The 53,201-nt window shown below is 57.1% G+C and carries 70 protein-coding genes and 3 pseudogenes (1 of these 73 running past the window's edge); 49 read left to right on the forward strand and 24 right to left on the reverse strand.

Going from position 1 to position 53,201, the window contains the following annotated elements:
* The 11 genes and pseudogenes from C8029_RS13980 to C8029_RS14030 all read left to right on the forward strand — a co-directional run.
* Positions 1-256 (forward strand): EF-Tu C-terminal domain-related protein (locus C8029_RS13980; protein ID WP_502707598.1); only part of this gene is annotated, 256 nt, incomplete at its 5' end.
* 319 nt (positions 257-575) lie between these two features.
* Entirely contained in the window at positions 576-884 is a 309-nt protein-coding gene (gene rpsJ / locus C8029_RS13985) for a 30S ribosomal protein S10 (protein WP_009574003.1), read from the forward strand.
* A gap of 15 nt (positions 885-899) precedes the next feature.
* A pseudogene (gene rplC / locus C8029_RS13990) lies at positions 900-1,636 on the forward strand (50S ribosomal protein L3).
* Positions 1,633-2,253 (forward strand): 50S ribosomal protein L4, encoded by a 621-nt coding sequence (rplD, locus tag C8029_RS13995; RefSeq protein WP_009574005.1) that lies wholly within the window; start codon positions 1,633-1,635, stop codon positions 2,251-2,253. The pseudogene rplC and the gene rplD overlap by 4 nt, the downstream one beginning before the upstream one ends.
* A complete protein-coding gene (locus C8029_RS14000; protein WP_009574006.1) occupies positions 2,250-2,546 on the forward strand; it encodes a 50S ribosomal protein L23 in 297 nt (98 codons plus the stop codon). Before rplD ends, C8029_RS14000 begins: the two co-directional genes overlap by 4 nt.
* A gap of 533 nt (positions 2,547-3,079) precedes the next feature.
* On the forward strand, positions 3,080-3,922 hold the full coding sequence (gene rplB, locus C8029_RS14005; RefSeq protein WP_009574007.1) for a 50S ribosomal protein L2: 843 nt from the start codon (positions 3,080-3,082) through the stop codon (positions 3,920-3,922).
* A gap of 3 nt (positions 3,923-3,925) precedes the next feature.
* Positions 3,926-4,204: a 30S ribosomal protein S19 gene (rpsS, locus tag C8029_RS14010; protein ID WP_009574008.1), complete on the forward strand. Its 279-nt coding sequence runs from the start codon at positions 3,926-3,928 to the stop codon at positions 4,202-4,204.
* A gap of 3 nt (positions 4,205-4,207) precedes the next feature.
* Positions 4,208-4,588 carry a 50S ribosomal protein L22 gene (gene rplV / locus C8029_RS14015; RefSeq protein ID WP_009574009.1) on the forward strand — a complete coding sequence of 127 codons (381 nt, stop codon included), beginning with the start codon at positions 4,208-4,210 and terminating at the stop codon, positions 4,586-4,588.
* Complete coding sequence (gene rpsC, locus C8029_RS14020) at positions 4,588-5,295, forward strand: 30S ribosomal protein S3 (RefSeq protein ID WP_009574010.1); 708 nt, start codon at positions 4,588-4,590, stop codon at positions 5,293-5,295. Before rplV ends, rpsC begins: the two co-directional genes overlap by 1 nt.
* A gap of 13 nt (positions 5,296-5,308) precedes the next feature.
* Entirely contained in the window at positions 5,309-5,722 is a 414-nt protein-coding gene (gene rplP / locus C8029_RS14025) for a 50S ribosomal protein L16 (RefSeq protein ID WP_009574011.1), read from the forward strand.
* 195 nt (positions 5,723-5,917) lie between these two features.
* A complete protein-coding gene (locus C8029_RS14030; protein ID WP_152003120.1) occupies positions 5,918-6,688 on the forward strand; it encodes an ion transporter in 771 nt (256 codons plus the stop codon).
* Here the strand turns inward: C8029_RS14030 and C8029_RS14035 are convergent.
* Positions 6,669-7,289 carry a 2OG-Fe(II) oxygenase family protein gene (locus C8029_RS14035; RefSeq protein WP_152003121.1) on the reverse strand — a complete coding sequence of 207 codons (621 nt, stop codon included), beginning with the start codon at positions 7,287-7,289 and terminating at the stop codon, positions 6,669-6,671. The two genes, C8029_RS14030 and C8029_RS14035, sit on opposite strands and share 20 nt — an antisense overlap.
* A gap of 231 nt (positions 7,290-7,520) precedes the next feature.
* On the opposite strand from C8029_RS14035, the gene rpmC reads away from it, so the two are divergent.
* From rpmC to C8029_RS14215, 37 genes and pseudogenes are all read left to right on the forward strand, one after another.
* Positions 7,521-7,718 (forward strand): 50S ribosomal protein L29, encoded by a 198-nt coding sequence (gene rpmC / locus C8029_RS14040; RefSeq protein ID WP_009574014.1) that lies wholly within the window; start codon positions 7,521-7,523, stop codon positions 7,716-7,718.
* A 14-nt stretch (positions 7,719-7,732) separates the two neighbouring features.
* Positions 7,733-7,978, forward strand: coding sequence for a 30S ribosomal protein S17 (rpsQ, locus tag C8029_RS14045; protein WP_009574015.1), 246 nt, complete (start codon positions 7,733-7,735; stop codon positions 7,976-7,978).
* A 63-nt stretch (positions 7,979-8,041) separates the two neighbouring features.
* Positions 8,042-8,410: a 50S ribosomal protein L14 gene (gene rplN, locus C8029_RS14050; protein WP_009574016.1), complete on the forward strand. Its 369-nt coding sequence runs from the start codon at positions 8,042-8,044 to the stop codon at positions 8,408-8,410.
* Complete coding sequence (gene rplX, locus C8029_RS14055) at positions 8,410-8,715, forward strand: 50S ribosomal protein L24 (RefSeq protein ID WP_009574017.1); 306 nt, start codon at positions 8,410-8,412, stop codon at positions 8,713-8,715. The genes rplN and rplX overlap by 1 nt, the downstream gene beginning before the upstream one ends.
* Positions 8,715-9,278 carry a 50S ribosomal protein L5 gene (gene rplE, locus C8029_RS14060; protein WP_074646530.1) on the forward strand — a complete coding sequence of 188 codons (564 nt, stop codon included), beginning with the start codon at positions 8,715-8,717 and terminating at the stop codon, positions 9,276-9,278. The genes rplX and rplE overlap by 1 nt, the downstream gene beginning before the upstream one ends.
* Before the next feature lie 21 nt (positions 9,279-9,299).
* Positions 9,300-9,605 carry a 30S ribosomal protein S14 gene (rpsN, locus tag C8029_RS14065; RefSeq protein ID WP_009574019.1) on the forward strand — a complete coding sequence of 102 codons (306 nt, stop codon included), beginning with the start codon at positions 9,300-9,302 and terminating at the stop codon, positions 9,603-9,605.
* Positions 9,606-9,620: 15 nt separating this feature from the next.
* Positions 9,621-10,011 (forward strand): annotated as a pseudogene (gene rpsH, locus C8029_RS14070) (30S ribosomal protein S8).
* A 12-nt stretch (positions 10,012-10,023) separates the two neighbouring features.
* Positions 10,024-10,557: a 50S ribosomal protein L6 gene (gene rplF / locus C8029_RS14075; protein ID WP_009574021.1), complete on the forward strand. Its 534-nt coding sequence runs from the start codon at positions 10,024-10,026 to the stop codon at positions 10,555-10,557.
* Positions 10,558-10,568: 11 nt separating this feature from the next.
* Positions 10,569-10,928 carry a 50S ribosomal protein L18 gene (gene rplR, locus C8029_RS14080; protein WP_009574022.1) on the forward strand — a complete coding sequence of 120 codons (360 nt, stop codon included), beginning with the start codon at positions 10,569-10,571 and terminating at the stop codon, positions 10,926-10,928.
* Positions 10,929-11,102: 174 nt separating this feature from the next.
* Positions 11,103-11,678, forward strand: coding sequence for a 30S ribosomal protein S5 (gene rpsE / locus C8029_RS14085; RefSeq protein ID WP_107720647.1), 576 nt, complete (start codon positions 11,103-11,105; stop codon positions 11,676-11,678).
* Between the two features lie 11 nt (positions 11,679-11,689).
* A complete protein-coding gene (rpmD, locus tag C8029_RS14090) occupies positions 11,690-11,881 on the forward strand; it encodes a 50S ribosomal protein L30 (RefSeq protein ID WP_009574024.1) in 192 nt (63 codons plus the stop codon).
* 157 nt (positions 11,882-12,038) lie between these two features.
* The gene (locus C8029_RS14095) at positions 12,039-12,416 is read left to right on the forward strand and encodes a COG4315 family predicted lipoprotein (RefSeq protein WP_152003122.1); all 378 of its coding nucleotides are present in this window, start codon (positions 12,039-12,041) and stop codon (positions 12,414-12,416) included.
* Positions 12,417-12,497: 81 nt separating this feature from the next.
* Positions 12,498-13,004: an RNA polymerase sigma factor gene (locus C8029_RS14100; protein WP_040403051.1), complete on the forward strand. Its 507-nt coding sequence runs from the start codon at positions 12,498-12,500 to the stop codon at positions 13,002-13,004.
* Positions 13,001-13,765 (forward strand): anti-sigma factor family protein, encoded by a 765-nt coding sequence (locus C8029_RS14105; RefSeq protein WP_152003123.1) that lies wholly within the window; start codon positions 13,001-13,003, stop codon positions 13,763-13,765. The genes C8029_RS14100 and C8029_RS14105 overlap by 4 nt, the downstream gene beginning before the upstream one ends.
* Before the next feature lie 332 nt (positions 13,766-14,097).
* Positions 14,098-14,316: a DUF1127 domain-containing protein gene (locus C8029_RS14110; protein WP_152003124.1), complete on the forward strand. Its 219-nt coding sequence runs from the start codon at positions 14,098-14,100 to the stop codon at positions 14,314-14,316.
* A 39-nt stretch (positions 14,317-14,355) separates the two neighbouring features.
* The gene (locus C8029_RS22775; RefSeq protein ID WP_286189921.1) at positions 14,356-14,478 is read left to right on the forward strand and encodes a hypothetical protein; all 123 of its coding nucleotides are present in this window, start codon (positions 14,356-14,358) and stop codon (positions 14,476-14,478) included.
* Positions 14,479-14,798: 320 nt separating this feature from the next.
* Complete coding sequence (gene rplO / locus C8029_RS14115; RefSeq protein WP_009574029.1) at positions 14,799-15,275, forward strand: 50S ribosomal protein L15; 477 nt, start codon at positions 14,799-14,801, stop codon at positions 15,273-15,275.
* 104 nt (positions 15,276-15,379) lie between these two features.
* On the forward strand, positions 15,380-16,738 hold the full coding sequence (gene secY / locus C8029_RS14120; RefSeq protein ID WP_009574030.1) for a preprotein translocase subunit SecY: 1,359 nt from the start codon (positions 15,380-15,382) through the stop codon (positions 16,736-16,738).
* Positions 16,735-17,376 carry an adenylate kinase gene (locus C8029_RS14125; RefSeq protein WP_009574031.1) on the forward strand — a complete coding sequence of 214 codons (642 nt, stop codon included), beginning with the start codon at positions 16,735-16,737 and terminating at the stop codon, positions 17,374-17,376. Before secY ends, C8029_RS14125 begins: the two co-directional genes overlap by 4 nt.
* Before the next feature lie 225 nt (positions 17,377-17,601).
* The gene (rpsM, locus tag C8029_RS14130; RefSeq protein ID WP_009574032.1) at positions 17,602-17,970 is read left to right on the forward strand and encodes a 30S ribosomal protein S13; all 369 of its coding nucleotides are present in this window, start codon (positions 17,602-17,604) and stop codon (positions 17,968-17,970) included.
* Positions 17,971-17,985: 15 nt separating this feature from the next.
* Positions 17,986-18,378, forward strand: a complete 393-nt coding sequence (gene rpsK, locus C8029_RS14135; RefSeq protein ID WP_009574033.1) for a 30S ribosomal protein S11 — start codon at positions 17,986-17,988, stop codon at positions 18,376-18,378.
* A gap of 121 nt (positions 18,379-18,499) precedes the next feature.
* Positions 18,500-19,516, forward strand: a complete 1,017-nt coding sequence (locus C8029_RS14140; protein WP_009574034.1) for a DNA-directed RNA polymerase subunit alpha — start codon at positions 18,500-18,502, stop codon at positions 19,514-19,516.
* A 137-nt stretch (positions 19,517-19,653) separates the two neighbouring features.
* Positions 19,654-20,082, forward strand: coding sequence for a 50S ribosomal protein L17 (gene rplQ, locus C8029_RS14145; protein WP_009574035.1), 429 nt, complete (start codon positions 19,654-19,656; stop codon positions 20,080-20,082).
* 336 nt (positions 20,083-20,418) lie between these two features.
* Positions 20,419-21,030 (forward strand): autoinducer binding domain-containing protein, encoded by a 612-nt coding sequence (locus C8029_RS14150; RefSeq protein ID WP_009574036.1) that lies wholly within the window; start codon positions 20,419-20,421, stop codon positions 21,028-21,030.
* Positions 21,031-21,084: 54 nt separating this feature from the next.
* Entirely contained in the window at positions 21,085-21,672 is a 588-nt protein-coding gene (locus tag C8029_RS14155; protein ID WP_009574037.1) for an acyl-homoserine-lactone synthase, read from the forward strand.
* A gap of 86 nt (positions 21,673-21,758) precedes the next feature.
* Positions 21,759-23,072 carry a replication-associated recombination protein A gene (locus C8029_RS14160; protein WP_009574038.1) on the forward strand — a complete coding sequence of 438 codons (1,314 nt, stop codon included), beginning with the start codon at positions 21,759-21,761 and terminating at the stop codon, positions 23,070-23,072.
* Positions 23,073-23,137: 65 nt separating this feature from the next.
* On the forward strand, positions 23,138-23,512 hold the full coding sequence (gene crcB, locus C8029_RS14165) for a fluoride efflux transporter CrcB (RefSeq protein ID WP_009574039.1): 375 nt from the start codon (positions 23,138-23,140) through the stop codon (positions 23,510-23,512).
* Complete coding sequence (locus C8029_RS14170; RefSeq protein ID WP_009574040.1) at positions 23,509-24,555, forward strand: RluA family pseudouridine synthase; 1,047 nt, start codon at positions 23,509-23,511, stop codon at positions 24,553-24,555. The genes crcB and C8029_RS14170 overlap by 4 nt, the downstream gene beginning before the upstream one ends.
* Positions 24,552-25,223: an HAD-IA family hydrolase gene (locus tag C8029_RS14175; RefSeq protein WP_009574041.1), complete on the forward strand. Its 672-nt coding sequence runs from the start codon at positions 24,552-24,554 to the stop codon at positions 25,221-25,223. The genes C8029_RS14170 and C8029_RS14175 overlap by 4 nt, the downstream gene beginning before the upstream one ends.
* Before the next feature lie 4 nt (positions 25,224-25,227).
* Positions 25,228-25,935: an ATP12 family chaperone protein gene (locus tag C8029_RS14180; RefSeq protein WP_009574042.1), complete on the forward strand. Its 708-nt coding sequence runs from the start codon at positions 25,228-25,230 to the stop codon at positions 25,933-25,935.
* Positions 25,936-26,162: 227 nt separating this feature from the next.
* Positions 26,163-27,188, forward strand: a complete 1,026-nt coding sequence (locus tag C8029_RS14185) for an amino acid ABC transporter substrate-binding protein (RefSeq protein WP_009574043.1) — start codon at positions 26,163-26,165, stop codon at positions 27,186-27,188.
* Positions 27,189-27,332: 144 nt separating this feature from the next.
* Positions 27,333-28,553: an amino acid ABC transporter permease gene (locus C8029_RS14190; protein ID WP_009574044.1), complete on the forward strand. Its 1,221-nt coding sequence runs from the start codon at positions 27,333-27,335 to the stop codon at positions 28,551-28,553.
* Position 28,554: 1 nt separating this feature from the next.
* A complete protein-coding gene (locus C8029_RS14195; protein WP_152003125.1) occupies positions 28,555-29,871 on the forward strand; it encodes an amino acid ABC transporter permease in 1,317 nt (438 codons plus the stop codon).
* 15 nt (positions 29,872-29,886) lie between these two features.
* Positions 29,887-30,675: an amino acid ABC transporter ATP-binding protein gene (locus C8029_RS14200; protein ID WP_009574046.1), complete on the forward strand. Its 789-nt coding sequence runs from the start codon at positions 29,887-29,889 to the stop codon at positions 30,673-30,675.
* Positions 30,676-30,923: 248 nt separating this feature from the next.
* The gene (locus C8029_RS14205) at positions 30,924-32,135 is read left to right on the forward strand and encodes an alpha-D-ribose 1-methylphosphonate 5-triphosphate diphosphatase (protein WP_009574047.1); all 1,212 of its coding nucleotides are present in this window, start codon (positions 30,924-30,926) and stop codon (positions 32,133-32,135) included.
* A complete protein-coding gene (locus C8029_RS14210; protein ID WP_009574048.1) occupies positions 32,132-33,337 on the forward strand; it encodes an MFS transporter in 1,206 nt (401 codons plus the stop codon). The genes C8029_RS14205 and C8029_RS14210 overlap by 4 nt, the downstream gene beginning before the upstream one ends.
* A complete protein-coding gene (locus C8029_RS14215) occupies positions 33,324-34,139 on the forward strand; it encodes a sugar phosphate isomerase/epimerase family protein (RefSeq protein ID WP_009574049.1) in 816 nt (271 codons plus the stop codon). Before C8029_RS14210 ends, C8029_RS14215 begins: the two co-directional genes overlap by 14 nt.
* Positions 34,140-34,187: 48 nt before the next feature.
* Here the strand turns inward: C8029_RS14215 and C8029_RS14220 are convergent, their stop codons facing one another.
* From C8029_RS14220 to rpmH, 23 genes and pseudogenes are all read right to left on the reverse strand, one after another.
* The gene (locus C8029_RS14220; RefSeq protein ID WP_009574050.1) at positions 34,188-34,814 is read right to left on the reverse strand and encodes a DapH/DapD/GlmU-related protein; all 627 of its coding nucleotides are present in this window, start codon (positions 34,812-34,814) and stop codon (positions 34,188-34,190) included.
* Positions 34,811-35,668 carry a phosphonate ABC transporter, permease protein PhnE gene (phnE, locus tag C8029_RS14225; RefSeq protein ID WP_152003126.1) on the reverse strand — a complete coding sequence of 286 codons (858 nt, stop codon included), beginning with the start codon at positions 35,666-35,668 and terminating at the stop codon, positions 34,811-34,813. The genes C8029_RS14220 and phnE (C8029_RS14225) overlap by 4 nt, the downstream gene beginning before the upstream one ends.
* Positions 35,665-36,615, reverse strand: coding sequence for a phosphonate ABC transporter, permease protein PhnE (gene phnE / locus C8029_RS14230; protein WP_009574052.1), 951 nt, complete (start codon positions 36,613-36,615; stop codon positions 35,665-35,667). The genes phnE (C8029_RS14225) and phnE (C8029_RS14230) overlap by 4 nt, the downstream gene beginning before the upstream one ends.
* Positions 36,616-36,687: 72 nt before the next feature.
* A complete protein-coding gene (gene phnD / locus C8029_RS14235; RefSeq protein WP_009574053.1) occupies positions 36,688-37,602 on the reverse strand; it encodes a phosphate/phosphite/phosphonate ABC transporter substrate-binding protein in 915 nt (304 codons plus the stop codon).
* Between the two features lie 39 nt (positions 37,603-37,641).
* Positions 37,642-38,445 carry a phosphonate ABC transporter ATP-binding protein gene (gene phnC, locus C8029_RS14240; protein WP_009574054.1) on the reverse strand — a complete coding sequence of 268 codons (804 nt, stop codon included), beginning with the start codon at positions 38,443-38,445 and terminating at the stop codon, positions 37,642-37,644.
* A 123-nt stretch (positions 38,446-38,568) separates the two neighbouring features.
* On the reverse strand, positions 38,569-39,750 hold the full coding sequence (locus tag C8029_RS14245) for an alpha-D-ribose 1-methylphosphonate 5-triphosphate diphosphatase (protein WP_152003127.1): 1,182 nt from the start codon (positions 39,748-39,750) through the stop codon (positions 38,569-38,571).
* Positions 39,737-40,456, reverse strand: coding sequence for a phosphonate C-P lyase system protein PhnL (locus C8029_RS14250; protein WP_152003128.1), 720 nt, complete (start codon positions 40,454-40,456; stop codon positions 39,737-39,739). The genes C8029_RS14245 and C8029_RS14250 overlap by 14 nt, the downstream gene beginning before the upstream one ends.
* A complete protein-coding gene (locus tag C8029_RS22780; RefSeq protein WP_286189923.1) occupies positions 40,453-40,821 on the reverse strand; it encodes an ATP-binding cassette domain-containing protein in 369 nt (122 codons plus the stop codon). The genes C8029_RS14250 and C8029_RS22780 overlap by 4 nt, the downstream gene beginning before the upstream one ends.
* Before the next feature lie 146 nt (positions 40,822-40,967).
* A pseudogene (locus tag C8029_RS23135) lies at positions 40,968-41,249 on the reverse strand (ATP-binding cassette domain-containing protein); the annotation flags it as partial.
* Positions 41,246-42,175 (reverse strand): alpha-D-ribose 1-methylphosphonate 5-phosphate C-P-lyase PhnJ, encoded by a 930-nt coding sequence (locus C8029_RS14260; RefSeq protein WP_152003129.1) that lies wholly within the window; start codon positions 42,173-42,175, stop codon positions 41,246-41,248. The pseudogene C8029_RS23135 and the gene C8029_RS14260, both read right to left, overlap by 4 nt.
* Positions 42,172-43,245, reverse strand: coding sequence for a carbon-phosphorus lyase complex subunit PhnI (locus tag C8029_RS14265; RefSeq protein ID WP_152003130.1), 1,074 nt, complete (start codon positions 43,243-43,245; stop codon positions 42,172-42,174). Before C8029_RS14265 ends, C8029_RS14260 begins: the two co-directional genes overlap by 4 nt.
* Entirely contained in the window at positions 43,245-43,781 is a 537-nt protein-coding gene (phnH, locus tag C8029_RS14270) for a phosphonate C-P lyase system protein PhnH (RefSeq protein WP_152003131.1), read from the reverse strand. Before phnH ends, C8029_RS14265 begins: the two co-directional genes overlap by 1 nt.
* Complete coding sequence (locus C8029_RS14275) at positions 43,781-44,200, reverse strand: phosphonate C-P lyase system protein PhnG (RefSeq protein ID WP_009574061.1); 420 nt, start codon at positions 44,198-44,200, stop codon at positions 43,781-43,783. The genes phnH and C8029_RS14275 overlap by 1 nt, the downstream gene beginning before the upstream one ends.
* A gap of 4 nt (positions 44,201-44,204) precedes the next feature.
* A complete protein-coding gene (phnF, locus tag C8029_RS14280) occupies positions 44,205-44,921 on the reverse strand; it encodes a phosphonate metabolism transcriptional regulator PhnF (protein ID WP_009574062.1) in 717 nt (238 codons plus the stop codon).
* A gap of 177 nt (positions 44,922-45,098) precedes the next feature.
* A complete protein-coding gene (locus tag C8029_RS14285) occupies positions 45,099-45,605 on the reverse strand; it encodes a SixA phosphatase family protein (protein ID WP_009574063.1) in 507 nt (168 codons plus the stop codon).
* Positions 45,605-46,495: an acetylglutamate kinase gene (gene argB / locus C8029_RS14290; protein WP_009574064.1), complete on the reverse strand. Its 891-nt coding sequence runs from the start codon at positions 46,493-46,495 to the stop codon at positions 45,605-45,607. The genes C8029_RS14285 and argB overlap by 1 nt, the downstream gene beginning before the upstream one ends.
* Positions 46,496-46,562: 67 nt before the next feature.
* Complete coding sequence (yihA, locus tag C8029_RS14295; protein ID WP_009574065.1) at positions 46,563-47,210, reverse strand: ribosome biogenesis GTP-binding protein YihA/YsxC; 648 nt, start codon at positions 47,208-47,210, stop codon at positions 46,563-46,565.
* Between the two features lie 18 nt (positions 47,211-47,228).
* Positions 47,229-49,067: a membrane protein insertase YidC gene (gene yidC / locus C8029_RS14300; protein ID WP_009574066.1), complete on the reverse strand. Its 1,839-nt coding sequence runs from the start codon at positions 49,065-49,067 to the stop codon at positions 47,229-47,231.
* 105 nt (positions 49,068-49,172) lie between these two features.
* Positions 49,173-50,717: a putative bifunctional diguanylate cyclase/phosphodiesterase gene (locus C8029_RS14305; RefSeq protein WP_152003132.1), complete on the reverse strand. Its 1,545-nt coding sequence runs from the start codon at positions 50,715-50,717 to the stop codon at positions 49,173-49,175.
* 77 nt (positions 50,718-50,794) lie between these two features.
* The gene (gene ttcA / locus C8029_RS14310; RefSeq protein ID WP_009574068.1) at positions 50,795-51,676 is read right to left on the reverse strand and encodes a tRNA 2-thiocytidine(32) synthetase TtcA; all 882 of its coding nucleotides are present in this window, start codon (positions 51,674-51,676) and stop codon (positions 50,795-50,797) included.
* Positions 51,677-51,682: 6 nt separating this feature from the next.
* Complete coding sequence (gene yidD, locus C8029_RS14315; protein ID WP_009574069.1) at positions 51,683-51,997, reverse strand: membrane protein insertion efficiency factor YidD; 315 nt, start codon at positions 51,995-51,997, stop codon at positions 51,683-51,685.
* A complete protein-coding gene (rnpA, locus tag C8029_RS14320; protein ID WP_152003133.1) occupies positions 51,994-52,437 on the reverse strand; it encodes a ribonuclease P protein component in 444 nt (147 codons plus the stop codon). Before rnpA ends, yidD begins: the two co-directional genes overlap by 4 nt.
* Before the next feature lie 51 nt (positions 52,438-52,488).
* Positions 52,489-52,623 carry a 50S ribosomal protein L34 gene (rpmH, locus tag C8029_RS14325; protein WP_009574071.1) on the reverse strand — a complete coding sequence of 45 codons (135 nt, stop codon included), beginning with the start codon at positions 52,621-52,623 and terminating at the stop codon, positions 52,489-52,491.
* Between the two features lie 270 nt (positions 52,624-52,893).
* Here rpmH and C8029_RS14330 point away from each other — a divergent pair, with 270 nt between their 5' ends.
* Positions 52,894-53,201, forward strand: the 5' portion of a protein-coding gene (locus C8029_RS14330) for a TVP38/TMEM64 family protein (protein ID WP_152003134.1). 415 nt of this gene lie beyond the right edge of the window; the window shows 308 of its 723 coding nt (coding positions 1-308); it begins with the start codon at positions 52,894-52,896; the stop codon falls past the right edge of the window.

Consider the following 53,201-nt stretch of genomic DNA (forward strand, 5'->3'; position numbering starts at 1 on the left):
CATCTTGACCAAGGAAGAGGGTGGCCGTCACACGCCGTTCTTCGCAAACTACCGTCCGCAGTTCTACTTCCGCACCACTGACGTGACCGGGACTGTTGTTTTGCCTGAGGGCACCGAAATGGTGATGCCGGGCGACAACTTGAAGTTCAACGTTGAACTGATCGCCCCGATCGCGATGGAAGAAGGCCTGCGCTTCGCCATCCGCGAAGGTGGCCGCACGGTCGGTTCCGGCGTTGTGTCGAAGATCGTCGAGTAAGCGAGACGATCCCGAGACGCACTGACAAAGCTGTGTCGAAGATCGTCGAGTAAGATCGCATAAGTCACGCAAGTGATTGATCGCATAGAAAGGCCTCGCAAAAGCGGGGCCTTTTTCCAAAGACAAAGATACAAGAAGCCTAATAAATCATGCGGTTTTCGGGATTAGATATTGATCTGCCCTGATCCGCCCTGTATTGGGCAGCAATTCACTTTGTGTGAAGGATGAGGGTGAGTCGTGACTCGCCCTTTTCAGTTCGACGTGGCGGCGCAATGGTGCGTTTTCCACCTCTCAACTTTAAGCCGCGAAAGGCTATATTATGCAGTCGCAAAATATTCGCATTCGGCTGAAGGCATTTGATTTCCGTGTGCTCGATTCCAGCACCCAAGAAATCGTAAACACGGCAAAGCGCACCGGCGCGACTGTCCGTGGCCCGATCCCGCTTCCGAACAAAATCGAAAAGTTCACGGTTCTCCGTGGTCCGCACATCGATAAAAAATCCCGCGATCAGTTTGAGATCCGGACGCACAAGCGTCTTCTCGACATCGTTGATCCGACGCCCCAGACCGTTGACGCGCTGATGAAGCTCGACCTCGCCGCTGGTGTTGACGTCGAGATCAAAGTTTAAGGAGGGCACCTAGATATGTTGCGCTCTGGTATCATCGCGAAGAAAGTGGGCATGACCCGCTTGTTCATGGAAGACGGCAAACAGATCCCTGTGACCGTTCTTCAACTCGAAAACCTGCAAGTTGTTGCTCAGCGCACTGTTGATAAGGACGGCTACACAGCTGTTCAACTCGGTGCTGGCAACGCAAAAGCAAAACGCACCTCGCTGCGATGCGCGGTCACTTTGCCGCTGCAAACGTGGCTCCGAAGCGTAAAGTTGCGGAATTCCGCGTGGACGAAGCCAACCTCATCGAAGTCGGCGCAGAAATCTCTGCCGAGCACTACTTTGAAGGTCAGTTCGTTGACGTGTCCGGGACATCCATCGGTAAAGGTTTTGCCGGTGCGATGAAACGCCACAACTTTGGCGGTCTGCGTGCATCGCACGGTGTGTCCGTGTCCCACCGTTCGCACGGCTCCACGGGTCAGTGTCAGGATCCGGGCAAAGTCTTCAAAGGCAAAAAAATGGCCGGTCACATGGGGTCTGCCCGCGTCACCACCCAAAACCTTCAGGTCGTTCGCACCGACGCTGACCGTGGCTTGATCATGGTCAAAGGCGCCGTTCCGGGCTCCAAAGGTGGCTGGGTTACGGTCAAAGACGCCATGAAAAAGCCGTTCCCTGAGAACGCGCCGCTTCCGGCTGCTCTGAAATCCGCACAAGCTCCGGTCGCTGAAGCTCCTGCTGCAGAAGCACCAGTAGAAGGGGGTGAAGCATGAAACTTGATGTGATCAAACTCGACGGCGGCTCCGCCGGCACTTTGGATCTCGATGAGGCCCTGTTTGGTCTCGAGCCGCGTGCCGACATTCTGCACCGTGTGGTCCGTTGGCAGCGTAACAACGCGCAGGCCGGCACTCACAAGGTCAAGACCCGCTCGGAAGTGTCCTACTCGACCAAGAAGATCTATCGCCAAAAAGGCACCGGTGGCGCACGTCACGGCTCCCGCAAGGCTCCGATCTTCCGTAAAGGTGGGATTTACAAAGGCCCGACACCGCGTTCGCACGGTCACGAGCTGACGAAAAAGTTCCGTAAACTCGGGCTCAAGCATGCTCTGTCTGCAAAGGCTGGCTCTGGCAACCTCGTGATCCTTGAAGATGCGAAACTCGCAGAAGCAAAGACCGCGTTCCTCGCCAAAGCGATCAAAGAGCAAGGCTGGAAGCGCGTGTTGATCATCGACGGTGCTGAGATTGACGCCAACTTCAAAGCGGCTGCTGCGAACATCGCTGGTGTTGATATTCTCCCGACGATGGGCGCAAACGTATACGACATTCTGAAACGTGACACGCTCGTGCTCACGCGTTCGGCTGTCGAAGCTCTGGAGGCTCGCCTCAAATGACTACGAAAGCTGCACTTTACGACGTGATCCGTAAGCCGATCATCACTGAGAAAGCCACGATGGCTTCTGAAAACGGTGCTGTTGTTTTTGAAGTCGCCATCGACTCCAACAAACCGCAGATCAAAAAAGCCGTTGAAGAACTGTTCGGTGTGAAGGTGAAAGCCATCAACACCGTCGTCACCAAAGGTAAGACGAAACGCTTCCGCGGGATGCTTGGCAAACGCAAAGACGTCAAAAAAGCCTATGTGACACTCGAAGAAGGCAACTCGATCGACGTGTCCACCGGTCTCTGATTTTTCAGGACTAGGTTGAAATCAAGAAGTCCCTCGGCGAGAGCCGGGGGGCTTTTTGTTTCTCGCGAAGCTTCTAAGGCAATTGTCGAATGCCTACTTTAGTACATAGATGTTTAGAGAATTGGTTTTAGATTGGGGATACTTCATGACCTCTGATCAGCTAAATCGAATTTTCGAAGTCGTTGATCTTACTAGGGGCTAGTCGGAATTGTGGTTCTGTTCCTATTTGCCGCCTGCGTCATGGTGGCCTTGGAGCATGCGCATAAGGGCTAGATTGCACATTTTGAAACTATTCTGTTCGCGCGGATCGTCAGCCTGCGCGGCAAAACTTCACTCCCCTATAGACACCCCCATCCATCCTTGCTAAACGCACCCATCGCGTGGCCTCGGATTCGTTCTGAGGCCTCTTGGTATTGTGAATTCGGGCACCTCTCATTTGGTTGAAGGGGCCTACAACATGGCCACCTTCGGGGGGCTAAACATCAGGCGGACCAGTTACAGGATCCGCCTCAGCTAGACGGAAGACAGAAAGAATGGCACTCAAGTCGTATAAACCGACGACGCCTGGCCAACGTGGGTTGGTTCTGATCGACCGTTCGGAGCTTTGGAAAGGCCGCCCGGTCAAATCCCTCACTGAGGGTTTGACCAAGAATGGCGGTCGGAACAACACCGGACGGATCACGATGCGCCGCAAAGGCGGCGGGGCAAAGCGTCTCTATCGTATCGTCGACTTCAAACGGAACAAGTTTGACGTCGCAGCGACTGTGGAACGGATCGAATATGACCCGAACCGCACCGCGTTTATCGCGCTTATCAAATATGAAGACGGCGAACAGGCTTACATCCTGGCTCCGCAGCGTCTGGCCGTGGGCGACAAAGTCATCGCCTCTGCCAAGGCTGACGTGAAGCCGGGCAACGCTATGCCGTTCTCCGGTCTCCCGATTGGGACAATCGTTCACAACGTTGAGCTCAAAGCTGGCAAAGGCGGTCAAATCGCGCGTGCTGCTGGGACTTATGCTCAGTTCGTTGGTCGTGACGGTGGCTACGCTCAGATCCGCCTGTCTTCTGGCGAATTGCGTTTGGTCCGTCAGGAATGCATGTGCACCGTTGGTGCCGTGTCGAACCCTGACAACTCCAACCAGAACTTCGGTAAAGCCGGTCGCAACCGCCACAAGGGCATCCGCCCGTCTGTGCGTGGTGTGGTTATGAACCCGATCGACCACCCGCACGGTGGTGGTGAAGGCCGGACCTCCGGTGGTCGTCACCCGGTGACGCCATGGGGCAAACCGACCAAAGGCGCGAAAACGCGCAACAAGAACAAGGCGTCCAGCAAGCTCATCATCCGCTCGCGTCACGCTAAGAAGAAGGGTCGCTAAGATATGGCACGTTCTGTCTGGAAAGGCCCGTTTGTGGACGCTTACGTCCTCAAAAAGGCCGAAAAAGCTCGCGAGAGCGGTCGCAACGAGGTCATCAAGATCTGGTCCCGCCGTTCCACCATCCTGCCGCAGTTCGTTGGTCTCACCTTTGGTGTGTACAACGGCCGCAAGCACATCCCCGTCAACGTCACAGAAGACATGATTGGTCAGAAGTTCGGTGAGTATTCGCCGACCCGCACCTATTACGGTCACGCTGCTGACAAAAAAGCGAAACGGAAGTAAGTCATGGGTAAGGTAGCAAATCCCCGTCGCGTGGCTGACAACGAAGCAATGGCCAAAACCAAAATGCTTCGCGTTTCGCCGCAGAAACTGAACCTCGTGGCTCAGATGATCCGTGGTAAGAAAGTGGACAAGGCCCTTACGGACCTCACCTTCTCCAACAAGCGTATTGCAGCTGACGTGAAGAAATGTCTTCAGTCCGCGATCGCCAACGCCGAAAACAACCACAACCTCGACGTCGATGAACTCATCGTTGCCGAAGCTTGGGTTGGCAAAAACCTCACCATGAAACGCGGTCGTCCGCGTGCACGTGGTCGGTTCGGCAAGATCATGAAGCCGTTTGCGGAAATCACCATCAAGGTGCGTCAAGTTGAGGAGCAAAACTAATGGGTCATAAGGTTAACCCGATCGGTATGCGCCTCCAGGTCAATCGCACCTGGGACAGCCGCTGGTACGCCGACACCAAGGATTATGGGAATCTTCTTTTGGAAGACCTCAAAATCCGCGAGTTCGTGAAAGAAGAGTGCAAACAAGCCGGCATCAGCCGTGTGATCATCGAGCGTCCGCACCGCAAGTGCCGCGTCACGATCCACACCGCCCGTCCGGGTGTCATCATCGGCAAAAAAGGCGCGGACATCGAAGGTCTGCGCAAGAAAATCGCCGCGATGACCGCATCCGAGCTGCACCTCAACATCGTTGAAGTGCGCAAGCCGGAACTCGACGCCGCTCTCGTGGCCGAGTCGATTGCACAGCAGCTTGAGCGTCGTGTGTCCTTCCGTCGTGCCATGAAACGTTCGGTTCAGAACGCCATGCGCATGGGTGCTTTGGGCATCAAAGTGAACGTTGCTGGCCGTCTTGGTGGTGCCGAGATCGCACGGACCGAATGGTACCGCGAAGGTCGCGTGCCGCTGCACACTTTGCGTGCTGACATCGATTACGCTCATGCCGAAGCCTCCACGGCCTATGGCATCATCGGCATCAAAACCTGGATCTTCAAAGGCGAGATTATGGAACATGACCCGCAGGCTCATGACCGTCGCGCCGAAGAAGCTCAAGCTGGTCCGGCGCCTCGCGGCGACCGCGGCCGTCGCTAAGGAGATCTGAGATATGCTTCAGCCAAAGCGTACAAAATTCCGCAAGGCCCACAAAGGCCGGATCCATGGTCAAGCCAAAGGCGGCTCTGACCTGACTTTCGGGACATTCGGCCTCAAAGCCGTTCAGCCCGAGCGCGTCACCGCGCGTCAGATTGAGGCAGCTCGTCGTGCGATGACCCGCCACATGAAACGTCAGGGTCGCGTTTGGATCCGTATCTTCCCGGATCTGCCGGTCACCTCGAAACCGACCGAAGTCCGTATGGGTAAAGGTAAAGGTTCTGTTGATTATTGGGCATGCAAGGTCAAACCCGGCCGCGTGATGTTCGAAATCGACGGCGTGACGGAAGAAGTCGCGCGTGAGGCCCTGCGCCTTGCAGCGATGAAACTCCCGATCAAAACCCGCACCGTGGTCCGCGAAGACTGGTAAAAGTGGGTGCCCTACGCACAAGCGGTGGAGCGGGTTTCATAGAAACCTGCGGGCCGCGCCCCAGTTGAAAAATATAAAACCCCCGTCGAGACATCGGCGGGGGTTTTTGTTTGCCGCCTCTTTTGTCTCTGCCATGTGCTTGTCTCTCGTGCTGCGCGTGCACATATGCCTTGGCAAGCACAAGGAGAGCTAAAGATGCGCGCGAGATTGGCCCGGGTTTTGGACCGCCCCCTGACCCGAAACCTGATCCTTGGGGTCATTCTGGCGAATGCCGTCATTTTGGGGCTTGAGACCTCTCAAACCCTTATGGCACGCGCAGGGGGGCTCATCACACTTCTTGACGGCCTCTGTTTGGGCATTTTCGTCGTCGAATTGGTCGCCAAAATCTATGCGCGCGGCTGGAGGTTTTTCCGCTCCGGTTGGAACATCTTTGATTTCATCATTGTTGCGGTGTCCTTTTCGCCTGCGGGTGGCGGATTGTCGGTACTCAGGGCACTGCGCATCCTGCGGCTCTTGCGCGTCATATCGGTCGCACCCACGCTGCGCCGCGTGGTTGAGGGATTTATCTCCGCCCTACCGGGAATGGCCTCGGTGTTCTTGCTGATGGGGGTGATCTTTTACATTGCATCCGTCATGGCAACGAAACTCTTTGCCGCGACATTTCCGCAATGGTTCGGGGATCTCGGCGTGTCGGCCTATACCCTGTTTCAAATCATGACGCTGGAAAGCTGGTCTATGGGGATTGTGCGCCCCGTGATGGAGGTGCATCCACTGGCGTGGCTGTTCTTTGTCCCGTTCATCTTGATCACGACCTTTGCGGTGGTGAACCTCGTTGTCGGTCTGATCGTGAATTCAATGCAAGACGCCCACGCCGAAGAAACAAACGCCGCCACCGGGGATTACCGGGACGACGTAGTTCAGCGGCTTGAGCGGATTGAGAAAGCGCTTATTCCCAGCGATAATTAAAGCTCACGGAAATCCGGTCAAACTCCGAGCCATTCATCGGAACTTCGTGGCGCAGCCAGCTTTCCCAGAGCAACACATCCCCCACCTCGGGCTTCATATAGATAAAGCTCTTCAACTCACGCCGCGCGTCTTTGTTGCGCGGTGGGGCGGCCATCATCATGGCGTGGCGGGGGTCTTCGAGTTTGAGCGCAGAGGCACCTTTGGGCATCGCCACATAGGTGGTGCCGGAGATCACCGAGTGGGGGTGGATATGCGAGCCGTGGGTGCCACCTTCGGGCAGGATATTGATCCAGAGATCTTCGAGCACCAGCTTGCGCTCATCCAGGTTGAATTCCAAATCCTTGGCAAAGGTCGCGACATGTTTGTCGAGGGCTTTCACGAGGCTCTTGAAGATCGGAAAGCGCCAAGCCAAATCGGTGAGAGAGGCATAGGAAGTGTAGCCCGGATACTCATTCGCCTCACACCATTCCTGACCCGCCTCGTCATCTTCGGCGATGACGTAGCAGGATTGCTCCAATTCGTCCGCGTCGATCTTGGGCTTAAATTCGGACAAGGCGGCGTGATAGAGCCGGGTGACGAAGAGGGATTCGATGGTGGGCATGGTGGGCCTCAAGATATAGGGGTTATAGCTGTTGAGGTGGTTCTACGCGCTGCGCCGAGAAACACAAGGATTTGCCATCTTTCCCTTGCCCTATTCCCACGCTTCCCCTATAGGAACCCATCGCACGTGCCCGGTCCTCGGGATTCGTGTGTTTTGACATTCGCCCATCAGGCTCAGGGTCACCCACATAACGAACGTGGCGCTCTCTGATGTAAGACAAAGGATAAGGCTATGAACGCCCAGGAACTCCGCGCTAAGACGCCGGACGAGCTCAAGACCGAGCTTGCCAATCTTAAAAAAGAATCCTTCAACCTGCGCTTTCAGCAGGCCACGGGTCAGCTCGAAAACACCGCTCAGATTCGCAAAGCGCGCCGTTCGGCCGCTCTTGTGAAAACCATTCTGAACGAAAAAGCAGCTTCGGCTGAGTAAGAGGAGACTGACCTATGCCCAAACGTATTCTGACAGGTGTTGTCACCTCGAACCAGAACGAACAGACCGTGACCGTGTCCGTGGAGCGTCGCTTCAAACACCCGGTTCTGAAAAAGACCATTCGTAAGTCCAAAAAATACCGGGCTCACGATGAGAACAACCAATTCAACGTTGGTGAAACAGTCCGCATTCAGGAATGTGCACCGAAGTCGAAGACCAAGCGTTGGGAAGTTATCGTCACTGAGACGGCAGCGTCCTAATTTAATCGAAACCCTGGGGGAACAGGTCGCTGCAGACCTCCCCCATAGGTCGGGAGAAACCATATGATCCAGATGCAGACCAATCTGGATGTAGCTGATAACTCAGGCGCTCGCCGAGTTCAGTGCATCAAGGTCCTCGGCGGTTCGCACCGTCGTTACGCGTCCGTGGGTGACATCATCGTTGTATCGGTGAAAGAAGCCATTCCGCGCGGCCGTGTGAAAAAAGGGGACGTCCGTAAGGCCGTCGTCGTTCGCACCGCCAAAGAAGTCCGTCGCGAAGATGGCACAGCGATCCGTTTTGATCGCAATGCTGCCGTGATCCTCAACAACAACAACGAGCCGGTCGGTACCCGTATCTTTGGCCCAGTTGTTCGCGAGCTTCGTGCGAAAAACTTCATGAAGATCATCTCGCTCGCTCCGGAGGTGCTCTAATGGCTGCTAAGTTGAAAAAAGGCGATAAAGTTATCGTTTTGGCTGGCAAGGACAAAGGCAAAAAGGGTGAAATCACCACTGTGCTGCCGTCCAAAGGCAAAGCCATCGTGGAAGGCGTGAACATCGCCATCCGTCACACCCGCGCCTCTCAGGGCGATCAGGGCGGCCGCAAGCCGATCGCAGTGCCGGTCGACCTGTCCAACCTGGCGCTTTTGGATGCCAACGGCAAAGCCACCCGCGTCGGTTTCAAAATCGAAGGCGACAAAAAAGTGCGCTTCGCCAAGACCACGGGAGACGTGATCTGATGCTTGATACAGCAAATTACACCCCGCGTCTGAAGGCGATTTACAAGGACAGCATTCGTGCCACGCTCAAAGAAGAGTTCGGCTACAAAAACGACATGCAGATCCCGCGCCTCGACAAAATCGTTCTCAACATCGGTTGCGGTGCTGAAGCTGTGCGTGATTCCAAAAAAGCCAAATCGGCTCAGGAAGATCTCACTGCCATCGCCGGTCAAAAGGCCCTCATCACGAAAGCCAAGAAATCCATCGCTGGTTTCCGCGTTCGTGAAGACATGCCGCTTGGTGCGAAGGTTACGCTTCGTGGCGACCGTATGTACGAATTCCTCGACCGTCTGATCACGATCGCAATGCCCCGTATCCGCGACTTCCGCGGCGTGCCGGGTAAATCTTTTGACGGCCGTGGCAACTATGCCATGGGCATGAAAGAGCACATCGTGTTCCCCGAGATCAACTTCGACAAAGTCGATGAAGTCTGGGGTCTGGACATTGTCATCGCCACCACGGCGAAAACCGATGCTGAAGCCAAGAGCCTGTTGAAAGCGTTCAACATGCCCTTCAACAGCTGATCGCGCGAGGAGTTAGAGAACATGGCTAAGAAATCCATGATCGCCCGTGAGCGCAAGCGTGAGAAATTGGTGGCAAAATACGCTTCCAAACGCGCGGCTCTCAAAGAGGTCATTTACGATCAAGACAAGCCGATGGAAGAGCGTTTCCGCGCCTCCCTGAAACTTGCAGATCTGCCGCGCAACAGCTCGGCAACCCGTCTTCATAACCGTTGTCAGTTGACCGGTCGTCCCCACGCTTACTACCGTAAGCTGAAGGTCTCCCGGATCATGCTGCGGGAACTTGGCTCGTTTGGCCAAATCCCCGGTCTCGTGAAATCCAGCTGGTAAGAGAGGGCATAAGATATGAACGATCCTATCGGCGATATGCTCACCCGTATCCGTAACTCTCAACTGCGCGGCAAATCCGTTGTCTCCACCCCGGCTTCCAAGCTGCGGGCATGGGTCTTGGACGTGCTGCTCGACGAGGGCTACATCCGCGGCTATGAGAAAGGCACTGATGCGAATGGTCACCCGACCCTCGAAATCAGCCTGAAATATTACGAAGGCACTCCTGTTATTCGCGAATTGAAACGGGTTTCGAACCGGCCGTCGCGTGTACCTCGGTGTCAAAGACATCCCATCGGTCCGTCAGGGCCTGGGCGTGTCGATTGTCTCCACACCCAAAGGTGTGATGTCTGATGCAAACGCTCGTGCCAACAATGTTGGCGGCGAAGTGCTTTGCACAGTCTTCTAAGGAGGTCTCTCGATGTCTCGTATTGGTAAAAAACCGGTCGAAATGCCCAGCGGCGTCACTGCCTCTGTGTCCGGCCAGACCATCGAAGTGAAGGGCCCGAAAGGCTCTCACTCCTTCACCGCCACGGACGACGTGACCCTCACCATTGAAGGCAACGTCATCACCGTGACCCCCCGGGGCAAATCCAAGCGTGCGCGTCAACAGTGGGGCATGTCCCGCACTGTGATCGGCAACATGGTCACTGGCGTTTCCGTCGGTTTCAAGAAAGAACTTGAAATCAACGGTGTTGGTTACCGTGCTCAGCTTCAGGGCAACATCCTGAAACTGAACTTGGGTTACTCCCACGAAGTGAACTTTGAGGTTCCGGCTGGCGTCACCGTCACATCCGCGAAACCGACAGAGATCACCGTGGAAGGCTCTGATCCGCAGCTCGTCGGCCAAGTCGCAGCCAATATCCGCGAATGGCGTAAACCGGAGCCCTATAAGGGCAAAGGTATCAAGTACAAAGACGAGTATATCTTCCGCAAAGAAGGTAAGAAGAAGTAAGGACGCTCAAAATGGCAAACAGCAAAAGAGACCTGTTCTTGAAGCGCCGCCTGCGCGTCCGGAACAAACTTCGCAAGAACAATGTTGGCAAACTCCGTTTGTCCATCCATCGTTCGAACAAGAACATCAGCGCTCAGCTGATCGACGATGTCAAAGGCGTGACCCTCGCCTCCGCTTCCTCTTTGGAAAAGGATCTGGGGATCATCGGCAAAAACAACGTCGAAGCAGCCACCAAAGTCGGTGCTGCAATCGCAGAGCGCGCCAAGAAAGCCGGTGTGGAAGTGTGTTACTTCGACCGTGGCGGCTTCTTGTTTCACGGCAAAGTCAAGGCTCTGGCCGAGGCTGCGCGTGAAGGTGGTCTGAAGTTCTAAGACTGAGCGCGATCCGAAAAGTGGATACCGGTTTTCGGACCAAATTGCGCGAACACTAAGTCTGTGGGGGACAGTGTGTCCCCCCGATGATCCGGGTCGGCCTCACGCAAGTGGGGCCTTCACCGCGATTGAAATTAACGGCGTTAAACGCGCCACCAGTTCAAAGGAATGCCAATGGCAGAACGTGAAAACCGCCGGGACAACCGTCGCGACCGCGATGAAACCCCGGAATTCGCCGATCGTCTCGTCGCGATCAACCGTGTCTCCAAAACTGTGAAGGGTGGTAAGCGTTTCGGCTTTGCAGCTCTCGTGGTTGTTGGTGACCAAAAAGGCCGCGTCGGCTTCGGCAAAGGCAAAGCGAAAGAGGTCCCTGAGGCCATTCGTAAAGCCACCGAGCAAGCAAAACGCCAAATGATCCGCGTGCCGCTCAAAGAAGGCCGCACCCTGCACCACGACACCAATGGTCGTCATGGCGCTGGTAAAGTCGTGATGCGCACCGCACCGCAAGGTACTGGTATCATCGCTGGTGGTCCGATGCGCGCTGTGTTCGAAATGCTTGGCATTCAGGACGTGGTCGCAAAGTCGATCGGTTCGCAGAACCCGTACAACATGATCCGCGCCACGCTGGACGGACTCAAATCTGAGGCTTCCCCGCGCTCCGTGGCTCAGCGTCGCGGCAAAAAAGTTGCAGAAATCCTGCGTCGCGACGATGCACCGGTTGCTGACACTGAAACCGCTGCAGAAGCGTAAGGAGTAGACACATGGCTAAAACCATCGTTGTAAAACAGGTCGGCTCCCCGATCCGTCGCCCTCAAGTTCAGCGCGCAACGCTGATCGGCTTGGGCCTCAACAAAATGCACAAAACCCGTGAGCTGGAAGATACCCCTTCCGTGCGCGGCATGGTGCGTTCGATCCCGCACCTCGTTGAAATCATCGAAGAGCGCGACAATTAATCGACGCTTTCGAGCTTGATTTTGAAAGCCCCGCGGGAAACTGCGGGGCTTTTTGCATTTTCTTCTCAAAAAGCTATCGGGCCGGGAATAAAACGCTCACTGCCCCTGTATCTCTCACGTCTGCATATGGTCAGACCTCATGTCAGGGAGACAGAAGATGATGAAGATCCTCACGGCCACCGCGCTTAGCCTTTTTGCCCTTACCGCCCCCGCATTTGCGGAAAACCCGGTTTTGGTGGGCGAGTTGAATGGCGAACGTTTGTTGATGGATGCGCAGAAGATGACGCTTTACACCTTCGACAAAGATGAAAAAGGCGTCTCAAACTGCTATGAAGGCTGCATCGAAAACTGGCCCGCCCTCACCGCAGAATCTGAGTCCGATCTGCCGAAGGGCTACAGCCTGATCACCCGCAAAGACGGTGTGAAACAAGTCGCCTACAAAGATCAGCCACTCTATCTTTGGGTCAAAGATATGAAGCCGGGTGATATGACCGGGGATGGCGTCAAAGGCGTTTGGCACACTGCCCGGCCGTAATCACCCTCCGACACGGGTTTGATCGACCCGGATCATGCGTCAGGCGGGGGAGCTGTCCCCCGCCGCTTTCAAGAGGCACTCATGGCGAAGTTCAAAGCGGAACTCGAAGCGGCGCTCCCGGCGATTTGGCGCTATGCCTATGCGCTGACCCGGGACCATGCGCGCGCCGACGATCTGGTTCAGGATTGCGTCGAACGGGCGCTGAACAAACGCCATCTTTGGTCGGCAGATCGGCCCTTACGGCCGTGGCTGGCCAAAATCGCACTCAATTTGTTTCGCAATGGGCTACACCGCGACCGCGCCCATCTTCACCTTGCCTATGACGAGGCCGGGGACACCTCCGATTTGCCGGTGTCAGAGACCCATATGGATGCGCGCCTCGATGCCAGACGCACCCTTGCGCGTGTCGCGCAATTGCCCGAAGAGCAACGCCACGCTTTGCTGCTCGTCACCGTAGGCGGTTTGAGCTATGCGGAGACTGCCGAGGCCCTGGGTGTGCCGATTGGCACCGTGATGTCGCGCATTGCCCGTGCCCGCCATCGCCTTAAACAAGATCCACAGCCCGTTCAACTCAGGAGCGTGACATGACCCATGCGGAGGATTTTGATCCGACCCTTCATCGCTATGCCGATGGGGAGATGACACAAGATGAGATGCGGACATTTGAGGCACGCATGGAGGCCAACCCGGCGCTTGCCGCACGTGTGGCCGAGGTTATGGCACTCAACGAGGCGCTGAATATGGCCGTACCAAGCCCACAGGCGACGTATTTTGCCAAGATGATCTCGAACATTAGCCCGGATATCAGCCCGCGCAGCGCTTGGCCGAGACGGGCCGTGGCCGCCGTGGCTTTGCTCGGGATCGGATTGGCCCTGGGCTATTGGGGCGGGGTGACGCGCTCTGCCGGACAGGGCGGTGTACCAGAGAGCCAACTCTTGGCCTCCGCCTCAGCCGCACATATGCTCTACACAGCGGAAGTGCTGCATCCGGTGGATGTTTCGGGCGATGAGCGTGATCATCTTAAAACATGGCTGACCAAGCGGCTTGGAGCCGAAGTGCGCATTCCGACACTGACGCAGGAGGGGTTCTCGCTCGTGGGCGGGCGGCTCTTGCCGGCGCCGTATGGGGCCGCCGCGCAGTTCATGTATGAGACTGGGTCCGGACAACGGGTCACGCTTTACCTCACTCCGACGGTACAAATGGCGGTCACCTCCCTTAAATTCAACACCCATGATGGGCTGACCGCCGTGTCATGGCAGGACCCAAATTGGCACTATGTTTTGGTCGGTGCGGCGTCGCGGAGCGAGATGGAGCACTTGGCCAAACGGGTCCATGGCGATGTGATTTGAGTCTTGCACAGCGGCGGTGAGCACTCAGAAAATTGAAGCCTGGTGCTGCGTCTATCCGCTTTTCGCGTTGATTGACCGGGTGAAATTCTCTTGGGAGGCCGGGTCACCGCCGCATTGGGCCGATCATATGCGCCAAACGCGAGAGTAAGTGCGTATTATTATGCCAAAACGCACAAATAAGTAACGGTTTTAAAACTGCATGCATTTTATGCATAGCGGCCAGACCGAAACAGGGGGATGTCAAATCTCCCAATCCCCCATACATCAGCCGTGCTCCCAAAGAGACACAAACAGCACGGAGCGTACGGCTCCGCATTTTTAGGATTAGAACAATGGCACATACAGCTCACTCCACCCGCTCCACCGGCTTCGGCTTCTCCCGCTTCCTTGGCGAAATCTTTGACAACATCCGTTTGTCCTTTGCTCGCCAGCGCGCTTACACCCAGACCTTCAATCAGCTCGACGCCCTGTCGGATCATGAGTTGAACGACATCGGCTTGGGCCGTAGCGACATCCGCGACATCGCTCGCGACACCGCTGCACGCGTCTAACAGCGCCCAGATTTAGGTCTCATTGAGAAGGACGAAGCGATGCAACTTGTAGCTCCCTTTCCTGCCCAGCCCCTTGGCGCAGTGATCCGCGCGCTCAAAGCCGTGTGGCACACAGGTGCGGCCCCAAGCTGGACCGAATACCTGCGCGAAACCCGCGACTGAGCCCCTCAAAGAGACTGGACAGATCAAACACCCTGCAGGAGACTGCGGGGTGTTTTTGGTTGTATCGCATTGGTGGCGCCCCAAACGGCCTTGGCCGGTATGGTGTGATCAAGCGGCTGGGGAGGCGACCATGCGACGTTTGGCCCATCTTTGGCCGATCTGAGCGCACTCATTCTAAAGTATAAGAGGGTGTATCTTGATCTACGCGCGCAACCCCTCTATACGCGCCCGGTGGACGAGACCGTTCATAAGAATCAACATTTGTAAGCCGTGGTTGCCCACTCCGTCGCTGGAGGGCACATCCGGCAAGGAGAAGCGACATGAAATTGCATGAATTGCGTGATAACGCAGGCGCCACCAAAGCTCGGAAACGCGTTGGCCGTGGTCCGGGTTCCGGCACCGGTAAAATGGGTGGCCGTGGTATCAAAGGTCAAAAATCCCGTTCGGGTGTGGCGATCAAAGGCTACGAAGGCGGTCAGATGCCTTTGTACCAACGTCTGCCGAAGCGCGGCTTTAACAAGCCGAACCGCAAAGAGTTCGCTGTTGTGAACCTCGGCCTGATCGAAAAATTCATCGAAGCGGGCAAACTCGACGCCGCAAACGTCACCGAAGACACTTTGGTGTCCTCCGGCCTGATCCGTCGCAAACTCGACGGCATTCGTGTTTTGGCGAAAGGTGAAGTCACCTCGAAACTGTCGATCACTGTGACCGGCGCATCGAAATCTGCGATCGAAGCTGTGAAAAAAGCAGGCGGTTCGCTGACTGTGACTGCAAAGGCCGACGCGGCAGCCGAATAAGGCTTGTGACAGAGGGCCCGGACCCTTAAGTCATCCTTAAGTTTTCCAAGCGCGCCCCCGGAAGACCGGTCGGGCGGCGCTGTTCGTGAAGAGAGAGACCATTAATGGCATCCGCAGCAGAACAAATGGCAGCGAACCTCGACTGGGGCACCCTCGGGAAAGCCAAAGAGCTTCGTCAGCGTATCTTTTTCACCCTCGGTCTTTTGATCGTCTACCGTCTGGGCACCTATATTCCGGTGCCGGGGATCGACGGTGGCGCGTTAAAGAACTTTATGGATCAGGCGGCATCCGGCATTGGTGGCATCCTGTCGATGTTCACCGGCGGTGCGTTGGGCCGGATGGGTATTTTCGCCCTCGGCATCATGCCTTACATCTCTGCGTCGATCATCGTTCAACTGATGACCTCGATGGTCCCCTCGCTTGAGAACCTCAAGAAAGAGGGCGAGGCGGGGCGCAAGAAGATCAACCAATACACCCGTTTTGGCACGGTCGCCTTGGCACTGTTTCAGGCCTACGGTTTGGCTGCTTCGCTTGAGGCTGGCGATCTGGCCCATGATCCGGGCTGGTATTTCCGCGCGGGCGTTGTGATCACCCTTGTGGGTGGCACCATGTTCCTGATGTGGCTCGGTGAACAAATCACCCAGCGTGGTATCGGCAACGGCATCTCCTTGATCATCTTCGTCGGCATCGTGGCCGAAATTCCGCGCGCCTTGGCTCAGTTCTTTGAATCTGGCCGGACCGGCGCGGTGTCCCCGGCGGTGATCCTCATCGTGATCGCCATGATTGTCGGTGTGATCGCCTTCGTGGTCTTCATGGAGCGGGCGCTGCGCAAGGTTCACATCCAATATCCCCGCCGTCAGCAGGGTATGAAAATCTATGACGCGCAGTCCTCCCACCTGCCGATCAAAGTCAACCCGGCGGGCGTGATCCCGGCGATCTTTGCAAGCTCCCTCTTGCTGTTGCCGACCACTGTCGCGACCTTCTCCGGTCAGGGTGACGTTGGTCCGGTGATGTCGACCATTTTGGCCTACTTCGGTCCAGGGCAGCCGCTCTATCTGTTGTTCTTCACCCTCATGATCGTGTTCTTTGCCTATTTCTATACCGCCAACGTCGCGTTCAAAACCGAAGACGTGGCTAAGAACCTGAAGAATCAGAACGGTTTTATCCCTGGCATCCGCCCGGGCAAAAAGACCGAGGAGCATCTGGACTACATCGTGGCCCGTATCCTCGTCATCGGCTCCGCCTACCTTGCGGCAGTTTGTCTCTTGCCAGAGATTTTGCGTAGCCAATTCGCCATTCCTTTCTATTTTGGCGGCACTTCGGTGTTGATCGTGGTATCGGTGACGATGGATACGATTCAGCAAATTCAATCTCACTTGCTGGCGCACCAGTATGAGGGTCTGATTGAGAAATCTCAGCTGCGTGGGAGGAAGCGCAGCAAAAGAGGGACGACACGGAAATGAACATAATTCTGCTTGGACCACCCGGCGCGGGCAAAGGCACACAGGCACGCCGTCTTGTTGAGGAGCGCGGTATGGTGCAACTTTCGACCGGGGATATGCTGCGCGATGCGCGGACCTCCGGGACCGAGATGGGGCAAAAAGTTGCTGCAATCATGGATGCGGGGCAACTCGTCACCGATGAGATCGTGATTGGTCTGATTGATGAAAAAATCCGCAACGGCAATGCCGCTGGATTTATCTTTGATGGCTTTCCGCGCACCTTGGGTCAGGCTGATGCGCTCAACGAACTGTTGTCGCGCAATGGCGCCCAACTCGAAGCTGTGATCGAGATCGCCGTCGACGACCAAGCGCTCGTCAACCGCATCACGGGCCGTTACACCTGTGGCAATTGCGGTGAGGTGTACCACGACACCACCAAGCCGACGAAAGTCGACGGGGTGTGTGATGCTTGTGGGTCGACCGATCTGAAACGCCGCGCGGACGACAATGAGGACAGCCTCAAAACCCGTCTGATGGAATATTACAAAAAGACCTCGCCGCTGATTGGCTACTATTATGCCCGTGGTGATCTGAAGTCCGTCGATGGCCTGCAAGATCCGGAAAAAGTGGCGGCGGATATTGCTAAGGCGCTGGCGTAAACGCGCCACATCCTTGGCAAGACTTGGAAATTCACCGGGGCCTCTTGACGCTCCGGTGATTCCCCCTTATGGCAACCCATCCCTATGGGGCAAAGATTCGCCGCCGGACCGAGTCCGAGGCAATCAGATTGAATTCAGCTGCGGCTCGCGAGGCCTAAAGCCCGCGAGCCAACGTTGTGAAAAAAGGTTCCGGTATTACGGAACCGCAACGAAAGGACAGACCACGTGGCACGTATCGCCGGCGTAAACATCCCCACTGCAAAGCGGGTCCCGATCGCCCTCACCTATATCACTGGCATTGGCAACACCTCTGCCCAAGCTATCTGCGAAGCCGTTGGCATCGAGCTGACCCGTCGCGTCAACGAACTCTCCGACGCCGAAGTTCTCGCCCTGCGCGAACATGTCGACGCCAACTACACCGTCGAAGGTGACCTGCGTCGTGAGACTCAGATGAACATCAAGCGTTTGATGGACCTCGGTTGCTACCGTGGCCTCCGTCACCGCCGCAACCTCCCGGTGCGTGGTCAGCGGACCCACACCAACGCGCGCACGCGCAAAGGTCCGGCAAAAGCAATCGCCGGCAAGAAGAAATAAGGGAGGGCATAGAACATGGCACGCGATACCCGTCGTACCGCTAAGAAAAAGGTCTCCAAGAACATCGCCGCTGGCGTTGCTCATGTGAATTCGACCTTCAACAACACCAAAATCCTGATCTCCGACGTGCAGGGCAATGCGATCGCTTGGTCGTCCGCTGGCACCATGGGCTTTAAAGGCTCGCGGAAATCCACACCTTACGCCGCTCAGATGGCTGCGGAAGATGCGGCGAAAAAGGCTCAGGATCACGGTCTGAAAACCATCGAAGTCGAAGTTCAGGGTCCGGGTTCGGGGCGTGAATCTGCGCTGCGCGCACTTGCGGCTGTTGGTTTGAACATCACGTCTATTCGTGACGTGACGCCGATTGCGCACAACGGCTGCCGCCCTCCAAAGCGTCGCCGCGTGTAATCACGCCTATATTATTTGGATCGCGGGTTCACGCCCGCGGTCCGTTTTTGCGTTTAAAAGACCCCTCGGGCGTTCTCCGCTTACGGACATGGGCGGGAGGACAGGAATGGAGGCTACTTCAATGATCCACAAAAATTGGGCCGAGCTCATCAAACCGCAGCAGCTTGACGTCAAGCCGGGCAACGAGCCTGCACGTCAGGCTACCGTTGTCGCCGAACCGCTGGAACGCGGCTTTGGCTTGACACTGGGCAACGCGCTGCGTCGCGTGCTGATGTCGTCGCTTCAGGGCGCGGCCATCACCTCCGTTCAGATCGACAACGTTCTGCACGAGTTTTCGTCCATTGCGGGCGTGCGTGAAGATGTCACCGACGTGATCCTCAACCTTAAAGGCATTTCTTTGCGCATGGATGTGGAAGGGCCGAAGCGCCTGTCCATCGCCGCCAAAGGGCCGATGGTTGTCACCGGCGGTGATATTTCCGAATCTGCTGGCATCGAGGTTTTGAACAAAGATCACGTGATCTGTCACCTCGATGACGGCGCTGATTTGTTCATGGAACTGACGGTCAACACCGGCAAAGGCTATGTCTCCGCCGAGAAAAACAAGGCCGAAGATGCGCCGATCGGTTTGATTCCGATTGATGCGATCTTCTCGCCAGTCAAAAAAGTGTCCTACGACGTGCAGCCGACCCGCGAAGGTCAGGTGCTCGACTATGACAAGCTGACGATGAAAATCGAAACCGACGGTTCGTTGACCCCGGAAGATGCAGTCGCATTCGCGGCACGTATCCTTCAGGATCAATTGGGCATCTTCGTGAACTTTGATGAGCCGGAATCGGCTGGTCGTCAGGAAGAAGACGATGGCCTCGAGTTCAACCCGCTTCTGTTGAAGAAAGTGGACGAGCTGGAACTGTCTGTCCGGTCGGCAAACTGCCTGAAAAACGACAACATCGTTTACATCGGCGATCTGATCCAGAAAACCGAAGCCGAGATGCTCCGCACCCCGAACTTCGGTCGCAAGTCGCTCAACGAGATCAAAGAGGTTCTGTCCGGCATGGGCCTGCACCTCGGTATGGATGTCGAAGAATGGCCGCCTGAGAACATCGAAGACCTGGCGAAGAAATTCGAAGACCAGTTCTAAGCAATTTGGGGGAGGCTTCGGTCTCCTCCCTCGACAATGCCCGGAATTGCCGGGGAACATGTGGGCCAATGCCCCAAGGAGAGCCGGTGACACGCATCGCCGGTCAGACAAAGCAAAACACGCTATAGGAGAGACACATGCGTCACGCTAGAGGCTACCGCCGCCTGAACCGGACCCACGAACACCGCAAAGCGATGTTCTCCAACATGTCCGGCTCGCTCATTGAGCACGAACAAATCAAAACCACCTTGCCGAAAGCCAAAGAGCTTAAGCGCATCATGGACAAGCTGATCACCCTCGGCAAACGTGGCGATCTTCACGCCCGCCGTCAGGCTGCTGCTCAGTTGAAACAGGACAAAGATGTTGCGAAACTCTTTGAAATTCTCGGCCCGCGCTATGCAGAGCGCAACGGTGGTTACACCCGCGTTTTGAAAGCTGGCTTCCGTTATGGTGACATGGCCCCGATGGCCATCATCGAGCTGGTTGACCGCGATCCGGCCGCCAAAGGCGCTGCCGACCGTGCGCGCCTTGAGGCCGAAGATGCCGCAATGGCCGAAGAAGATTAAGTCTTCTCGATTCGATTCTAAAAAGCCCCGCCTCGTGCGGGGCTTTTTTGTTTAAATGTGTAAATTTGATGCATTTTGTCAGTATTCTTGTCTTTTCGCCTTGGGATTTTGCCCCAATACTGGACGAACAGAGGCATTTTGGGCCGGGTGCCGCACGGTGTTTGTCAAAAGAAACAGATCATTTGATCAGAAACCATGCGAAAAGGCGCAATTCATCATGGCGCGTTCATAACGACACCCAAAGAGGCTTTTCAAACGATACTCTTTGGTTTAATCCTTGTTTAGGTGGTCGCCTTAAGGTTGTCGCTTCCTTTCGTAAAAGAATGAATTTTATCAATGTCTGACACAACGGAACTCACGCGCTTGTTTGCTCAGCTTCGGGCTGCATCTCCGGCCGGATATTCGGTCGGGTTACATATTCGGTTTGCGTCGCCGCTTGTTGCGGAGGCCACATATGATCCGAAATGGCTCGAACATTACACGGCGAACGCCTATGCGCTGAGAGATCCGATGATTGCTTGGGGATTGAGCTGCGAAGGGCAAACAAGGTGGAGCGAAATAGAACTCCCCGATCCATTTAATCTTTGGAGGCAGGCCGCTGAATTCGGCCTGAACTATGGTATCGCCGTGTCCTGTGGACCGGTTCAGTCGAGAACCATCATTGGGTGTGCCCGCGCGGATCGCGAATTTACGGATCAAGAGATCACGAAAATTGCTACCATTGCGCGCACGCTGCATGAAATCTCGGAACCCCAAACAGATCTGACACAGGCTCAAATTCAGGCCCTCCGGTGCATCGCGGGCGGTGATCGTCATGCAGCAGCCGCGGCCAAGCTCGGGATTTCGGAGAGCGCGCTTAAGGCGCGTCTTGTCTCTGCCCGGGAACGTCTTATGGCCCGGACGACCTCAGAGGCCATTCAAAAAGCCAAGGAGATCAAGCTGTTGTGACGGTGCTCGCTCTCGCGTTGCGTTGAAGAAATCAACCAACACCGGAGACGTACCATGCAAACGACCACACTTTCTTTTGCCAATCTGCACAACCATGGCGATCTTTTCGCCAACATGCTTCGCGCCAGACATGAAACCTTCATTCAACATGCGAAGTGGGATTTGCCGCAGGCCGATGGCATGGAATATGACCAATACGACACGCCCGCTTCCCGTTGGATCGCGGTTCACGAGTTCGGAGATGTGTTGGCCGGAATCCGCTTGACCCCGACAACCACAAAATGTGGCATTTATTCCTATATGATTCGTGATGCTCAGCGGGGGCTTTTGGACAGTATCCCGACCAATCTGTTGTTTGAGGAGGCACCTGTTGCGCCGCATGTTTGGGAATCGAGCCGAATTTTCGTCTCGCCCCGCGTACCTGCGAAACAACGGATGCGGGTCCAGATGAGCCTGATTGGGGAAATGACCAATTCCGCGCGGGCCTTGGGGGCCACGTCGGTTTTGTGTCTCATCCCTGAAAATGGCAATCGCTGGGGGCGTCGTGTCGGTCTCGACATTGATGTCGTGGGGCCTGTGATGGACATAGGCGGCGCGCGCAACGCGTGTATGCGCATCAATCTCAGCAACAAACTTCACTAACCATGTGTTTTGGACCGGGGCCGAAACGCGCCATTTCGGCCCCGATACCTCTTTTCCATCGGACATAAGCGGCGTAACGTCCGCCTATGTCTGACCTTTTTGCATCCACCGAACCACCGACCCCACACGCCGCCGGACCCCGCCCGCTGGCCGATCGTTTGCGTCCGCAAACCTTGGGCGAGGTGATTGGCCAAGAGCAGGTGTTGGGACCCGACTCGCCGCTTGGTGTGATGTTGGCCTCTGGTTCGCTGTCTTCGATCATTTTCTGGGGGCCGCCGGGCGTGGGCAAAACCACCATCGCACGGTTATTGGCGGCCGAAACCGATCTGCATTTCGTTCAGATTTCTGCAATTTTCACCGGCGTGCCGGACCTGCGCAAAGTGTTTGAAGCGGCGAAAATACGGCGACAAAACGGTCAGGGCACCCTGCTTTTTGTTGACGAAATTCATCGTTTCAACAAGGCGCAACAGGACAGTTTCCTGCCCTATATGGAAGACGGCACCATTCTTTTGGTTGGGGCAACCACGGAAAACCCCTCGTTTGAACTCAACGCGGCTGTGTTGTCGCGGGCGCAGGTGATGGTGTTGACGCGGCTGTCTTTGGCCGATCTTGCGCTTTTGGCTGAGCGCGCCGAGCGCGAGTTTGGCAAGGCTTTGCCGCTGAATGCCCGCGCGCGCGACACGCTGTTTGAAATGGCGGATGGCGACGGGCGCACGCTGTTGAACCTGATTGAACAGATCGTCGCGTGGAAGGTCGAAACGCCGCTTGATCCTGAACAGCTTGGCAAGCGTCTGATGCGGCGTGCCGCGAAATATGACAAATCCGGCGATGAGCATTACAATCTGATTTCGGCGCTACACAAATCGGTACGCGGCTCGGACCCCGATGCAGCGCTTTATTGGTTTTCGCGGATGTTGGAGGGCGGCGAGGACCCGCGCTATCTGGCGCGGCGCCTGACCCGGATGGCGATCGAGGACATCCAATTGGCCGATCCTCAGGCGCAGGCGATGTGTCTGCATGCCTGGGAGGTCTATGAACGCTTGGGCTCACCCGAGGGCGAATTGGCATTGGCGCAGGCGGTGGTCTATCTGGCGCTCGCGCCGAAGTCGAATGCGGTCTACACGGCCTTTAAAGCGGCGCGGGATGCAGCGCGCAAAACCGGGTCTGAACCGCCACCCAAACACATCCTCAACGCGCCGACCAAACTGATGGCGGAGCAGGGATATGGCGAGAATTACGCCTATGATCACGATGCCGAGGACGGGTTTTCCGGGCAAAACTTTTTTCCCGACACGCTCCCCCGCACCCAGTTTTACAAACCGGTTGAGCGCGGGTTTGAACGGGATTTGGCCAAGAGAGTGGCCTATTTCGACAAGCTGCGTGACAAACGCACCAGTTGACGTTGACATTGCTCCCGGCACATCACAGGAAGCGCCAAGCAGAAAGGCCTGAAGAGAGGACCGTCATGCCCCCCTTGATCCAAGTCGCCCTCGGAGGTGCGTTCGGCGCCACGGCGCGTTATGTGACTGGCCTCGCCACGGCAAGGCTTTTGGGTAAGGATTTCCCATGGGGCACCGTGACGGTCAATTTCATCGGCTCGTTTTTGATGGGGGTCATCGTCGTGGTGCTCGCCCATGAAAACGGCAACCGCTACGCACCGCTGTTGATGACAGGGATGTTGGGTGGCTTTACAACTTATTCGGCCTTCTCGCTGGATGCGATTACGATTTATGAGCGCGGCGAGGTCACTTTGGCCGCTCTTTACATCGTCGCAACATTGGTGCTCGCATTGGGCGGCATCGTATTGGGCCTTTACACCGCACGGAGTTTTTACGCATGAGCCGGGTTCAGATGATCACCATTGGCGACGATCAACCCGAGCAAAGGCTCGACCGTTGGTTTCGCAAAATGTTTCCACAGATCACCCAAGGCAACATCGAAAAGATGTGTCGCAAGGGTGACATTCGCGTCGATGGCGGGCGGGTGAAATCCAACACGCGAGTGGGGCCGGGGATGGAAATTCGCGTGCCGCCATTGCCCGATCAGGCAGCCCCTGTACGAGATCGCAGCGGCGATGCCATTTCTGCAGCTGATGAGAAGCTGATCCAGTCCTGCGTGATTTACAAAGACGATTACGTCATCGTGTTGAACAAACCGGCGGGCTTGCCGACCCAAGGCGGATCGAAACAGACCCGCCATGTCGATGGTCTGGCTGAGGCGCTTAAATTCGGGCTTGAGGAAAAGCCGCGCCTTGTGCACCGGCTTGACAAGGACACCTCTGGCGTTCTGATTTTGGCCCGCACGCCTGCAATGGCCACGAAACTGACCGAAGCCTTCCGCCACAAAAACACCCGCAAGATTTACTGGGCTTTGGTGGCGGGCGTGCCTGTGCCCTACCTTGGCGAAATCAAATACGGTTTGATGAAAGCCGGGGGCCATGGCGCACGCGGCGAGGGCGAAAAGATGATCGCCATTCACCCGCGCGACATGAACGCCAACCCGGATGCCAAACGCGCCCATACGCTTTATGCCACGCTCTACCGCGTCGGCTCGCGCGCCTCTTGGGTGGCGATGGAGCCGATCACCGGGCGCACCCACCAGCTGCGCGCACATATGGCCGAGATCGGCCATCCGATCATTGGCGATGGTAAATATGGTGGCTCTGGTCAGGAAAATCTTGGCGATGGCTGGGGCGCACAATTGGGCGGGATCATTTCGAAAAAGCTCCACCTGCACGCGCGCAGCCTGACCTTTGAACATCCGGTGACGCATAAGGTCATCACCGTGACCGCGCCCTTGCCCGAACACATGCGCAATAGTTGGGACACCTTTGGCTGGACCGACGATCTGGCCGCCGTTGATCCGTTCGAGACCCTGCGATGACCAAACTCGTTATTTTCGACGTCGATGGCACGCTGGTCGACAGTCAGGCCCATATCATCGCGTCAATGGAGGCGGGGTTTGCAACCGTGCGGCAGGCGGCCCCGGATCGCGACACCATCCTGTCCATCGTTGGCCTGTCCTTGCCGGTGGCGATGCGCGAACTTGCACCCGAGGCGGATGACGCCGCGCTTGCGCAGATGGTTGACGGCTACAAAGACGCGTTTCAAACCCAACGATTGAAACAGGGCGCGGCCGCCTCGCCGCTTTATCCCGGTGCCGAAGAGGCCCTGCGGACTTTGGGCGCGCAGGGCGATGTTGCGTTGGCGATTGCGACTGGAAAAAGCCGCCGAGGGCTTGATGCACTGCTGGCCGATTGGGCGTTTGCCGATCTGTTTGTCACGACGCAATGCGCCGATGATCACCCATCCAAGCCGCATCCTTCGATGGTCTTGACCTGTCTCACCGACTGTAACGTCGCGGCGTCTGAGGCGGTGGTGATTGGCGACACGACCTATGATATGGAAATGGCCGGCGCGGCACGGGTCAAAGGGATTGGTGTACGCTGGGGCTATCATGGGCATGATGCGCTCATGGCTGCGGGCGCGCATGTGGTTTTGGATGATTTTGGCCAGCTCTGCGCGGCCTTGGATGAGATGTGGAAAGGGTGACGACGTGTCCGAATGGAAGGCAAAGCGGTTTTGGAAAAAGACCACGGTTGAGGCTGTTGAGGGCGGGTTTGAAATCCGTCTGGATGGCCGCCCGGTGCGCACCCCTGCCAAAGCGCCGCTGATCGTTCCGACCCGCGCTTTGGCCGAGATGATCGCGGCGGAATGGGAGGCACAGGAGGGGGACATTGACCCAAACACCATGCCCGCCACCCGTAGCGCCAATGCCGCGATTGATAAAGTGGCCATTCAACACGCCGAGGTTGCCAATTTGCTGGCCGATTATGGGGACAGTGATTTGCTCTGTTACCGCGCCGCCCATCCGCGCGAGTTGGTGGAGCGTCAGGCGGAGCAGTGGGACCCTATTCTCGACTGGGCCGAAGAGGCGTTTGGCGTGCGGCTTTATCCCCGGACGGGCATCATGCATGTGCCGCAGGAGGCGGCGGCGTTACAGGTCCTGCGCGCCAAAAGTCACGGGTTCAACGCATTTGAACTGGCGGCGTTTCACGATCTGGTCAGCCTGTCAGGCTCGCTGATTCTTGGCCTTGCGGTCACCCATGGCAAGTTGTCCGCAGACGAGGCCTGGATGCTATCGCGTCTTGATGAACTGTATCAAATTGAACAATGGGGCGAGGACGAGGAGGCCAGTGAGAGCGCCGAAATCAAGCGCCAAAGCTTTGTTCATGCAGAACTCTTTTACCGATTGGTCAATTAAGTGGCGCGCTGACAATTGCCTTGCTGAAATCACACGCATTTCCGCAAGTGGTTTGGGCGAACGCACGGTTATCATGCAGAATCGTGATCCCACTCTTGACGTTCTGGAATGAATCCCTCCAAACTACGCTCATTGAAGGGGCAATTGCTCACTTCGGTAAAGCTCCCGACCCGGAGGGGATCGGAAAAGAAGCGCCGAAAACGGCGCAGTATCAGGAAGAGGTAAACATGAAAAAATCCGTATTTCTTGGCGCGCTGACGATGGCTGGCCTTGCCGCTGGTGCGGCGATGGCTCAAGATTCGTCGACACTTGCCGCCGTCCAAGAGCGCGGCGCGCTCAAATGCGGCGTGAACCCGGGCACCCCCGGCTTTGCTGCGCCGGACGCAAACGGTAAATACATCGGTTTCGACGTTGATCTGTGTCGCGCTGTTGCCGCTGCCGTTCTCGGCGATGCTGAAAAAGTTGAATACACTCCGCTGACCTCCGCTGTGCGTTTCACCGCACTGGCATCCGGCGAAGTCGACATGCTGGCACGGAACACCACCTGGACCTTCTCGCGTGATGTCGATCTCAAAAACACCTTTGTGGGCGTGAACTATTACGATGGTCAGGGCTTTATGGTTCCGAAAGCCCTCGGTGTGTCCTCCGCAAAAGAACTGGCTGGTGCGACCGTGTGTATCGAAACCGGCACCACGACCGAGCTCAACCTTGCGGACTATTTCCGTGTGAACAACATGGATTACGAACCGGTTCCGGTTGAAAGCTTTACCGAAGCTCAGACCCAGTTCCTTGCGGGTGCATGTGACGTCTACACCACAGACGCCTCCGCTCTGGCCGCATCGCGCGCCTCTTTCGAAACCCCGGAAGCCTATGTGGTTCTGCCGGAAATCATCTCCAAAGAGCCGCTTGGCCCGCTTGTGCGTCACGGTGACGACAATTGGGGTGACATCGTGCGCTGGACGTTGAATGCGATGATCACCGCTGAAGAATTTGGTGTGACCTCTGCCAATGCACCGGAACTTGTCAAAGGCACTGAGAACCCGGAGATCAACCGTCTTTTGGGCGTTGAAGGTGAACTTGGCGCGATGCTGGGGCTCGACAATGCGTGGGCATACAACGTCATCACCCAAGTTGGCAACTACGGCGAAAGCTTTGAGAAAAACATCGGTGAGAACACTCCGGTGGGTCTGGCGCGTGGGTTGAACGCCCTTTGGACCGAAGGTGGCCTGATCTACTCGCCGCCCTTCCGTTAAGATCATAATGTGGGAAGGGCGCGGGTCATACCGCGCCCTTTTCCGTTCTGACGCTACCCAAACGATAGTCAAACATTTCGGCGTGCGGACCATGGGATCGCGCGGGGTATGGGTTTATTCAGGGGAAACAGGGGACCGTCTCTTATGACGACACTTACAGATATACCGCAAAGTCAGGGTTTTCGGCTCAGTCAGTTGATTTACGATACGCGGTATCGCTCGATCACCATCCAAGTTATTGTTTTTATAGCCTTCATGCTGGTTGGCTGGATACTTGTCCGCAACGTGACGATCAATCTTGCCAATCTTGGCAAGGAAATTGATTTCACGTTTTTGCGCAACCCGTCCAACTATGACATCCAGCAGACCTTGATCGAATATGACTCGACATCGAGCAATTTCCGCGCCGCCATGGTTGGCTTGCTGAACACGCTTCTTGTCGCCTTCCTGGGGTGCATTCTGGCAACTTTGGTGGGGGTCACGGCCGGTGTGTTGCGCCTGTCGAAAAACTGGCTCGTGGCCAAGATCATGACGGTCTATGTCGAAACCTTCCGCAACATCCCGGTGGTGATCTGGATCATCGCCACGATGGCGGTCTTGTCCGAGACCCTGCCTCAACCAAGCGCCTTTCGGGGTGAAACGCCTTCGGCGTCGATGTGGCTTTGGGATACGGTTGCGGTGACCAACCGGGGGACATACATCCCCATGCCGGTTTGGGGCGCAGGTTCCGTCTTTGTGATTGTCACGTTCTTGTTGTCGCTTCTGGCCATCTGGTCCTTTGGCAAATGGGCGCAACGCCGCTTTGAAGCGACCGGGCAAATCCTGCCAACCGCTTGGATCAAACTGGCGATCTTCATCGCGCCGACGCTTTTGGTTTACATGGCTTTGGGTGCTCCGATCACCTTTGATTCCCCGGCGCTCAAAGGTTTTAATTTTCAGGGTGGCATTCAGCTTAGCAACTCGATGATCGCACTTTGGCTGGCGCTGTCGATCTACACCGGTGCCTTTATTGCCGAAATCGTGCGCGCGGGCATTCTCGCGGTCTCCAAGGGCCAGACCGAAGCGGCCTTTGCCCTGGGTCTTCGTCCCTCGCGCACAATGAACCTTGTGATCTTGCCACAGGCGCTCCGTGTCATCATCCCGCCGCTGATTTCACAGTTCCTCAACCTGACCAAAAACTCCTCTCTCGCTCTGGCTGTGGGTTATCAAGATTTGCGCGCCACGCTGGGCGGGACAACGATGAACAACACCGGGCGCGAGCTTGAATGCATGCTTTTGATGATGCTGATTTATCTCATCGTCTCTCTGATCATTTCATCGGGCATGAACGTTTACAACAAATCCATGAAGTTGAAGGAGCGTTAAGATGAGTGATCAAAAATCGACCATCGCCTATGTGCGCTCCGAAATTTTAGAACAACAACCGGCCCCGCGTGGACAGGTCGGGGCCTCCAAATGGGTCCGTGAAAACCTGTTTTCGGGCTGGTTCAACACGATTTTGACGCTGGTGTCGCTCTATCTGGTATTCAACCTGTTGCAAGCGCTCGTGCCTTGGGCCTTTGGCGGGGTTTGGACCGCGGATTCCTTGCAGGACTGTCGCGCCATCCTCAACGAACGCTATGGCAACACCCATCATGCCTGTTGGGCCGTCATCAACGAGCGTTGGAACCAGATCGTCTATGGGACATTTTTCCCGTCCAGCGAATATTGGCGCACCCATGTCGCCTTTGTCCTGTTGATCCTCGCGATCTTGCCGGTGCTGTTCGATGCACTCCCCCGCAAGATGATGTGGATCACCGTGGCCTATCCGTTTGTCATGGTCTGGCTGATCTGGGGGGGCTCGCTTTGGGGGCCGCTCTCTGTGGCTGTCGGCTTTGGGATTGCCTATTTTGCCGCCTCGGTGGCGGCGCGTTATCTTGGTTCTGGCCTGATTGCTCTGGTCTCTGTTGTCGCCGCTTTGGTATGGTGGATGATCCTTGGCCCCATCGTGGTCTCGGCGCTCAACGACACAGTGCCGCTCTTGGCCTTACGTGAAATCCAAAGCCGCGAGCTTGGCGGGTTTGTCATCTCCGTGATCATTGGTGTCTCCGGCATTGCTCTGTCGCTGCCGTTGGGCATCATCCTCGCTTTGGGGCGCCAATCCGATCTGCCTTTGGTGAAAATGATCTGTGTCGGTTTCATCGAATTCCTGCGGGGCGTGCCACTGATCACCTTGCTGTTCACCGCCTCGCTGTTGCTGAACTACTTCCTGCCCCCTGATACCGAGTTTGACCTCACCTTACGCGTCATCGTCATGGTGACCTTGTTCTCTTCCGCCTATATGGCCGAAGTGATCCGCGGCGGTCTTGCCGCCCTGCCAAAGGGTCAATACGAGGCCGCCGATGCGCTGGGTCTCGACTATTGGAAAGCACAGCGGCTTGTCATCATGCCGCAAGCGTTGAAAATCTCGATTCCGGGTATCGTGAACACCTTTATCGGCCTGTTCAAAGACACCACTCTGGTCTTTTTCATCGGCATTTTCGACATGCTCGCCGCCGCTCAGGCGATCCGCGCAAACTCCGCATGGAACGGCATCACTTGGGAACTCTACATCTTCATCGGACTTATCTTTTGGGTCTGCTGTTTCTCTATGTCTCGTTATTCACAGTGGCTGGAGCGCAAGCTCCGCACCGATCACCGTTAAGAAAGGAGACCGGATATGTCTCTCGCAGAAGACCGCACAATCGACCGCTCGAAGCTGACCGTCTCCGATGAGGTGGCCGTTCAGATCGTCAATATGAACAAATGGTATGGGGAATTTCACGTGTTGCGTGACATCAACCTGACCGTCAATCGCGGTGAGCGGATCGTCATCGCCGGGCCGTCTGGCTCCGGTAAATCGACGATGATCCGTTGTATCAATCGCCTCGAAGAGCACCAAAAGGGCAAGATCATTGTCGATGGCACCGAATTGACTTCGGATTTGAAAAACATCGACAAAATCCGTTCGGAAGTCGGAATGTGCTTTCAGCACTTCAACTTGTTTCCGCATCTCACCATCTTGGAAAACTGTACGCTTGCGCCGATGTGGGTCCGCAAAACGCCGAAACGCGAGGCCGAAGAAATCGCGATGCATTTCCTCGAAAAAGTGAAAATCCCGGAACAGGCCGACAAATACCCCGGCATGCTTTCGGGGGGGCAGCAACAGCGCGTGGCCATTGCCCGCTCGCTGTGCATGAAACCGCGGATCATGTTGTTTGACGAGCCGACCTCGGCGCTTGATCCGGAGATGATCAAAGAGGTGCTCGACACCATGATCGAACTGGCCGAAGAGGGCATGACCATGCTCTGCGTGACCCATGAAATGGGGTTTGCCCGTCAGGTCGCCAACCGCGTGATCTTCATGGACCAGGGTCAGATCGTCGAACAAAACGAGCCGGAAGAGTTTTTCAACAATCCGAAATCGGATCGCACCAAACTGTTTCTGTCTCAGATCCTCGGCCACTAAACCAACACCAGATCACACACTATCGCAGACCAAAGGACGCTCTTCGGGGCGTCCTTTGTTTTGGGTGCCTCCTGACCGGGTATCTTCCGGGCGGGTGTCGCACTGGAGGCGCAGTATCGTCACAAAAACTTCGCATCCGCGTCACGCAGAATATGCTTTGTGGTGAAATTCATCCGTACGATTATGCCCCCCAAAACCCAAACGATCCTAGGCTGTGCCTCGGCCAATCCATTAGAGCAGCGCCCCTCATGACCCTACACACGTTCCAAGGCGCAACCGTCTACCTCCCCGGCGAAATCGCACAGGTCAATGTCACCGTGTTTGACGGCCATATCGTTGAAATCGACGGTCCGGCGCAGGGCGAGATCATTGATGCCAAGGGTAAAACCCTTGCCCCCGCGTTGATCGACGTCCATGGCGATGCGTTTGAACGCCAACTCATGCCCCGTCCCGGTGTTTTTTTCCCGCTTGAGGCTGCTGTGATCGACACCGATCGACAACTCGCTTCCAACGGCATCGCGACCGCCTATCATGCCGTCACGCTCGGCTGGGAACCGGGGCTGCGCGATGTGGCGCGCGGTCGCCATATGATGCAAGCGTTGTTGGATTTGGCCCCACGCCTTACGGTTGAAAACCGGGTTCAACTGCGCTGGGAAACCTTTGCTCTTGAGGCGCTTGATGTCATCGAATGGGCGCTTGGCGCGCCGTTTTTGCCCTCCATCGCCTTTAATGATCACACATCCATGACCATGCGCGGGTTTGATGTTGCGATCCAGGAACGGGCGTTTGAATTTTCACCCGCGTTTTCCGTGGCCGATCTCACTGATCCCCGGATGACCGCCCGCATCGCGGCCAAGGCGCATCGTTCGGGGCTTACCAATGCCGAATACGTCGCGCTTTTGGCCCGTGTCTGGGAACGGCGGTCTGACGTGCCTGCGGCCATCGACAGGGTCGCCGATCTGGGCCGCGAAGCTGGCGCTCCCATGCTAAGCCATGATGACACCCGCTCTGAAACCCGGAGCTATTTCCGCGCGTTGGGTGCGAGAGCGGCGGAATTTCCCATGGTGATGGAGGCGGCTCTGGCCGCGCGAGACAGGGGCGATCTGATCATTTTTGGCGCGCCCAATGCCGCCCGCGGTGGCAGCCACATCGGCTCTTTGAGCGCGGGCGATATGGTGGAAGCGGGGCTTTGCGACGCCTTGGCCTCGGATTATTTCTATCCGGCGATGTTGGCCGCCGTGGCGCGGTTGGACGCCGATAAACGTGCGGATCGCAGCGCAATTTGGTCTCTGGTCTCCGCGGGTCCGGCACGGGCGATGAACCTGAGCGACCGGGGTGAGATCGCGCTTGGAAAACGCGCCGATCTTGTGCTGATCGACTGGCCCGAGGGCCAAGCGCCCTCGGTGCTGGGCACTTGGGTTGGTGGACGATGCGCCTATCGTGGTCAGCCCGCCGGATGAAACCAGATCTGCGCGATTACATCCCTTCTGTTGGCCTCGGACTCACGCAGATTCTGGGCTACGGCAGTCTGATGTATGCCTATGCCGTGCTGTTGCCACGGATGGCTGACCATCTCGATCTTTCGCTGTCGACCGTTTTTGGCATCCTGTCATTGGGCCTGTTGTTTGGCGGGCTTGTCTCACCCGTGGCGGGCATGTTGGTTGATCGCTTTGGCGGGCGTTGGGTCATGACACTTGGCTCGATCGGTGCCGGACTGGCGCTGATGTCCCTGTCACAAGTGAGCGGAAAATTCGGGCTTTTCCTTGCGATCTTGCTGGCCGAGGGGGCGGGCATGTTCGTGCTCTACAACGTTGCTTTTGCTGCGATCATGCGGATTGAGAGTCGTGTCCCTGCGGCGCGGGCGATTTCGATCATTGCTCTTTTTGGTGGTGTGGCCTCGACAATCTTTTGGCCTTTGACCCTGAGCCTTGCCAATGCGTTCGGTTGGCAGAGCACATGGATCACCTTGGGTCTCATGGTGCTTTTGATTTGTACGCCGCTGCATTTTGTTCTCCTCGGCGGACCGCAAAAAGGCCCGGAGGCAATCACCGCCCCGCTGAATCAGGACTGGCCCGAACTGCAAGGGGCCGTGCGACAGAAAGCGATGCTTTGGATGATCTTGTCCTTTGTGTTCTCGGGCTATGTGATGGGGGCTGTGATGACGCTTTGGGTGAGCAATGTGCAGACATTGGGGCACACAGCCGCGACAGCCGCCTTTGCGGGCGCCGTGATCGGACCGTTTAAAACCGTGGGGCGCGGGTTTGAAATGCTCGTAAGCCGAAACCTCTATCCGCTTGTGACCTATGCTATGTCGCTTGGGTTGATGATGGCCGGGTTTATCCTCCTTCTGGGGTTCGGAGCCAGTTTCATCGGCCTGCTCTGTGCTGCCGCGCTCTATGGCATGGGGGATGGGATCAAAACCATTGCCCGAGGCACGTTGCCGCTCGCTCTGTTTGGGCAGCAAGGTTACGGCGCGCGGCTGGGCTGGATGTCCTTTGTGCAAATGGCGGTCAACGCCTCGGCCCCTTTCACCTTTGCCTATCTGGCGGAGCAGTTTGGCGGGTGGTGGTCCTTTGCAGCCATGGCCGCTTGCCTGTGCTTTGCCCTTGCGACGTATTTTTTGATCCCCGACCCAAGGAGAAATCGCCATGTTGCCGCTTAAGATTGGTGCCTGCCTGAAAACGGGTGAGATTGCTTCGCATCGGGAGTGGCTGTTTGAGGCTGACCGCGACATCGAAGTGCAGGATTTCATGACCCATGCCGCCCTCACGGGCGAGTTTGAGGCGCGTATCGCTGCGGCGAAAACCGCGCTTGTGGGGCATGCCGGGCGGGTCGGGATTCATGGCCCTTATGAGGGCCTTGATCTCGACAATAAGGATCCGGAATTGCGCCCGCTCATCACCGCGCGATTTTTGCGGGCGTTGGAAGCAGCGGACCGGATCGGCGCCCGCCAGATGGTGCTGCACTCGCCCTATACGCGTTGGTATAAAAACAATCTTTTGTGTACCAAGGGCTATGCCGAGGCCAAACTTAAACGCATTCAGAGCGTCCTGACACCGGTCGTGCGCGCCGCCGAAGACATGGGCATCACGCTTGTGATCGAAAATATTCAGGACGTGGACCCGGCCACACGGCGCAAGATGGTCGAAAGCTTTGCTTCGCCTTCGGTTGCCCTGTCAATCGACACGGGTCATGCGCATTTGGCACGGTGCATGTCCGGCGCGCCGCCTGTGGATTATTTCGTGCGGGACGCGGGGGAGCAGTTGCAGCATATCCATATTCAGGACGTGGACGGCTATGCCGATCGCCATTGGGCGCCGGGCGAGGGCGACATTGAGTGGTCTGCGGTGTTTCGCGCTCTAAGCACCTGTGCGCGTGCGCCGCATGTGGTTTTGGAACTGCGCAACAAGGCCGACATCCCCAAAGGCTACGCCTATCTCAAAGGGCTTGGTCTGGTTGCATAAAACGATAAGCCCGCCGTCATGGAGCTGCGGCGGGCTCTGTGACGAGGGTTAGCGATATTTTTCAATAAACGCGTCAATGTCCAAGGCCCGAATATCTGGCAAGGCCTGTTTGTATGTGTCGCGCGGCCAATCCCAGACGGCGATCTCCATGAGGGCAGCCGCCTGAGCTGCCGTAAAGCGGGGTTTGATCTCGCGCGCAGGGACACCGCCGACCACGGTATAGGGCGCGACGTCTTTGGTCACGACGGCCCCGGCGCCAATAACGGCTCCGGTCCCGATGGTCACGCCTGCGGTGATGGTCACGCCATGACCGATCCAAACGTCGTGACCGATGGTGACCCAATGATCCTTGCGCCATTCGAAGAAATCGTGGTCATCCTCACCCAGCCCATAGGCCTCGGCGCGGTACACCGAATGGTGTTGTACCGCGCGCCATGTCGGGTGATTGCCGGGGTTGATCCGCGCCGCATTGGCGATGGAACAAAATTTGCCGATACTCGTCCAAACCACATGGCAGTGTTGCGTGATATAGGAGTAATCCCCCATGCTGGACGACTTCATCATCGTGCCCTTGCCAACCTCCGTCCAGGCACCCAGATCACAATCGCTGACATCGGCCTCGGGGTGAATCGAGGGCCTTTCAGAAAGCTGTTTCTTTGATCCTGCACCGCTCATTTCGTGCCCTCCCAATCGCCAATGATGCGTGCCCGAATGATCCCCGAAAGATGGTCGATCACATAGACCATGGCAATGATCAGAAAGATGATGGACCACGCCTCGTCCCATTTGTACGCGGAAATCCGATCCGACAGCAGAAATCCAATCCCGCCTGCGCCCACGATCCCGAGGATGGTGCCGGAGCGGACATTGGATTCGAAATTATAAAGCAGGATGGACAGGATCACCGGATTGACCTGTGGCGCGATGCCAAAGCGGATTTGTTGAAACCGTGTCCCGCCCGAGGCCTTGACCCCATCAATAGGTTTGGTCGAGGTGTTTTCAATTGCCTCGGAGAACAGTTTGGCAAAGGTGCCGACCTCAGAGACTGCGATGGCCAAAATACCCGCCAATGGTCCAAGCCCGAACGCCCGAATGAAAATCAACGCGAGGATCAGCGTTTCGAAGGCGCGGATGATGTCATAGCCGCGCCGTACCCCGAGGCGCAGACCATTCAGCCGGTTGATGTTTTTGGCCCCCAAAAACGACAAAGGAAACGCCACGATGGCCCCCAACAGCGTCCCCATGAAGGCGATGGAAAGCGTTTCCCCCAACCCTTTGAGAATTTCGGAAAACTCCGTCCAGCTTTTCCAGATATAAGGGGGGAACATAAAGCCCAACACATCTCCCAGACGGCCAAGACCGATCCAGATGCGGGTTGGGCTAAAATTGAAAACCCAAAGACAATAGAGCATCAGCCCCGCGAACAGCGTCCAAAGCGCGATCCGGCGCAGGCGCAGGGCCAGTGGGAGATGAAAGGCGCGTGGCACACGGGCGCGGGCCTGTTCGATTTGCGCTTGGGTCAGGCTCATGGACGATCCTCCATTCCGATCATTTTATGGCGCAGTTTCTCGGAGCCGTAGTCGATAACGATGACGGTCGCGAGAATGATGAGAAACAGCGCAGAGAGATCGGTGTATTCCTGAAAACTCATGGCTGTTCGAAATTCCTGCCCCAAACCGCCCGCGCCGACATAGCCGATGATGGAGGAGGAGCGCACGTTGATCTCAAAGCGCAGCAACGTGTAGCTGATGATGTTGGGAAGCACCTGCGGCACGGCGCCGTAGCGGATTTGATCGAACCATGTGCCCCCGGCCGCTTTGACCCCTTCGAGCGGGCGCATGTCGATGTTTTCGTTCACTTCGGAATAGAGCTTGCCCAAAGCGCCACAGGCATGAGTGCCAATGGCCAAAACGCCCGCCATCGGACCCACAGAGAAGCAAAACACAAAGATCAGCGCCCAGACGATGTCGGGTACAGTGCGGGTGATTTCGAGCAAACGACGGGTCAGCCACAACACCCATTTGTTAGGCGACAGGTTCCGCGCTGCTGGAAAGGAAAGCAAAAACCCGCCCACAACGCCGAATGTGGTCGCCATAAAGGCAATGAGCACCGTCTCCCAAAGCAGTTTGAGCCAGGTTTTCCAACGCCAGAACCATGCGCCAAAATCGCTCCAAAAACTATCCCACCGCAGGGTTGGGAGGGTCTGGGACACATATTCGCCCAACCGGGGCAACCCCGCAGGAATGATCCAGCGCCATTCGCGTGCCCCGTCGGGCATCGTGACTTGGGTGATCTTAAAAAAATCTCCGATCCATGCCGAAAACGCGAAAAGCGACACGAGGACAAGCGTGCCAATGGCCCAGTTCCGCCGTGCTTGACGGCGTTTTGTGGCGAAGTCCAATTCGAATTGTGTCAGCCGACTCGGCGCGGCTGCGTCGACGGTCAAGGGCGGCATTGGGGCGACTGTGAAGGTCATATGAACCTCTGAGAGATCAGGCCAAAAGGATAAAAGGGGACACCAGTGTGCCCCCTTTTAAATGCAGGTTGATCAGCCGCGACGCTGGCTTTTGATCCAATCGCGCATGTCGACGATCCACTGGTAGCGATCGCGATCCACGCGGGTGTAGCCGACCTCCGGGTTCGGGTCAGTTGGCTCAAAGGACGAGTAAAGCGCGTAGCCTTCAGGGTCTTCCGTCGGGAAGGCTTCGAGAGCATTGGTCAGATCGGAAATCAGTTCAGCCGGCAGGTTGCTTCGCACAGTCCAGGGGCCAGATGTGATTTCCGGGCTTTCCCAGATTTGGCAGATCAGCCCGGCCTCAATCATGCCCTTGGATTCCATCCGCTGATAGATGCCATCCAGATCGTTGTTCTGGTAGGTCGATGCGGTGTCAAATGTCCCGTTCACAACCCCGCTCACCCCGGCTTCGTGCGAGCCAGAGAACGGCACGGCGGCGAAATATTCTTCGGGTTTGAACCCTTCCTTGGTCAGGAAGTTGAAATAAGGAACGGCGTAGCCCGAGGTCGAATCCGGGTCGGCAAAGGCGTGGATCTTGCCTGCGGCATCGGCAAGGCTTTCGATCCCCGAGTCACAGCGGGTGACAACGATGGAGCGATAGCCGGTGTTGCCGTCTTTTTTGATGGCGGTCAAAATCGGCTCGACGCCGCCATTGGTGGCGGTGTAGGCGGCGGCATAGGAGGAGGAACCAAAACGGGCAATCTCGATTTGATTCGCGGCGATGGCCTGAACCACGCCATCATAATTGCCTGCGGTGAAAATTTCGACCTTCACCCCCAATGTGTTTTCCAAATACGTCCGCAGCGGCTCAGTGCGCATCAGACGGTCTTTTTCGTTTTCGCCCGAAAGGACACCGAATTTCAAAGTTTGGTAGTCTTCTTTCCAACCCTCAGCGAGCGCAGGTGCTGCGATCAGAACCGCAAGAGCGGTGGCAGTGATGAAACGCATGTGGAAATCTCCTTTGGAGCGTTTGTGAAAAGGTGATGATCAGGCCGGCACAGAGGCGTGCACCGAGGTCGATGTGACTGCGGCGTTAAACTCTTGCAGGCCATCAAGTCCGTAAATGTCGCGCACGACATCATCGGTGAGCTGTGCGGGGGTGCCGTCGAAATACACGCGGCCCTGACGCATGGCGATAATGCGGTCACTGTAGGCGCGAGCGGTGTCGAGCGTGTGCAGGTTCACCAAAACGGTGATCCCGTCCTCCCGGTTGATCCGTTTCAACCCGTCCATCACTAGCGTCGCATTGGCCGGGTCGAGCGAGGCAATGGGTTCGTCGGCAAGCATGATTTTCGGGCGTTGCACAAGTGCCTTGGCAATGGCCACGCGTTGTTGTTGCCCGCCTGACAGCGTCCCTGCGCGTTGCAGCGCTTGCGGCACAAGATCAAGCCGATCCAAAGCCCGGATCGCCATGGCGCGCTCCTCATCAGAGAATTGCATCGTCATCGACGACAGGACCCCGTGTTCCGCCAGACGCCCGATCAGCACATTGGTTAAGACGTCAAGCCGATCGACGAGATTGAATTGTTGAAAGATCATTGCGCAATCCCGGCGCCAGTGTCGCAGGGCCTTGCCCTTGAGCGCGGTGATGTTGGTGTCGCCAAATGAAATCGACCCCGCGGTGGGATCGACCAAGCGATTGAGCAGACGCAGCAATGTTGATTTCCCGGCGCCCGAACGGCCAATCACGCCGATAAACTGCCCCGGTTCAATGGAGATCGACACGTTGTCGACGGCGTGGGTCTCGCCAAAAGAGCGGGAGACATTGGACAGGATCAAGGCAGAACTCATGGTGTGCTCCGGAGATATTCATTCGGATGTTTCACCATGAGGTTTACGTGGGCGGGTTAACGTCCCGCCGACATTTGCATGACGATGCCCTGATAATTTGGCGACAGATATGTGACAGCCGCCTCACGCAGGCTGTAACAGCTTAAGGTCGCGGCTCTGCAGTTGGCCGATCGAATGGATCATCTTGCCACCACAAAATGTGGCGCTCACACGCGTCAGCGGGCCACGTTCGACCAGCGCCAAATCGGCACGCAGTCCGGGTTCGATCCGCCCGCGATCCGTCAGCCCCAGTGCTTTGGCCGGATTGGCCGTTACCAAAGCCGCCGCCCCCGCAAGCCCTTTTGGATCGCTTTCGGCCAAGGTCATCACCGCCGCCAACATCGCCGCCGGGTGATAATCCGCCGCGAGAATGTGCAACAGTCCCTTGGCATGTGCCTCACGCGCTGAAAGATTGCCGGAATAACTCTGACCGCGCATCGCATTTGGAGCTCCCATCGCGTTCAGCAGCCCACGCGCAGCGGCGGCCTCGGCCGCCTCACAGGTGACCGGAAACTCGCTGATCACCGCGCCCATTTCGGCCATTAAAAGCGCCTTTTTGGCACTGTCATCATCATGGCTCGCAAGCGCGACACCGTGGCTTTTGCAGAGCTTGGAAACCTGACGGAGATTGTCGAGAATAACCTCCTGCGGGCGGGTGCGCTCCGCGATCCTGGTGCTCACGACCTGTCTGGCTTCGGTTTCGGACATGCCGTCGCGTGTGGCGATAAGGCTGATATGACGCTCGAGGTCGCGATACTGTCCCTGACCCGGCGTGTGATCCATCACGGAAACCAAATCGACTTGCTCATCGGCGATCAAATCGGCCAGCACCTGCACCGCATTCGCATAGGTGATGTCAAAGCGGGCATGGATGCGATGGTCGACGCGGCAGGACCTGCGCAGCCGGTGCAGATCACGGATGACTTGGCTGGTGTGTTCAAACGAGCGCCGTTCGCCAATTCTTGCCGCCCGCGAAAAACTCACCGCCGCATAAGCCGTGGTGATCCCCGCCGCGGACAAGCGCGCATCCAGATGCGACACAGCCACCTCCATCGGGAAATCGACCCGAGGCCGGGGTTCCAATTCGGTTTCGATCATGTCGCCGTGCATGTCGATGAAGCCGGGAAAGACCAGCGCCCCGCCACAGTCGACGCCGTTTGAAACAGGCCGTTCGGCGATCTGGGCGATCAACCCGTTTTCAATGCAGAGCGCGCCGTCGGTGAGTACACGATCCGGCAAGACGAGGGAAAGATTAGACAGCCACATCGGCGCGGTCCTCCATATTGGGGGCATCAGGGGTCAGGTCAATGACTCGGTCAATCAGGTGTTCGACGTCATCGGGATGGTGAAACACGCCGATCATCGCGGTGCCGCTTTGTTTGAGCTCATGCAGACGCGCGACCAGAGCCACCCGCGCATGTGCGTCGAGCGAGGCGGTCGGTTCGTCCAAAAGCAACAGCTTTCGGGGCAAGATCAGCGCGCGGGCGAGGTTGACCTTTTGCTGCTCTCCGCCTGAAAACGTCGTGGGATAGGCGCGCCAGAGGCTGTCTTTGACCCCGAAAGCCTTGAGCCAATAGCGCGCCCTATCCAGGGCCTGTGGCGCGCTGTGCCCGGCCATGCGCAGCGGCTCTGCCACGAGATCTTCGGCCGAAACCCTCGGGCGTGCCACAAGGAACTGAGTGACAAACCCGATTTCGGTGCGTCGCAAATGGGTCACATCCACGTCGGCGGCGCGCAACAGGTCGATCACCCCGTGATTCGAGTGAAACAGAACCTGGCCTGCCTGCGCCAGATAGCTGCGATACAGGGTGCGCAGCATCGTGGATTTGCCCGCGCCGTTTTGACCCTTGAGCAAAAGAAATTCGCCCGCGTTCAGATCAAAAGAAATGTCGGAAAACGCCGCCATCTGACTGCCCAGATGGTGCATGGTGAAGCCCTTGGTCAGGCCTTGGACGTGGAGAATGACACTCATAGCTTCGCATGCACCAATTGTTGTGTGTAGGGATGTTGCGGGTCTTGGAAAATCTGATCGACCAACCCCGCTTCGACCACTTCGCCGCGGCGCATGACCATGACGCGGTCGGCCAAAGTGCGGATCACCCCCAGATCATGAGACACGATGACCATGGTGATATTGCGGTCCTGTTGCAGCCGTTTGAGCGTATCGAGCACCAGCGCCTGCACACTGACATCCAACCCGGTGGTCGGCTCATCCAGCAACAACAGCGCAGGTTCAAGCGCGATCGCCTTGGCCAATTGCACGCGTTGCTGCATGCCGCCCGACAATTCGATCGGCGGTGCGTCAAGGCGTTCAAGTGGAAATTCGGACGCCGCCAAGGCGCGCGCGCCTTGTCGCGCAGCACCGAAAACCGCCGCTCTCCGGCAATCAAAAGCCGCTCGGCCACGTTGCCGGAACTGGAGTGTTTCATCAAAAGCCCAAGATGCGGGTTCTGATACACGATACCGATCTTGGTTGCGCACAGCATCCGGCGCGCGAAACGGCCAAGCTCAAACAGGTTGCCCTGTACATCGGGCAGATCCAATGTGTAGCTGCCGCTGTCGGGAGTGTCCTCAAGGTTCATCATCCGCAACAGCGTTGATTTTCCGGAGCCACTTTCCCCCACAATCCCAAGCACTTCGCCGGGAAATACCTCGGCTGAGACGCGGGTCACTGCCTGCACATCGCCATAGGTTTTGGTTACATCGCGCAGAGTCACCAAAGGCCGCGTGGTGACGATGCGCGGGGCGTCGAGTGTCAGGGTCATTCCACCATCTCCCCATTTTCATACCATGTCTTGCCAAAGGTGACGGCGTCGCCCGTGCCCCGTTGGATGTGTTTCACGCCAAAGCCACTGTCGGACAGTTCATAGGCGGAACTGCCATCCTCTTGCGGGATTTCGTTCATGAAAAACCCTTTGGCGCCGGAGCGGGAACAGGTCAGATCATGGTGCTCTTCGACCTTGTAGGGCACATCATCAAAGACCAAAGGTTCAACGCGAGTGTAGGGAGGGACGGCAAAAATGCGCTTTTCGCGACCCGCGGACAGGATCGTCAAATGCTGTGCCATGTTCAGTTTTGGCACGTCCCAACGCGGGATCGGCGAAGGGGTCATGACGTGACGACCATTGACCATCGAGGGGTAGCTTGCGCCCTGCATCACCCGCCCGGATCGGACGATTTGTTCGTATAGTTGTAGCCACATTCGGCCATAATCCGCGTCGGCATGCATTTGACGCGCGACCGACATATTGGGCTGAACCGGGCGCAGAGGCTCGGGGTTGGGCACTTGCAGCACAAGGATTTGAGCCTCGTTCAGTTTTTCTTCCGGGATGCGGTGGCGTGACTGAATCAGATCGGCCTGGAGTGTATCAAGCGTGGTTGGCGCACCGGAGACCCTGGCCAAAAAATGCCGGATCGACGCGGCGTTGACACTGTCGTCAGCGCCTTGATCAATCACTTTGATCCGCATGTTGGGGTGGATGAGGGTCAGCGAAACCTGCAATCCCCCCGTTCCCCAGCCCCGTGCCATCGGCACCTCGCGGCTGGCATAGGGCATCTGACAACCGGGCACCGCCACGGCTTTGATCATTTTGCGCCGCATTTCGCGCTTGGCAGAGGCGTCCAGAAAGCCGTAGCTCATCGGCTCCCAGGCGCGGGACAAGGTTTTGAGGCTTTGTGGCGTCACACTCATTGCGCAGGTTCCTTTGAGGTGGATGTTTTTTCTGCCGTTTTGCCGGTCTTCTTGGCGCTGCGCATCGCATCCAAGGAGGATTGAAATGTCACATAATGCGGCAGTTTGAAGTGGATGCAGAACCCCGAGCTTTCCACGCCTTCGGTATGATAGAGGTAGAATTCCTCCTCGGTGGGCGACCCTTTGGGCGCGCCTTTGCTGTTGAGATCCAGCGTGGCGGCGGAGATGCATTTCACCTCGTTCCAGCCCAGCGTGGCGGCAAAGCCAAGCTCAAGTGTGTTGCCTTTCTTTGACACGACCTCGGCCTGAGACACCTTGACCCGTCCTGCCGAAAAGGCTGTGCCTTTCGGGTGGGTCACGATGATCTCAGCCTCGCACAGGCGCAACTCGTTCACCGTTGGATGGGCCTGGCCGTAGCCGCGCATCGCCGCATATCCAAGCGCCAAAGTCGCGCCGGTGTCTGCCCGCGCCAGGCTTTGCAACCTGTGCGCGCGCGTGGCCGGAAACAAAACCGGCTCACGGGTCACATCGGGAATGTCCTCGGGGGCGGTCTCATCGAAACCGGGCATTTCCACCAAATCATTCTCCGCTTGCCACGCCGCAACCGAAGGCTGATGCGCGGGGGCGGGCGTGGCCGCGGGGATGACCGGGTCCGGGATATAACGTGTGCCCTCAAGCACATCGGTTGCGATGATCCGATGGGAATAGTCCAAGGTCGGGCCAAGCACCTGACCGCCGGGAATGTCTTTGAACGCTGCCGAAATACGACGATGGGTAAACAGGGTCCCCTGGTCAATCGGGCGCGCCACATGCAGTCGCGGTTGCGTCGTGCGCCACGCGCGCAACAACAAAACCGCCTCATATAAGTCGCCCCCCGCCTGCGCCAGAGCCAGCGCGGCGAGGTCTTCGTCATAAAGCGAGGCCTCGCCCATCACCCGGTCGATCAGATAGGGCAGGGCCGTTTTGATCTCGGCCACCCGTTCGGGCGTGATCTCGCCCATCTCGGCGCGAAACAACCGCTCCGCCTGTTCAATCGCCTGTTCTCCGCCGCGCGTCGCCACATAGGCCATCAGAGCATCTCCACTTTGGTTGACCGTGGCAGGCCCAAAACCCGCGCGCCGTCGATGAAAAACACATCAAACCCCATCGGGTATTGGATGAGATCGCGGCGCAGGGACCAAAACCCGTCCGGCACCCCGCCGATATGAACGCATTCCTCTGTCTCAATCCCGGGCCCGGTGAGACGCAGACGCGATCCTTCACCAAGGCGCGCGCGGATCACCACACTGGCCCCACCGTCGGGGTAGAGGTCGGAGCCGGTCGACAGGGATTTCAGGCCATCCAGATCGGTGAGCATGCCCAGAAACACATGATCGGCGCCCGCCAGCGCTGCGATACGCGCGCCGGTTTCCAACACTTTGGGCATCAAAAGCGGGTCGGCGCAGAAGACATGACATTCGCGGTCGATCAGCGCCTCAATGATTTGGGCTTCGCCTCGCTCGGGTAAATCGCGCAAGCGGCCGGGACGGCTCATCGACCAAATCAGGGCCTCGAATGTGGCATTGGCGCGGGTTTCCTCACGCGAGGGTGTGGGGGCTGTGCGCATCAGAACGTCTCCATATCAACGCGGGTCGCTTCGACCCGGCACAGGGTGTCATGATCCTGCGCCTGCTGCATTTTTGCCTGCTCGCTGACAAAAGCTGTGCAGTCCGCCACCGCACGGCCCGCGTCCAGCGCCAGATCGACAAGTGCCATGGCCATGGCCGCCTCAAGATCGCGCCCCCGTCGCATGCCGTAGCCTTCATGCGCCCCCATTCGGATATGCGCCTCGCTCACAAGCACCTCGCCAAGATGAAACCCCGTGCCCTGCGCTGTGTCGCGCATCGGCAACATGACCAGTCCGGTTCGACTTGAAAGCACTTCGACCGGATCAAGGTGATCAAGCAGCTCCTCGCCAAAGGTCTTGATCGCGCAGGCGTCGCTGCGCGCCAATGTGGTGAGGCATAGGTTATGCGGATGGGTCATCGCCTTAGTCCCTCTCGTTTGTCATGGTGAATTTGACGCGCAGCGCCGACCAGATGACTTCGCTGAAACTCAGCGCCGTACCATCCAAAGATTGGTCAATGGCGCGGACGACAATGACCGGGGTTTGCGGGTGCTGACGTAAAAGTTTGGCCTCTTCCGGGCGGGCAAGGCGGCTGTGTAAAGTGGTTTCGGCGCGCAAATAATCGGTGATGCCGTAGGATTTATAAGTCTCGGTCACCGAGCCGATCAGATCACGCCGGGTGACAAAATCGGGAAAGCGTTTGGCGCAGCGATAGCCGGTCCCCATGTTGATCGGCAGCGTGTCAGCATAGGTGATGCGGCGGCTTTTTTGCACGGGAGCGCCGGGGAGCAGGCCGAGTGCGCGCGCGACCCGTTCGGAGGCGGCGGTTATTTCAGCGCCCAGCAATTCACCTGTCACCTCGACACCTTGCGAGTTCAGGTTGCGGTGCAACCGTGTGCGCGTTCCGATCGCATATTCAAGCATCGGGCCGGATTCAACAAAGGTGCCGCGCCCCTGTTCGACGCTGACACTGCCTTCGCGTGCCAGTTCAGCGATGGCACGACGCACAGAATGGCGTCCTGCCTCATATCGCGCCGCCAATTCGGGTTCGGTCGGAAGCCTGTCCCCCGGTTGCAATGTGCCATTTGCGATGTCTTGTTCGATTGCGTCACAGATGCGCCGCCATTTCTGAGTGATCATTGTCCACCATCATTCATTCGGATGAATGTGGACTACGCCGTGTTGGTAACATGCGCATGACGCCACCGCAGATTTTGATCACGATCTGTATGGGGCGAATTGTTTGAGGTTATGCAAACCCTCGGCGCAGCGCGGAGGCCTCGTCGTTATGATCTGTCAAAAAGCGAAGGGGGAGAGTTACGCGTCCAGATCGCGCGGCACCACAAAGTCGACAACCGGATTCACGCCAAATGCGATCTCCGACCACGTCGGGGCAGCCACGTCAAACACTGTGGTGGCACAGGTCGGGTAGCGCGCAAAGTCTTTGTGCCGCGGCGCTCTGTTGGCAAAGCGTGCGGCAAACTCGCCAACGCCGGGGTTGTGGGCGATCAGCAAAACCGTATTGCCCTCGGCCTGTTTCAAATGGGACATGATCCGCCTGTCAGAGGCGAGATAGAGCGTGTCCTTGACCTCGACATTGGCGCAAAGACCCATGCCGTTGGAGAGCCATTCATAGGTTTCACGCGTGCGTGCGGCGGCAGACACCAATACCTCATCGGGTAGATAGGCTTTGTCCCGCAACCAAATCCCCATGGCGGCGGCGTTGCTTTGGCCGCGGGCATTGAGCACCCGATCAAAATCGTCGCTCAGAGGATCATCCCAGCTCGATTTTGCATGTCGCATCAGGATAAGGCGCAGGCCCATTATGTGCCGTGCGGTTTCATGCTGGGTTGGCTGTCGCGAATAAGCGAACCCGCACCGTGTTCGGTGTAAAGTTCCAACAAACAGGCATTGGGTGCGCGCCCGTCCAAGATCACCACGGCGCGCACCCCGGCGCTCAACGCGTCCAGCGCGGTTTCGGTTTTCGGGATCATGCCACCGGCGATGATGCCCTCTTCGGTGAGGGCGCGAATTTGTTCGGAGTTGAGCGAGGTCAAGACGTTGCCATCCGCGCCTTTGACGCCGGACACATCGGTCAAAAGCAACAGGCGATCGGCCTTAAGCGCACCCGCGATGGCGCCGGCGGCGGTGTCGCCATTGACGTTAAATGTCTCGCCGTCGCGACCCGCGCCCACAGGCGCGATCACCGGAATGAGGTTTTCATCGCCAAGTTCCTTGATGATCGAGGGGTCCATTTTGACTGGCGTGCCGACAAAGCCCAAATCGGGATGCGTTTGTTCGCAAATCATCAGGTTCGCGTCCTTGCCGGAAATCCCGACCGCGCGCCCACCTTGGCTATTGATTGCCTGAACGATGCGTTTGTTCACAAGGCCGGACAGGACCATTTCGACGACCTCAACGGTGGCCTTATCGGTCACGCGCTTGCCGTTGACGAATTCGGATTTGATGTTCAGATCGGCCAAAAGTTTGTTGATCATCGGGCCGCCGCCATGAACGATCACCGGTTTGACGCCAACCTGCTGCATCAACACCACGTCGCGGGCGAAACTTTCCATCGCCTCGTCAGACCCCATGGCGTGACCGCCAAGTTTGATCACCACTGTCGCGCCTTCGTAGCGCTGCAAATAGGGCAGGGCTTGTGACAATGTGCGGGCGGTTGCGATCCAGTCTCTGTTCATGTCTTGCGTCTTCATTTCCCGGGAGTCCATTGGAGGGGTTGCTCCTGAGTATCGCGTTCCCGGGCGCGGGTGCAAGGGTCGCTTACACCAGCGTTGCGATCACGGCGCGCAGAACATCAATGCCCCAGCCCTTTTCCGAGGAGGTGACGATCAGTTCCGGGTAGGCGGCCGGGTGTTTTGCCACTGCCGTGCGTACTTGCTCGAGGATCGCTGCGCGCTCCACCTCTTTGACCTTGTCGGCTTTGGTCAACACCACCTGAAAGGTCACCGCGGATTTGTCGAGGCGGTCCATGATCTCCTCATCCACGGATTTGACCCCGTGGCGGCTGTCGATCAGCACAAAGGCCCGGCGCAACGTGGCGCGGCCAGACAGGTAGGCCTTAAGCAGGCGTTGCCATTTTTCGACGGTTTGGATCGGGGCTTTGGCATAGCCATAGCCCGGAAGATCGACGAGGTAATGACTGTCTGAGGCGGTGAAAAAGTTGATTTCTTGTGTCCGACCCGGTGTGTTCGAGGCACGTGCGAGCGCCTTATGCCCGGTCAAAGCGTTGATCAGGGATGATTTGCCGACGTTTGAGCGGCCTGCAAAGCAGACTTCAAGGCGGTCATCGGGCGGCATGCCGTCCATGGCGACCACGCCTTTGACAAATTCGGTCTGTGCCGCAAACAGCAAGCGGCCCTTTTCAAGGGCCGCCGCGTCAGGATCCGCAATGGGGAAACTTAGGTTCATCTGGTGTGGGACGCCCTATCAGGACGCCCCCTCCTTTTTCTTAAGCCGCAGCGAGCGTAACACGTTGCCCAAAACATCGGGTTTGTGCCCGTGGCTGCGCATGATGAGATACTGCTGTATGAATGTGATCGTGTTGTTGCAAATCCAGTAAAGCACCAGACCCGAGGCGAAGTTGCCGAGCATGAACATGAACACCCAAGGCATCCAAGCCATGATCATCGCCTGCGAGGCGTCTGTGGGGGCCGGGTTCAGCTTTTGTTGCAGCCACATCGAGATACCGAGGATGATCGGCAAGATCCCGAGCGAGATGATCGCAAAGGTGGTGCCGGCTTCGGGGGCTGCGAAGGGCAGAAGACCGAAGAGGTTCAGGATCGAACTTGGGTCCGGTGCGGACAGGTCTTTGATCCAACCGATCCACGGGGCCTGGCGCAATTCGGTGGTGACGATGATCACCTTGTAGAGCGAGAAGAACACAGGGATCTGCAAGATCAGCGGCAAACAGCCAGAGGCCGGATTCACCTTGTTGGTCTTGTAGAGCTCCATCATGCCGCGCTGGAGTTTTTCTTTGTCCTCGCCTGCGGAGGCTTTGAGCTTTTCCATCTCCGGCTGAAGCTCTTTCATCCGCGCCATGGAGACGTAGGATTTATAGGCCAGCGGGAACATGATGCCTTTGAGGATCAGCGTCAGCAGAACGATCGACCAGCCCATGTTGCCAATCAGGCCATTGAGGGCGTGAAGAATGCGGAAAATCGGCTTGGTGAAGAAGAAGAACAGACCCCAATCGGTCGAGTCGCTGAACTTATAGACCCCATCTTCGGTCTCATAGTTGCGGATGGTTTCCCATTCTTTCGCCCCAGAGAACAAGCGCGAGGTGATTTCAACGGACTGGCCTGGCGCAAGTTCGATTGTCGGGTAGCGTGCAACGGTCCGATAGACGTCGGCGCTTTCCTGATAGGACACGACGGAGGTGAACGCATCGCTGGAATTTGGGATCAGAACCGTCATCCAGTAGTGATCGGTAAAGCCGACCCAACCGTCTTTTTCGACATCGACGATTTCGGCGTGCTGGCCCCAACGCGGGTCCGCATCCAATTCGGTGAACTTGGTTTTAAGCATCGAGCTTTTGAAGCTGATCTCTTTGAGTTCTTTGCCGGACTGACGAATTGCGCCCTCATGGACGAGCAACCGGGTCAGGTCTTCGGGCTTGCCAATTTTCACAACTTCGTTGTTGGCCGCCATGCGGGCCGGAGTGGCGCCGTTGTTTTGCACGGATTGGGTGACCGTGAACATGTAGTTCTCGTCAATGGCGATGTTCCGGTGGAAAACCAGCCCCTTGCCGTTGTCCCAAGCCAGTGTGACGGGGGCATCCAAAGACAGAACGTCACCGCTTTCTACGGACCAGGTGGTGTTTGCACCCGGCACGTCAGAGGAGTCCAAAGCGCCACCTGGTGCCCAGCCATACAAGGCATAATAGGGGCTCTCGCTCCCGACCGGGCGAAGCAAGGTGACGATCTCGTCACTGTCGAGCGCGACTTTGTAGTCTCTGAGGGAGAGATCGTCGATCCGCCCGCCGACGAGTGAAATGGACCCTTCCAGACGGGGCGTTTCGATGGTGATCCTTGGCGCATCTGGCACTTGTTGTGCCGTTGCGCTGTTCGCACCTGCCACCTCGGTGCTTGCGTCTGCGCTGGGTGGTGTCAGAGCGACAGATCCCGCACCAGCCTGATCAACCGACGTCACCACTGGGGCGTTGGGGTCCACAACAGGTTGGGGAGCTGGGAAGAAAATCTGCCAGCCAAGCAAGACAGCGCCGCTCAACACTACGGCAAGAATCAGGTTCTTGTTTTGATCGTCCATGAAGGCCGCCCGATTTTTGGAAAATAATCTTGGCTGGTTCAACCCGTCCAAGGCCGGAAGGTCAAGCGGTTTTGGCTATTTCTTTTGGAAAATGCAGCAAAGTGATCAACTGGCGCGTTTTCCAATCCGGGGCGTTTCGGCCAATTTGCGTTTATGAACGTCCATCCATTCAAGTGTTTTTTCAAACGCCATCGGTCGTGAAATGGAGAAGCCTTGCACATGACCACAGCCAAGTTGCGCCAGCATGGCATGTTCGCCAACGGTCTCAACCCCCTCGGCAAGTGTGTCCAATTCAAGGCGTTCGGCCATGGTCAGAATGGCGGCAAGCATGTTTTGCTGATCGCGATCCAGATCGCAGCGCGTGATATAGGAACGGTCAATCTTGATCCGCTTGACGGCAAAGCGCCGGATATTGGCGATGGAGGCGTGGCCCGTGCCATAATCGTCAAGGTCAATGCCGCAGCCCATTTCCTTCAGAGCCCAAATATTACGCGTGATGGTATCATTATCGGAAGAGGCAATGACACTTTCCAAAATTTCAACGCTCAGTCTGGAGGGATCGAGTTCAAACCGATCGAGTTCCCAACGGATCTTGTCCACCAGTTTCGGATTTGCGAGATCGGATGGCGAGAAATTGACCGCAACAGAGGTCACATGAAATCCAGCCTTATCCCATGTTTTCAAAGACATGAGAGAGTGGTATAGGATGACCTCGCTCAGGCGCTCAGTCAGGCCCAGCTCATCAATTGCCGAAATGAAGTCGCCGGGATTGATGATGCCTTTTTCCGGGTGGTGCCAACGTGCCAGAGCCTCCATCCCGGACACCTCACCGGTGTCGGTGGAGATTTGGGGCTGAAACCACGGCACGATTTGACCATTTTCCAAGGCGTCGCCGACATCGGCCAGGATCGTTCCGCGATCAAGTGTTTTTGGGGTGAGCGAGGGCGTGAAGGCGCGAATCGAGCCGGGCCCATTGTGACGTGCGTCCAATAAAGCGATCTCTGCTGCATCTAAAAATGCCTGCCCTGAACAGGCGGGGGCGCGGTTTGGCATGCAAAACCCGATTGAACAGGTTGCATAAACCTTGGTTGCATTCAGTGTGTAAGGCTCAGACAGGGCGGCCTGCAGCCGGGAGGCCAATTGAATCAGGGTTTCGAGATCAGCGCGACGCACCGGGGCGAGGCCAATGGCGAAACGCGCGCCCTCTAAACGCGCGACAACATCATGTTCGCGCAGCGTGTTCACCAACCGATTTGCGATCGTTTTCAGCATATTGTCGGCAGCATCGGCTCCCCAATTGGCCTCCAATGCGCGATAATCATCAAGATCAATGACCAAACACGCGGTGGTTCGACCGGTGACATCCCGGCTGTCCAGAATTTGATCCAAGGCATCAATGACGGTAGGCCGTAGAGGCAAGCCCGTCAAACCGTCGCGCGCCTGCGTCGGGTCGCGGGTGAACGACGAAGCAAGCGATGGAAGTGTGCCAATTGCCGCGAAAAGCGCAGGGATGAGCAAAGCCGCGATCACCAAAGCAGTTTCCCCGCCAAACCAATAAGCGCTGAGGCAGATGGCCGGCATGAAAGCCAGAGTTTGAGGCCCCATCAGGGCATCGCGCAGGCGGCGAAGCTTCGCGGTGATGTGGCGCATTGGTGTCGTCCCGGTCTTGTGTCTGGCGCAAAGGGCGCGCTCACTCAGGACCTTGGGCCAAGAAAGTGGCCGTGCGGTTAACGCAGCTTCGGGATTTCCATAGAATTTTCTAGATTTGTTCCAATTTTCTCGTCATCCGTTAACGAAAGCCCAAGGAAATCAAACAATTTCGGGTCCAGCATATGTGAAGGGCGGATATTGGTCAGCGCTTTGAACATGACTTGACGCCGTCCGGGGCTGTTCTTTTCCCAACCGTCGAGAATCTGTTTGACCTGCTGGCGCTGAAGCCCGTCTTGGGAGCCACAGAGATCACAGGGAATGATCGGATAGTTCATTGCGCGGGAGAATTTTTCACAATCCTCCTCCGCCACATGGGCCAGCGGGCGATAGACAAAAAGATCGCCCTCTTCGTTGACCAATTTCGGTGGCATGGTCGCAAGGCGGCCTCCATGAAACAGGTTCATAAAAAACGTCTCAAGAATGTCATCGCGGTGATGGCCCAGCACCACAGCGGTGCAACCCTCTTCGCGGGCAATCCGGTACAGATTGCCGCGACGCAGGCGTGAACAGAGAGCACAAAAGGTCCGCCCAGCCGGCACTTTATCCATGACGATGGAATAGGTGTCTTGGTACTCGATGCGATGCGGCACCTGCATTTTCTCGAGGAACTCAGGGAGAACCGTGGCGGGGAAGCCCGGCTGACCCTGATCCAGATTGCAGGCCACAAGCTCCACCGGCAACATGCCACGCCATTTCAACTCATAGAGCGCGGCGAGCATCGTGTAGCTGTCCTTGCCGCCGGACAGGCAGACCAACCATTTTGCGCCACGTTCCACCATGCCGTATTGCTCAATCGCCTCGCGCACATTGCGGATGATGCGTTTGCGCAGCTTTTTGAACTCCGTCGTGGACGGGGCACCGTGGAAAAGCGGGTGAATGTCGTCGAGATCATCGAGCATGGCGGATCACTCCTCGGTGCTATCTGGGGCGCCATCGTGTTTGACGTGGTCGTGGTGGCAATGGGTGTGGTGGCAATGGGTGTGGCTGTGTGGCTTTTTCGGGTCCGGTACAGGGTCATAGCCGGTCCCACCCAGCGGATGGCATCGGCCAATGCGGCGAATGGTCAAATAGCTGCCCTTGAGTGCGCCGTGTTTTTCCAGCGCTTCCATCGCATAAGCGCTACATGTCGGTTGATAGCGACAATTGTAGCCAATCCACGGGCTGAAAATAAGCCGGTAAGCGCGCACGGGGAGGGACACGACATAGGCCAGCGGAGTCATCGTGTGTCTCCGTGCACCTTGCGCATCGCGTATTTCAGGTCTTTGAGCAAAAGATCAAACGGGCGTGCGCTGGTGTCGGCCTTTTTGCCGATCAGCACATAATCCCAGCCCTCTCGTCCCATTTCAGGAATGACAAGGCGGGCGGCCTCGCGCAGGCGCCGTTTGGCGTGATTGCGAAACACCGCGTTGCCGACTTTTTTGGAACAGGTGTAGCCGACGCGAATGCCGCTTGCGGTCTCGCCTTCGCCCCGTTTGCGTCCCTGAAGCAAAAAGCTCGACGTGCCCTGACGCCGCGCACGCGCAGCCTTCAGGAAATCGGCGCGTTTGCGCAGCGTGTCCATCTGAGGTTTTGCATTGGCATCGGCGCATGACAAAACCGCCGGTCGCGGACCTGCGGCTGTGGCGCTTGCCTCTGCCTTGGGTGCGTCCGGCGGTGTCATTTGGTCTCGCCCCTAAAAGTCTAAACTCTCAAGGATGTCCCGGTCGCAGGCTTATGCGCAGAGGGACTTACGGCCGCGCGCACGGCGGGCGTTGAGAATTTTACGGCCAGCTTTGGTCGCCATACGGGCACGGAAGCCATGGCGGCGCTTGCGGACGAGGTTGCTCGGTTGGTAGGTGCGTTTCATCGCGCCGTCTCCATCGGTTGATCAGGGCCCAAACCCCCAAAGAACGGGGATTCGAAGGCGGTAAGTGTTTCGAAGCCCAGCCAATAGGAGGGCAGCGGGCGCTTGTCAATTCACATGCGACGTATTTCTGTAACAAACTGCCCCGATGTCGGGGAATTTGAGAGCAGGGCATCACTGCCGCGTGAGCCGGGCGTAAAACGCTGGTCACTGGCCGCTTGATTGCCCATTTTGCAGGAAATCGCGCAAATTCATAGCCAAAAGGATTGCATCTTGGCCGAAGCTCCCTCCTCGACACAGCGCAAACATCTTGTGCCGCTGCTGGTGCTGCTCTGTTTGGCGCTCGCTTTGGCCTATGTGTTTCGTGATGCCTTGAGCTATGAGGCGCTGTCGGAGAATCGGATGCGCCTGATCGCGCTGCGCGATGCGCATTATGCGCTCACCGTCTTGGGATTTGTCGCCGCCTACACGGTGATCGTCGGGTTTTCCCTTCCGGGTGCCACAGTCGCGACTCTCACAGGCGGCTTTTTGTTTGGCACGTTCCCTGGCGTGATCTTCAACATCACCGGCGCCACATTGGG

Source organism: Roseobacter sp. TSBP12, assembly GCF_009129705.1.
Lineage (GTDB): Bacteria > Pseudomonadota > Alphaproteobacteria > Rhodobacterales > Rhodobacteraceae > Celeribacter > Celeribacter baekdonensis_A.

Bases quoted from the DNA above. Each gene is read 5' to 3' on its own strand.
- rpsJ (WP_009574003.1), top strand. From the start codon at position 576: ATGCAGTCGCAAAATATTCGCATTCGGCTGAAGGCATTTGATTTCCGT.
- rplD (WP_009574005.1), top strand. From the start codon at position 1,633: ATGAAACTTGATGTGATCAAACTCGACGGCGGCTCCGCCGGCACTTTG.
- C8029_RS14000 (WP_009574006.1), top strand. From the start codon at position 2,250: ATGACTACGAAAGCTGCACTTTACGACGTGATCCGTAAGCCGATCATC.
- rplB (WP_009574007.1), top strand. From the start codon at position 3,080: ATGGCACTCAAGTCGTATAAACCGACGACGCCTGGCCAACGTGGGTTG.
- rpsS (WP_009574008.1), top strand. From the start codon at position 3,926: ATGGCACGTTCTGTCTGGAAAGGCCCGTTTGTGGACGCTTACGTCCTC.
- rplV (WP_009574009.1), top strand. From the start codon at position 4,208: ATGGGTAAGGTAGCAAATCCCCGTCGCGTGGCTGACAACGAAGCAATG.
- rpsC (WP_009574010.1), top strand. From the start codon at position 4,588: ATGGGTCATAAGGTTAACCCGATCGGTATGCGCCTCCAGGTCAATCGC.
- rplP (WP_009574011.1), top strand. From the start codon at position 5,309: ATGCTTCAGCCAAAGCGTACAAAATTCCGCAAGGCCCACAAAGGCCGG.
- C8029_RS14030 (WP_152003120.1), top strand. From the start codon at position 5,918: ATGCGCGCGAGATTGGCCCGGGTTTTGGACCGCCCCCTGACCCGAAAC.
- C8029_RS14035 (WP_152003121.1), bottom strand. From the start codon at position 7,289: ATGCCCACCATCGAATCCCTCTTCGTCACCCGGCTCTATCACGCCGCC.
- rpmC (WP_009574014.1), top strand. From the start codon at position 7,521: ATGAACGCCCAGGAACTCCGCGCTAAGACGCCGGACGAGCTCAAGACC.
- rpsQ (WP_009574015.1), top strand. From the start codon at position 7,733: ATGCCCAAACGTATTCTGACAGGTGTTGTCACCTCGAACCAGAACGAA.
- rplN (WP_009574016.1), top strand. From the start codon at position 8,042: ATGATCCAGATGCAGACCAATCTGGATGTAGCTGATAACTCAGGCGCT.
- rplX (WP_009574017.1), top strand. From the start codon at position 8,410: ATGGCTGCTAAGTTGAAAAAAGGCGATAAAGTTATCGTTTTGGCTGGC.
- rplE (WP_074646530.1), top strand. From the start codon at position 8,715: ATGCTTGATACAGCAAATTACACCCCGCGTCTGAAGGCGATTTACAAG.
- rpsN (WP_009574019.1), top strand. From the start codon at position 9,300: ATGGCTAAGAAATCCATGATCGCCCGTGAGCGCAAGCGTGAGAAATTG.
- rplF (WP_009574021.1), top strand. From the start codon at position 10,024: ATGTCTCGTATTGGTAAAAAACCGGTCGAAATGCCCAGCGGCGTCACT.
- rplR (WP_009574022.1), top strand. From the start codon at position 10,569: ATGGCAAACAGCAAAAGAGACCTGTTCTTGAAGCGCCGCCTGCGCGTC.
- rpsE (WP_107720647.1), top strand. From the start codon at position 11,103: ATGGCAGAACGTGAAAACCGCCGGGACAACCGTCGCGACCGCGATGAA.
- rpmD (WP_009574024.1), top strand. From the start codon at position 11,690: ATGGCTAAAACCATCGTTGTAAAACAGGTCGGCTCCCCGATCCGTCGC.
- C8029_RS14095 (WP_152003122.1), top strand. From the start codon at position 12,039: ATGATGAAGATCCTCACGGCCACCGCGCTTAGCCTTTTTGCCCTTACC.
- C8029_RS14100 (WP_040403051.1), top strand. From the start codon at position 12,498: ATGGCGAAGTTCAAAGCGGAACTCGAAGCGGCGCTCCCGGCGATTTGG.
- C8029_RS14105 (WP_152003123.1), top strand. From the start codon at position 13,001: ATGACCCATGCGGAGGATTTTGATCCGACCCTTCATCGCTATGCCGAT.
- C8029_RS14110 (WP_152003124.1), top strand. From the start codon at position 14,098: ATGGCACATACAGCTCACTCCACCCGCTCCACCGGCTTCGGCTTCTCC.
- C8029_RS22775 (WP_286189921.1), top strand. From the start codon at position 14,356: ATGCAACTTGTAGCTCCCTTTCCTGCCCAGCCCCTTGGCGCAGTGATC.
- rplO (WP_009574029.1), top strand. From the start codon at position 14,799: ATGAAATTGCATGAATTGCGTGATAACGCAGGCGCCACCAAAGCTCGG.
- secY (WP_009574030.1), top strand. From the start codon at position 15,380: ATGGCATCCGCAGCAGAACAAATGGCAGCGAACCTCGACTGGGGCACC.
- C8029_RS14125 (WP_009574031.1), top strand. From the start codon at position 16,735: ATGAACATAATTCTGCTTGGACCACCCGGCGCGGGCAAAGGCACACAG.
- rpsK (WP_009574033.1), top strand. From the start codon at position 17,986: ATGGCACGCGATACCCGTCGTACCGCTAAGAAAAAGGTCTCCAAGAAC.
- C8029_RS14140 (WP_009574034.1), top strand. From the start codon at position 18,500: ATGATCCACAAAAATTGGGCCGAGCTCATCAAACCGCAGCAGCTTGAC.
- rplQ (WP_009574035.1), top strand. From the start codon at position 19,654: ATGCGTCACGCTAGAGGCTACCGCCGCCTGAACCGGACCCACGAACAC.
- C8029_RS14150 (WP_009574036.1), top strand. From the start codon at position 20,419: ATGTCTGACACAACGGAACTCACGCGCTTGTTTGCTCAGCTTCGGGCT.
- C8029_RS14155 (WP_009574037.1), top strand. From the start codon at position 21,085: ATGCAAACGACCACACTTTCTTTTGCCAATCTGCACAACCATGGCGAT.
- C8029_RS14160 (WP_009574038.1), top strand. From the start codon at position 21,759: ATGTCTGACCTTTTTGCATCCACCGAACCACCGACCCCACACGCCGCC.
- crcB (WP_009574039.1), top strand. From the start codon at position 23,138: ATGCCCCCCTTGATCCAAGTCGCCCTCGGAGGTGCGTTCGGCGCCACG.
- C8029_RS14170 (WP_009574040.1), top strand. From the start codon at position 23,509: ATGAGCCGGGTTCAGATGATCACCATTGGCGACGATCAACCCGAGCAA.
- C8029_RS14175 (WP_009574041.1), top strand. From the start codon at position 24,552: ATGACCAAACTCGTTATTTTCGACGTCGATGGCACGCTGGTCGACAGT.
- C8029_RS14185 (WP_009574043.1), top strand. From the start codon at position 26,163: ATGAAAAAATCCGTATTTCTTGGCGCGCTGACGATGGCTGGCCTTGCC.
- C8029_RS14190 (WP_009574044.1), top strand. From the start codon at position 27,333: ATGACGACACTTACAGATATACCGCAAAGTCAGGGTTTTCGGCTCAGT.
- C8029_RS14195 (WP_152003125.1), top strand. From the start codon at position 28,555: ATGAGTGATCAAAAATCGACCATCGCCTATGTGCGCTCCGAAATTTTA.
- C8029_RS14200 (WP_009574046.1), top strand. From the start codon at position 29,887: ATGTCTCTCGCAGAAGACCGCACAATCGACCGCTCGAAGCTGACCGTC.
- C8029_RS14205 (WP_009574047.1), top strand. From the start codon at position 30,924: ATGACCCTACACACGTTCCAAGGCGCAACCGTCTACCTCCCCGGCGAA.
- C8029_RS14210 (WP_009574048.1), top strand. From the start codon at position 32,132: ATGAAACCAGATCTGCGCGATTACATCCCTTCTGTTGGCCTCGGACTC.
- C8029_RS14215 (WP_009574049.1), top strand. From the start codon at position 33,324: ATGTTGCCGCTTAAGATTGGTGCCTGCCTGAAAACGGGTGAGATTGCT.
- C8029_RS14220 (WP_009574050.1), bottom strand. From the start codon at position 34,814: ATGAGCGGTGCAGGATCAAAGAAACAGCTTTCTGAAAGGCCCTCGATT.
- phnE (WP_152003126.1), bottom strand. From the start codon at position 35,668: ATGAGCCTGACCCAAGCGCAAATCGAACAGGCCCGCGCCCGTGTGCCA.
- phnE (WP_009574052.1), bottom strand. From the start codon at position 36,615: ATGACCTTCACAGTCGCCCCAATGCCGCCCTTGACCGTCGACGCAGCC.
- phnD (WP_009574053.1), bottom strand. From the start codon at position 37,602: ATGCGTTTCATCACTGCCACCGCTCTTGCGGTTCTGATCGCAGCACCT.
- phnC (WP_009574054.1), bottom strand. From the start codon at position 38,445: ATGAGTTCTGCCTTGATCCTGTCCAATGTCTCCCGCTCTTTTGGCGAG.
- C8029_RS14245 (WP_152003127.1), bottom strand. From the start codon at position 39,750: ATGTGGCTGTCTAATCTTTCCCTCGTCTTGCCGGATCGTGTACTCACC.
- C8029_RS14250 (WP_152003128.1), bottom strand. From the start codon at position 40,456: ATGAGTGTCATTCTCCACGTCCAAGGCCTGACCAAGGGCTTCACCATG.
- C8029_RS14260 (WP_152003129.1), bottom strand. From the start codon at position 42,175: ATGAGTGTGACGCCACAAAGCCTCAAAACCTTGTCCCGCGCCTGGGAG.
- C8029_RS14265 (WP_152003130.1), bottom strand. From the start codon at position 43,245: ATGGCCTATGTGGCGACGCGCGGCGGAGAACAGGCGATTGAACAGGCG.
- phnH (WP_152003131.1), bottom strand. From the start codon at position 43,781: ATGCGCACAGCCCCCACACCCTCGCGTGAGGAAACCCGCGCCAATGCC.
- C8029_RS14275 (WP_009574061.1), bottom strand. From the start codon at position 44,200: ATGACCCATCCGCATAACCTATGCCTCACCACATTGGCGCGCAGCGAC.
- phnF (WP_009574062.1), bottom strand. From the start codon at position 44,921: ATGATCACTCAGAAATGGCGGCGCATCTGTGACGCAATCGAACAAGAC.
- C8029_RS14285 (WP_009574063.1), bottom strand. From the start codon at position 45,605: ATGGGCCTGCGCCTTATCCTGATGCGACATGCAAAATCGAGCTGGGAT.
- argB (WP_009574064.1), bottom strand. From the start codon at position 46,495: ATGAAGACGCAAGACATGAACAGAGACTGGATCGCAACCGCCCGCACA.
- yihA (WP_009574065.1), bottom strand. From the start codon at position 47,210: ATGAACCTAAGTTTCCCCATTGCGGATCCTGACGCGGCGGCCCTTGAA.
- yidC (WP_009574066.1), bottom strand. From the start codon at position 49,067: ATGGACGATCAAAACAAGAACCTGATTCTTGCCGTAGTGTTGAGCGGC.
- C8029_RS14305 (WP_152003132.1), bottom strand. From the start codon at position 50,717: ATGCGCCACATCACCGCGAAGCTTCGCCGCCTGCGCGATGCCCTGATG.
- ttcA (WP_009574068.1), bottom strand. From the start codon at position 51,676: ATGCTCGATGATCTCGACGACATTCACCCGCTTTTCCACGGTGCCCCG.
- yidD (WP_009574069.1), bottom strand. From the start codon at position 51,997: ATGACTCCGCTGGCCTATGTCGTGTCCCTCCCCGTGCGCGCTTACCGG.
- rnpA (WP_152003133.1), bottom strand. From the start codon at position 52,437: ATGACACCGCCGGACGCACCCAAGGCAGAGGCAAGCGCCACAGCCGCA.
- rpmH (WP_009574071.1), bottom strand. From the start codon at position 52,623: ATGAAACGCACCTACCAACCGAGCAACCTCGTCCGCAAGCGCCGCCAT.